53 protein-coding genes and 1 pseudogene (1 of these 54 running past the window's edge) are annotated in these 57,671 nt (G+C 58.4%); 30 read left to right on the top strand and 24 right to left on the bottom strand.

All coding sequences use genetic code 11. The features are described from left to right. Positions 1-172: 172 nt before the first annotated feature. Positions 173-895 (top strand): lysophospholipid acyltransferase family protein, encoded by a 723-nt coding sequence (locus KI231_RS09275; RefSeq protein ID WP_213028047.1) that lies wholly within the window; start codon positions 173-175, stop codon positions 893-895. 133 nt (positions 896-1,028) lie between these two features. Beyond that, positions 1,029-2,000: a magnesium and cobalt transport protein CorA gene (locus KI231_RS09270; protein WP_100848073.1), complete on the top strand. Its 972-nt coding sequence runs from the start codon at positions 1,029-1,031 to the stop codon at positions 1,998-2,000. 49 nt (positions 2,001-2,049) lie between these two features. On the opposite strand, the gene KI231_RS09265 is transcribed toward KI231_RS09270, so the two are convergent. The 3 genes from KI231_RS09265 to KI231_RS09255 all read right to left on the bottom strand — a co-directional run bounded on the left by KI231_RS09265 (position 2,050) and on the right by KI231_RS09255 (position 6,248). Continuing rightward, on the bottom strand, positions 2,050-2,778 hold the full coding sequence (locus KI231_RS09265; protein ID WP_103303816.1) for an amidotransferase: 729 nt from the start codon (positions 2,776-2,778) through the stop codon (positions 2,050-2,052). 95 nt (positions 2,779-2,873) lie between these two features. After that, positions 2,874-5,018 carry a 3-hydroxyacyl-CoA dehydrogenase NAD-binding domain-containing protein gene (locus tag KI231_RS09260; RefSeq protein ID WP_213028046.1) on the bottom strand — a complete coding sequence of 715 codons (2,145 nt, stop codon included), beginning with the start codon at positions 5,016-5,018 and terminating at the stop codon, positions 2,874-2,876. A gap of 24 nt (positions 5,019-5,042) precedes the next feature. Continuing rightward, positions 5,043-6,248 carry an acetyl-CoA C-acetyltransferase gene (locus KI231_RS09255; RefSeq protein ID WP_213028045.1) on the bottom strand — a complete coding sequence of 402 codons (1,206 nt, stop codon included), beginning with the start codon at positions 6,246-6,248 and terminating at the stop codon, positions 5,043-5,045. Between the two features lie 586 nt (positions 6,249-6,834). On the opposite strand from KI231_RS09255, the gene KI231_RS09250 reads away from it, so the two are divergent. Continuing rightward, positions 6,835-7,656, top strand: coding sequence for a c-type cytochrome (locus KI231_RS09250; RefSeq protein WP_103303930.1), 822 nt, complete (start codon positions 6,835-6,837; stop codon positions 7,654-7,656). Between the two features lie 113 nt (positions 7,657-7,769). Here KI231_RS09250 and KI231_RS09245 read toward each other — a convergent pair whose 3' ends face one another. The 10 genes from KI231_RS09245 to KI231_RS09200 all read right to left on the bottom strand — a co-directional run bounded on the left by KI231_RS09245 (position 7,770) and on the right by KI231_RS09200 (position 17,079). Beyond that, complete coding sequence (locus tag KI231_RS09245; protein ID WP_103303813.1) at positions 7,770-8,579, bottom strand: transglutaminase family protein; 810 nt, start codon at positions 8,577-8,579, stop codon at positions 7,770-7,772. Further along, on the bottom strand, positions 8,576-9,526 hold the full coding sequence (locus KI231_RS09240; protein ID WP_103303812.1) for an alpha-E domain-containing protein: 951 nt from the start codon (positions 9,524-9,526) through the stop codon (positions 8,576-8,578). Before KI231_RS09240 ends, KI231_RS09245 begins: the two co-directional genes overlap by 4 nt. Before the next feature lie 12 nt (positions 9,527-9,538). After that, the gene (locus KI231_RS09235) at positions 9,539-10,948 is read right to left on the bottom strand and encodes a circularly permuted type 2 ATP-grasp protein (protein WP_103303811.1); all 1,410 of its coding nucleotides are present in this window, start codon (positions 10,946-10,948) and stop codon (positions 9,539-9,541) included. Between the two features lie 488 nt (positions 10,949-11,436). Next, on the bottom strand, positions 11,437-11,784 hold the full coding sequence (locus tag KI231_RS09230; protein ID WP_213028044.1) for a ribonuclease E inhibitor RraB: 348 nt from the start codon (positions 11,782-11,784) through the stop codon (positions 11,437-11,439). A gap of 210 nt (positions 11,785-11,994) precedes the next feature. After that, positions 11,995-12,228, bottom strand: a complete 234-nt coding sequence (locus tag KI231_RS09225) for a hypothetical protein (RefSeq protein WP_103303809.1) — start codon at positions 12,226-12,228, stop codon at positions 11,995-11,997. A 306-nt stretch (positions 12,229-12,534) separates the two neighbouring features. After that, a complete protein-coding gene (gene speE, locus KI231_RS09220; protein ID WP_103303808.1) occupies positions 12,535-13,410 on the bottom strand; it encodes a polyamine aminopropyltransferase in 876 nt (291 codons plus the stop codon). A gap of 238 nt (positions 13,411-13,648) precedes the next feature. Next, a complete protein-coding gene (locus KI231_RS09215; protein WP_007914053.1) occupies positions 13,649-13,840 on the bottom strand; it encodes a PLDc N-terminal domain-containing protein in 192 nt (63 codons plus the stop codon). 71 nt (positions 13,841-13,911) lie between these two features. Beyond that, complete coding sequence (locus KI231_RS09210) at positions 13,912-14,442, bottom strand: hypothetical protein (RefSeq protein WP_213028043.1); 531 nt, start codon at positions 14,440-14,442, stop codon at positions 13,912-13,914. A 182-nt stretch (positions 14,443-14,624) separates the two neighbouring features. Next, entirely contained in the window at positions 14,625-15,143 is a 519-nt protein-coding gene (locus tag KI231_RS09205) for an ankyrin repeat domain-containing protein (protein ID WP_103303806.1), read from the bottom strand. Between the two features lie 97 nt (positions 15,144-15,240). After that, positions 15,241-17,079: a long-chain-acyl-CoA synthetase gene (locus tag KI231_RS09200; protein ID WP_213028042.1), complete on the bottom strand. Its 1,839-nt coding sequence runs from the start codon at positions 17,077-17,079 to the stop codon at positions 15,241-15,243. A gap of 382 nt (positions 17,080-17,461) precedes the next feature. Between KI231_RS09200 and KI231_RS09195 the strand changes: the two genes are divergently transcribed. Further along, complete coding sequence (locus KI231_RS09195) at positions 17,462-17,740, top strand: DUF3509 domain-containing protein (RefSeq protein ID WP_095191301.1); 279 nt, start codon at positions 17,462-17,464, stop codon at positions 17,738-17,740. A gap of 185 nt (positions 17,741-17,925) precedes the next feature. Here KI231_RS09195 and mtnC read toward each other — a convergent pair whose 3' ends face one another. The 5 genes from mtnC to aroC all read right to left on the bottom strand — a co-directional run bounded on the left by mtnC (position 17,926) and on the right by aroC (position 22,148). Further along, positions 17,926-18,609 carry an acireductone synthase gene (gene mtnC / locus KI231_RS09190; RefSeq protein ID WP_213028041.1) on the bottom strand — a complete coding sequence of 228 codons (684 nt, stop codon included), beginning with the start codon at positions 18,607-18,609 and terminating at the stop codon, positions 17,926-17,928. Positions 18,610-18,613: 4 nt separating this feature from the next. After that, positions 18,614-19,159 carry a 1,2-dihydroxy-3-keto-5-methylthiopentene dioxygenase gene (locus tag KI231_RS09185; RefSeq protein ID WP_007914042.1) on the bottom strand — a complete coding sequence of 182 codons (546 nt, stop codon included), beginning with the start codon at positions 19,157-19,159 and terminating at the stop codon, positions 18,614-18,616. Between the two features lie 94 nt (positions 19,160-19,253). After that, positions 19,254-19,880: a methylthioribulose 1-phosphate dehydratase gene (locus tag KI231_RS09180; protein WP_103303802.1), complete on the bottom strand. Its 627-nt coding sequence runs from the start codon at positions 19,878-19,880 to the stop codon at positions 19,254-19,256. Next, positions 19,877-21,022, bottom strand: coding sequence for an MFS transporter (locus KI231_RS09175; RefSeq protein ID WP_213028040.1), 1,146 nt, complete (start codon positions 21,020-21,022; stop codon positions 19,877-19,879). The genes KI231_RS09180 and KI231_RS09175 overlap by 4 nt, the downstream gene beginning before the upstream one ends. Before the next feature lie 34 nt (positions 21,023-21,056). After that, positions 21,057-22,148: a chorismate synthase gene (gene aroC / locus KI231_RS09170; RefSeq protein WP_213028039.1), complete on the bottom strand. Its 1,092-nt coding sequence runs from the start codon at positions 22,146-22,148 to the stop codon at positions 21,057-21,059. Between the two features lie 130 nt (positions 22,149-22,278). Between aroC and KI231_RS09165 the strand changes: the two genes are divergently transcribed. Together KI231_RS09165 and KI231_RS09160 are read left to right on the top strand one after the other, a co-directional pair. Continuing rightward, a complete protein-coding gene (locus tag KI231_RS09165) occupies positions 22,279-23,232 on the top strand; it encodes an alpha/beta hydrolase (protein ID WP_213028038.1) in 954 nt (317 codons plus the stop codon). Between the two features lie 99 nt (positions 23,233-23,331). Continuing rightward, complete coding sequence (locus tag KI231_RS09160; RefSeq protein ID WP_103303799.1) at positions 23,332-24,123, top strand: hypothetical protein; 792 nt, start codon at positions 23,332-23,334, stop codon at positions 24,121-24,123. A gap of 96 nt (positions 24,124-24,219) precedes the next feature. On the opposite strand, the gene prmB is transcribed toward KI231_RS09160, so the two are convergent. Further along, positions 24,220-25,128, bottom strand: a complete 909-nt coding sequence (prmB, locus tag KI231_RS09155) for a 50S ribosomal protein L3 N(5)-glutamine methyltransferase (protein WP_103303798.1) — start codon at positions 25,126-25,128, stop codon at positions 24,220-24,222. Between the two features lie 239 nt (positions 25,129-25,367). Between prmB and KI231_RS09150 the strand changes: the two genes are divergently transcribed. The 3 genes from KI231_RS09150 to KI231_RS09140 all read left to right on the top strand — a co-directional run bounded on the left by KI231_RS09150 (position 25,368) and on the right by KI231_RS09140 (position 27,052). Then, positions 25,368-25,958 carry a cysteine hydrolase family protein gene (locus KI231_RS09150; RefSeq protein WP_053118675.1) on the top strand — a complete coding sequence of 197 codons (591 nt, stop codon included), beginning with the start codon at positions 25,368-25,370 and terminating at the stop codon, positions 25,956-25,958. A 141-nt stretch (positions 25,959-26,099) separates the two neighbouring features. Then, positions 26,100-26,420 carry a hypothetical protein gene (locus KI231_RS09145; protein WP_096822944.1) on the top strand — a complete coding sequence of 107 codons (321 nt, stop codon included), beginning with the start codon at positions 26,100-26,102 and terminating at the stop codon, positions 26,418-26,420. Positions 26,421-26,494: 74 nt separating this feature from the next. Beyond that, positions 26,495-27,052 carry a Smr/MutS family protein gene (locus KI231_RS09140; RefSeq protein WP_213028037.1) on the top strand — a complete coding sequence of 186 codons (558 nt, stop codon included), beginning with the start codon at positions 26,495-26,497 and terminating at the stop codon, positions 27,050-27,052. A gap of 150 nt (positions 27,053-27,202) precedes the next feature. On the opposite strand, the gene KI231_RS09135 is transcribed toward KI231_RS09140, so the two are convergent. Beyond that, positions 27,203-27,910 carry a hypothetical protein gene (locus tag KI231_RS09135; RefSeq protein WP_249412108.1) on the bottom strand — a complete coding sequence of 236 codons (708 nt, stop codon included), beginning with the start codon at positions 27,908-27,910 and terminating at the stop codon, positions 27,203-27,205. Between the two features lie 305 nt (positions 27,911-28,215). Between KI231_RS09135 and KI231_RS29930 the strand changes: the two are divergent. From KI231_RS29930 to KI231_RS09125, 3 genes and pseudogenes are all read left to right on the top strand, one after another. Then, a pseudogene (locus KI231_RS29930) lies at positions 28,216-28,476 on the top strand (site-specific integrase); the annotation flags it as partial. A 22-nt stretch (positions 28,477-28,498) separates the two neighbouring features. Beyond that, complete coding sequence (folE, locus tag KI231_RS09130) at positions 28,499-29,044, top strand: GTP cyclohydrolase I FolE (RefSeq protein ID WP_213028761.1); 546 nt, start codon at positions 28,499-28,501, stop codon at positions 29,042-29,044. A 103-nt stretch (positions 29,045-29,147) separates the two neighbouring features. Further along, positions 29,148-29,519 (top strand): glutaredoxin family protein, encoded by a 372-nt coding sequence (locus tag KI231_RS09125; RefSeq protein ID WP_213028036.1) that lies wholly within the window; start codon positions 29,148-29,150, stop codon positions 29,517-29,519. Positions 29,520-29,684: 165 nt separating this feature from the next. On the opposite strand, the gene KI231_RS09120 is transcribed toward KI231_RS09125, so the two are convergent. Beyond that, positions 29,685-30,851 carry an aminotransferase-like domain-containing protein gene (locus KI231_RS09120; protein ID WP_213028035.1) on the bottom strand — a complete coding sequence of 389 codons (1,167 nt, stop codon included), beginning with the start codon at positions 30,849-30,851 and terminating at the stop codon, positions 29,685-29,687. Between the two features lie 82 nt (positions 30,852-30,933). On the opposite strand from KI231_RS09120, the gene KI231_RS09115 reads away from it, so the two are divergent. The 8 genes from KI231_RS09115 to KI231_RS09080 all read left to right on the top strand — a co-directional run bounded on the left by KI231_RS09115 (position 30,934) and on the right by KI231_RS09080 (position 44,581). Beyond that, complete coding sequence (locus KI231_RS09115; protein WP_213028034.1) at positions 30,934-31,380, top strand: MarR family winged helix-turn-helix transcriptional regulator; 447 nt, start codon at positions 30,934-30,936, stop codon at positions 31,378-31,380. A 315-nt stretch (positions 31,381-31,695) separates the two neighbouring features. Continuing rightward, a complete protein-coding gene (locus KI231_RS09110; protein ID WP_213028033.1) occupies positions 31,696-33,045 on the top strand; it encodes an NCS2 family permease in 1,350 nt (449 codons plus the stop codon). Between the two features lie 90 nt (positions 33,046-33,135). Beyond that, positions 33,136-33,765 carry a LysE family translocator gene (locus tag KI231_RS09105; protein WP_213028032.1) on the top strand — a complete coding sequence of 210 codons (630 nt, stop codon included), beginning with the start codon at positions 33,136-33,138 and terminating at the stop codon, positions 33,763-33,765. Positions 33,766-34,234: 469 nt separating this feature from the next. Further along, complete coding sequence (locus KI231_RS09100; RefSeq protein ID WP_213028031.1) at positions 34,235-37,783, top strand: calcium-binding protein; 3,549 nt, start codon at positions 34,235-34,237, stop codon at positions 37,781-37,783. 144 nt (positions 37,784-37,927) lie between these two features. Then, on the top strand, positions 37,928-39,763 hold the full coding sequence (locus KI231_RS09095) for a hypothetical protein (protein ID WP_213028030.1): 1,836 nt from the start codon (positions 37,928-37,930) through the stop codon (positions 39,761-39,763). 183 nt (positions 39,764-39,946) lie between these two features. After that, positions 39,947-41,638 (top strand): hypothetical protein, encoded by a 1,692-nt coding sequence (locus KI231_RS09090; RefSeq protein WP_213028029.1) that lies wholly within the window; start codon positions 39,947-39,949, stop codon positions 41,636-41,638. Between the two features lie 70 nt (positions 41,639-41,708). Beyond that, the gene (locus tag KI231_RS09085; protein ID WP_213028028.1) at positions 41,709-43,538 is read left to right on the top strand and encodes a hypothetical protein; all 1,830 of its coding nucleotides are present in this window, start codon (positions 41,709-41,711) and stop codon (positions 43,536-43,538) included. A gap of 86 nt (positions 43,539-43,624) precedes the next feature. Further along, positions 43,625-44,581, top strand: coding sequence for a hypothetical protein (locus KI231_RS09080; protein WP_213028027.1), 957 nt, complete (start codon positions 43,625-43,627; stop codon positions 44,579-44,581). 134 nt (positions 44,582-44,715) lie between these two features. Here KI231_RS09080 and uraH read toward each other — a convergent pair whose 3' ends face one another. Continuing rightward, positions 44,716-45,069, bottom strand: coding sequence for a hydroxyisourate hydrolase (uraH, locus tag KI231_RS09075; protein ID WP_008080901.1), 354 nt, complete (start codon positions 45,067-45,069; stop codon positions 44,716-44,718). 430 nt (positions 45,070-45,499) lie between these two features. On the opposite strand from uraH, the gene puuE reads away from it, so the two are divergent. The 8 genes from puuE (at position 45,500) to KI231_RS09035 (ending at position 53,656) form a co-directional block, all read left to right on the top strand. Further along, on the top strand, positions 45,500-46,426 hold the full coding sequence (puuE, locus tag KI231_RS09070) for an allantoinase PuuE (protein WP_102359073.1): 927 nt from the start codon (positions 45,500-45,502) through the stop codon (positions 46,424-46,426). Further along, on the top strand, positions 46,423-46,938 hold the full coding sequence (gene uraD, locus KI231_RS09065; RefSeq protein WP_103303785.1) for a 2-oxo-4-hydroxy-4-carboxy-5-ureidoimidazoline decarboxylase: 516 nt from the start codon (positions 46,423-46,425) through the stop codon (positions 46,936-46,938). Before puuE ends, uraD begins: the two co-directional genes overlap by 4 nt. Positions 46,939-47,025: 87 nt before the next feature. Continuing rightward, the gene (gene alc / locus KI231_RS09060; RefSeq protein ID WP_095191513.1) at positions 47,026-48,021 is read left to right on the top strand and encodes an allantoicase; all 996 of its coding nucleotides are present in this window, start codon (positions 47,026-47,028) and stop codon (positions 48,019-48,021) included. Between the two features lie 136 nt (positions 48,022-48,157). Beyond that, positions 48,158-48,661, top strand: a complete 504-nt coding sequence (locus KI231_RS09055) for an ureidoglycolate lyase (RefSeq protein ID WP_007960648.1) — start codon at positions 48,158-48,160, stop codon at positions 48,659-48,661. A 51-nt stretch (positions 48,662-48,712) separates the two neighbouring features. After that, positions 48,713-50,020, top strand: coding sequence for a urate hydroxylase PuuD (locus tag KI231_RS09050; protein ID WP_213028026.1), 1,308 nt, complete (start codon positions 48,713-48,715; stop codon positions 50,018-50,020). 169 nt (positions 50,021-50,189) lie between these two features. Beyond that, a complete protein-coding gene (locus KI231_RS09045; protein WP_213028025.1) occupies positions 50,190-51,548 on the top strand; it encodes a nucleobase:cation symporter-2 family protein in 1,359 nt (452 codons plus the stop codon). A gap of 163 nt (positions 51,549-51,711) precedes the next feature. Then, positions 51,712-52,497 (top strand): outer membrane protein OmpK, encoded by a 786-nt coding sequence (locus KI231_RS09040; protein WP_213028024.1) that lies wholly within the window; start codon positions 51,712-51,714, stop codon positions 52,495-52,497. Positions 52,498-52,870: 373 nt separating this feature from the next. Then, positions 52,871-53,656, top strand: a complete 786-nt coding sequence (locus KI231_RS09035; RefSeq protein ID WP_064118621.1) for an outer membrane protein OmpK — start codon at positions 52,871-52,873, stop codon at positions 53,654-53,656. Positions 53,657-53,794: 138 nt separating this feature from the next. On the opposite strand, the gene KI231_RS09030 is transcribed toward KI231_RS09035, so the two are convergent. Further along, positions 53,795-54,967 (bottom strand): patatin-like phospholipase family protein, encoded by a 1,173-nt coding sequence (locus KI231_RS09030; RefSeq protein WP_103303780.1) that lies wholly within the window; start codon positions 54,965-54,967, stop codon positions 53,795-53,797. 35 nt (positions 54,968-55,002) lie between these two features. Then, complete coding sequence (locus KI231_RS09025) at positions 55,003-55,935, bottom strand: lipid A biosynthesis lauroyl acyltransferase (protein WP_103303779.1); 933 nt, start codon at positions 55,933-55,935, stop codon at positions 55,003-55,005. Positions 55,936-56,052: 117 nt separating this feature from the next. On the opposite strand from KI231_RS09025, the gene minC reads away from it, so the two are divergent. Both minC and minD read left to right on the top strand, forming a co-directional pair. After that, a complete protein-coding gene (gene minC, locus KI231_RS09020; protein ID WP_026000431.1) occupies positions 56,053-56,790 on the top strand; it encodes a septum site-determining protein MinC in 738 nt (245 codons plus the stop codon). A 169-nt stretch (positions 56,791-56,959) separates the two neighbouring features. Continuing rightward, positions 56,960-57,671, top strand: the 5' portion of a protein-coding gene (gene minD, locus KI231_RS09015) for a septum site-determining protein MinD (RefSeq protein ID WP_007913953.1). Its footprint extends 101 nt past the window's final position; 712 of the gene's 813 nt are visible here — the first part of the coding sequence; it begins with the start codon at positions 56,960-56,962; the stop codon falls past the right edge of the window.

Genomic DNA, 57,671 nt, shown 5'->3' with positions numbered 1-57,671 from the left:
CTTTTTCTTGCATGCACGGTTTACAAAACCTCAATAGCTCTAGGACGCGTCTGACAACCCAGCCGGAAACATGCGCTTAAACATCGCCTATCTCCGGACTCTATAGCGGCAATTGCCGAAAACAGTGCACATCCGTACACTGCGCCACCTTTTGTCCCGGTGGGGCCTGAAAATGCTGTTCGTGTTTCGTATGTTATTGATGGGCCTGCACTTTATGGTGGCCGGTGTCCTTGGAGTGATTCTCGGGGTGTGCCGCCCATTCAACCCGGACAACAGCCGTCTGTGCGCGCGCCTCTACGCATTGCCGGCCATGTGCATTCTGCGTCTGCGAGTGAAGACCGATGTCAGCGGCTTGATGAACAAGCCCGACAGTTGCGTAATCATCGCCAACCATCAATCCAACTATGATCTGTTCGTGTTCGGTAACGTCGTTCCGCGCCGGACTGTCTGCATTGGCAAGAAGAGCCTGAAATGGGTGCCGCTGTTCGGGCAACTGTTCTGGCTGGCCGGAAACGTGTTGATCGACCGTGGGAATGCGCACAAAGCGCGCCAATCGATGCTCACCACGACGAATACCTTGCAGAACGAAGACACGTCGATCTGGGTATTTCCGGAAGGCACACGCAACCTCGGCGAAGAGCTGCTGCCGTTCAAGAAAGGCGCGTTCCAGATGGCGATTGCCGCCGGGGTGCCGATCGTTCCGGTGTGTGTCAGCAGTTATATCAAGCACATGCGCCTGAATCGCTGGCGCAGCGGGAAAATTCTCATACGCTCGCTGCCGGCCATTCCTACCGCCGGAATGACCATGGACGACATGCCCATGCTCATCCAGCAGTGCCGCGAACAGATGCGCGAGTGCATCGCATCGATGGATCGACAACTGCAAGCCGCGTGAAAAACAAACCCGCCCTGTGCGGGTTTTTCTTTGCCCGCTGAACTGTGCAGATTTCACTGACTCTCAAGCAGCGACACGGCTAAGCTAAAGCCTTGTATTCCCTGCCACTGCCAAGAAGAAGTGAACCACCACCATGGGTCGAGTTGTTGCCGCTGCGGTGTACAGCGCGGGTAAGAAAGTCACCAATATTTCCCTTGATGAAGGCGCCGCCTGGGCCGCAAAAACCGGTCACTTTGTGTGGATCGGTCTTGAAGAGCCGGACGCGCAAGAGCTGGCCAACCTGCAGCGACAGTTCAACCTGCACGAACTGGCCATCGAAGATGCCTTGGAGAAACACAGTCGGCCGAAGCTGGAAACCTTTGGCGACGCTTTGTTTATCGTCACCTACTCGCCCATCCGCGAACACGGGATCCTGCAGTTCATCGAAACCCACATTTTCGCGGGCAAGGGCTACATCATTACCGCGCGCAACGGCCACTCGGCGTCCTACGCCCATGTCCGTCAACGTTGTGAGGCGCGTCCGCTGTTGCTGGAGCATGGGGAAGATTTCGTACTTTATGCGCTGCTCGATTTCGTCATCGAGAACTATCAGCCTGTGGGCGAAGCGATTCATGCCGAGATTGATGAGCTTGAACGTAACGTGTTGTGCAGTGCATTGAACGAACACGACATCCAGAAGCTGCACGGCTTGCGCCGTGATGTTGTTCGCTTGCGCCGATACGCAGCGCCGATGGTGGAAATCAGCGAAGAGCTACAGAAGCTCAGCTTCCCCTTCATCGACAAGAACATGCGCCCCTACTTTCGCGATGTGCAGATCCATGTGACGCGGCAGATGGAAGACCTGACAACGCTGGCCGACATTGCCAGCCAGACCATCGAAATTGGTGTGTTGCTGGAAGCGTCACGGCAGAGCGTGGTGCAGCGCAAGTTTGCCGCGTGGGCGGCGATTCTGGCGTTTCCGACGGCGGTGGCGGGGATTTACGGGATGAACTTCCAGAACATGCCGGAGTTGAGCTGGCATTACGGATACTTCGCCGTGTTGGGCTTTATTACAGTGGGGTGTGTGAGTTTGTGGGCGAGTTTCAAGCGCTCGGGGTGGTTGTAGATCTGTGGCGAGGGAGCAAGCTCCCTCGCCACAGGGTCCGTATCCGGCTTTAAACGGCTTTAGCCTCAGGCTTGTGCGCCACAAAACGCATCATCCACTCGGCCACCGTGGTGCCATGGTGCTCCTGCTCCAGGCTGGCCACGCCTTTGCTGTAAATCTGCGAACCCAGTGCTTCCTGACGCAGGTCCAGTAGCGCACGCGAATAATCGTGAATGAATTCCGGATGCCCCTGGAAACACAGCACCTGATCGTTGATGTGATACGCCGCAAACGGGCAGAAATCACTGGAAGCAATGACCGTAGCGTTTTCCGGTAGCGCAGTGACCTGATCCTGGTGGCTGATCAGCAACGTCAGCTCTTCACGCACAGGGTTCATCCACGGCGCTTTGGCCGCGAGTTTGTAGTTGTGGGTACCGACGCCCCAACCCTGGGTTGCGCGTTCGCTCTTGCCACCGAGCAATAGCGCCAGCAGTTGATGGCCGAAACATACGCCAAGCAGTTTGTCGCCACGCTCGTAACGGTTCAGCAGGTATTCCTTGAGGGTCTGAATCCACGGATCAGTGCCAAACGAATCGGCCTTGCTGCCGGTGACCAGGTACGCATCGAAAGTCTGTTCGTCGCTCGGGTATTCGCCCTGCATCACGTTGTAGACCGTGAACTCGGCGGCAATCGGTTGCTGCGAGAACAGGCGCTGAAACATCTGCCCATAACCCTGATATTGATCGACCAGTTCCGGACGCAGGATGTCGGTTTCCAGAATGCAGATGCGTAGCGACATAAAAAATACCTGACACGTGATGGGAATAATGAACACCCCAGAGCCTGCCTTGAAACACCCTGGCAAGGCAAGCCCCGGAATGTATTCCCTATCGCCTAGAACAGCTCTCCTTTCGCCGCTTTTTCCAGCAACAGCGCCGGTGGCGCAAAACGCTCACCATATTGCTCGGCCAGATACTGCGCGCGCGCAACGAAATCCTTAACGCCGTACTGGTTGATGAACTGCAATGCCCCACCGGTCCATGCCGCAAAACCGATGCCGAAGATCGAACCGACGTTGGCGTCCGCCGTCGAGGTGAGTACGCCCTCCTCCACGCAACGCACGGTCTCGATGGCTTGCACGAACAGCAACCGGTCGCGCACGTCCTTCGGCGAGATTTGCCCGTCGGCCTTCTCAAAACGGGTCTTCAGTTCTGGCCACAAATGTTTCTGGCCACCGACCGGGTATTCGTAGAAACCGCCACCTGCGGCCTTGCCTGGACGCTTGTATTCGTTGAGCAGCAAGTCAATCACGGCGAACGCCGGGTGCTCAATCAGCGGTTTCCCTTCTGCCTGTAGGTCCTTGGCTGTTTGCTTGCGGATATGGCTCATCAGGCTGAGGGAAACTTCGTCGGAGATCGCCAGAGGCCCGACCGGCATCCCGGCCTTGCGCGCTTCGGTCTCGATCATCGGCGCGCTCACGCCTTCGCCGAGCATGGCGATGCCTTCATTGGTGAAGGTGCCGAACACCCGTGAGGTGAAGAAACCGCGACTGTCGTTGACCACGATCGGGGTTTTCTTGATTTGCAGGACGAAATCGAACCCGCGCGCCAGGGTTTCGTCGCTGGTCTGCGCGCCTTTGATGATCTCCACCAGCGGCATTTTCTCCACCGGGCTGAAGAAATGCAGGCCGATGAATTTGCTTTGATCGGGCACGGCGGTCGCCAGACCGGTGATCGGCAAGGTCGAAGTGTTAGAGGCAATGACAGCCTCAGCGCCGACGACTTTCTGCGCGGCTGCCGAGACTTTGCCTTTCAGTTCGCGATCTTCAAACACTGCCTCAATGATCAGATCACACCCGGCCAGATCGCCATCGTTTTCGCTGGTCTGGATCCGCGCCAGCACCGCTTCCCGCTGCGCAGCATCCATCTGACCGCGCGCCACTTTCTTGTCCAGCAGCGCTGCCGAATGGGCTTTGCCCTTCTCTGCTGCGGCAAGATTGACGTCCTTGAGCACCACCTCGATACCGGCCGAGGCGCTGACAAAAGCGATTCCGGCGCCCATCATCCCGGCGCCGAGCACACCGACCTTGCGCGTGACGAACGGCGTAAAACCTTGCGGACGCGAACCACCGGCATTGATCTCGTTGAGTTGAAACCAGAAGGTACCAATCAGGTTTTTCGAGATCTGCCCGGTGGCCAACTCGGTAAAGTAGCGAGTTTCGATCAGGTGCGCAGTGTCGAAACCCACCTGCGCGCCTTCGACGGCCGCGCAGAGAATTTTCTCTGGCGCAGGCAACGTGCCTTGGGTTTTCGTGCGCAGGATCGACGGTGCAATCGCGAGCATTTGCGCGACTTTCGGATTCGACGGTGTGCCGCCGGGAATCTGATAGCCTTTCACGTCCCAACGCTGCACCGCCGTCGGATTGGCAATGATCCACGCGCGCGCCTTGGCCAGTAACTCATCGCGATCCGTCGCCAGCTCGTCGATCAAACCGGCCTGCAACGCCTGTTGCGGACGGACCTTTTTGCCTTCGAGCAGATACGGCAGCGCCTTTTCGATACCGAGCATGCGCACCATACGCACTACCCCGCCGCCGCCCGGCAGCAGGCCCAGAGTGACTTCCGGCAGACCCAGTTGCACTGACGAATCGTCCAGCGCTACGCGGTGATGACACGCGAGACAGATTTCCCAGCCCCCGCCCAACGCCGCGCCGTTAATGGCCGCGACCACCGGTTTGCCGAGGGTTTCCAGAGTGCGCAATTGCCCCTTGAGGGTCAGCACCATGTCATAGAAGGCCTTGGCCTCGGGCTTGCCGACCTTGATCAATTCATTCAGGTCGCCGCCGGCAAAGAAGGTTTTCTTCGCTGAGGTAATGATGACCCCGGCGATGCTGTCTTTTTCACTGACAAGCCGGGCAACACAGGCCGCCATCGCCTCGCGGTACACGGCGTTCATGGTATTGGCGCTCTGGCCCGGCATGTCGATGGTCAGGACGACGATGGCGTCCTGGCCTTTTTCGTAACGAATGGCTTCGCTCATAACAAGGTTCCTTGAATTCGGGGCTCAGAGACGTTCGATGATGGTGGCAATGCCCATGCCGCCGCCGACGCACAGCGTCGCCAGGCCATAACGCAGGCGCCGGGTTTCCAGTTCATCGAGCAAGGTGCCGAGGATCGCGCAACCGGTAGCGCCCAGCGGGTGACCCATGGCGATCGAACCGCCGTTGACGTTGACCTTGTCCGGGTCGACCACCATGTCTTTGATGAATTTCAGCACCACTGAAGCAAACGCCTCGTTGACCTCGAACAGGTCGATGTCTTCCACCCGCAGACCGGCCTTCGCCAGCGCTTTGCGGGTAGCCGGCGCCGGACCGGTGAGCATGATCGTCGGATCGGTACTGGTGACTGCCGTGGCAACAATGCGCGCCCGCGGTTGCAGGCCCAATGCTCGCCCCTTGGTCTCGGAGCCGATCAACATCAGCGCCGCACCGTCGACGATGCCGGAACTGTTGCCCGGTGTGTGCACATGGTTGATGCGCTCGACATGGCTGTAAACCCGCAACGCCGTCGCATCGAAGCCCATCTGGCCGATCATTTCGAAGCTCGGTTTGAGCTTGCCCAGACCTTCCAGCGTCGACTCGGCACGAATGAACTCATCGTGATCGAGCAGGATGATGCCGTTCTGATCCCGTACCGGCACCAGCGACCTGTTGAACGAGCCATCGGCCCGCGCCCGCGCCGCTTTCTGCTGCGAGTGCAGCGCGTAGGCATCGACATCTTGACGGCTGAAACCTTCGATTGTGGCGATCAGGTCCGCACCGACGCCCTGCGGGGTGAAGTGGCTGTGCAGGTTGGTCTGCGGATCCAGTGCCCAGGCGCCGCCGTCGCTGCCCATCGGCACCCGCGACATCGACTCGACACCGCCGACCACTATGAGATCTTCGAAGCCTGAGCGCACTTTCATCGCGCCGAGGTTCACCGCTTCCAGACCCGAGGCGCAGAACCGATTGATTTGCACACCCGCGACGCTGACGTCCCAATCGGCGACTTGTACGGCGGTCTTGGCAATGTCCGAGCCTTGATCGCCAATCGGCGTAACACAACCGAGCACCACGTCATCGACCTGACTGGTGTCCAGCGAGGTGCGCTGCTGCAGCGCGGTCAACAGGCCGGCAACCAGATTCACCGGTTTGACGCTGTGCAATGCACCATCGGCCTTGCCTTTGCCACGGGGCGTGCGCAATGCATCGAAAATCAAAGCTTGGGTCATGACGTCCTCTAACCTGTGCGGTGAGTGATTTCTTGTGACTCCACTCTTCGCCTGAGCGGCCATGGATTCAATGACCACAGTGCTCAATGCTGTTGACGCACACGCTCAGACGGACGGTCATCCGCGGCTGGGTGAACCGGTTCAGGTCGGCGAGTTGTCTAGCAAGCGGGCGGCAAAGAAGCTGGCAATACGCCTCATGCCTTTTTTATCGCGATTGACAACGACTCCATATGAAATGGATCTAAGCCAAGCGTGACGCGGGCCCTAAGGTAGAACATGTACGTCATGGTCGTCGGGTTTTGCCGAGGCAGGCGTTCTTTAACAGGAAGTGCAGCGCTTGCCGTCATGGATATGCAGGCAAGCATCAGGAAATAACAATAAAGGCGGTCAAGCCATGTTCAAACAACCGAAAGTTCGTCAAGCAGGACTCATTCTTTTCGCCACGACGCTGTTGTTGATTTTGCCGAACCTGACCAAGGTCATCGGCTGAGTACAAGCGGCAGGTGCTGTTTATCGCCATTGAAAATGTAACTGGCCCGCTACCCGGGCCAGCATGGCTGTGCCAATCTTTGCGCACTTCCACGACATGGACGGCGATCATTTGAAAGCGCTTATTGTATTCGGGGCCTTGCTGCTGAGCATGCCCCTGTCTGCCGCGCAGCTGGATTTGCAGTTGGGCGCAAAGAGTCGCACCTGGCAGACCGAGGAGCTGCTCAAGCATCCTCAGGTGCAAACCCTCACGATCAAGAACGACGTGTCCTACAAGAAGGACATGACTTATCGCGCCGTGCCGCTGGCGGCGTTACTGGATGGAGTCAATCCCGAAGATCATCTGCAGGCCGTGGCGCTGGATGGTTTCGCCGCCGAATTGAGTGCTGCGCCGCTGCTCAACACCCAAGGCTCGCGTGCGTGGCTGGCGATTGAAGATCCGGCCAGGCCATGGCCGCCGCTGTCGGAAGGCAAACACAGCGCCGGGCCGTTTTATCTGGTGTGGACCGATCCACAGATCGGCAAGATCAGCCCGGAGCAGTGGCCGTTCGAAGTCGCCAGCATCAAGCGCATGGCACCAGTGGCCGAGCGCTTCCCTGCTCTGCTGCCCGATCCGGCGTTAAAGGCTGATGACCCGGTGAATCTGGGATTCGCGTTGTTTCAGAAAAACTGCCTGGCGTGTCATCGATTGAATGGCGCGGGAGATGCGCAATTCGGGCCGGATCTGAATATTCCGTATAACCCGACCGAGTATTTCGGCGCGGATTTCCTCAAGCGTTACATTCGTGACCCGCAGAGTTTGCGGCAGTGGCCGCAGGCGAAAATGCCGGGCTTTTCGGCGCAGGTGTTGCCGGATCGGGATCTGCAGATGTTAGTGGGTTATTTGAAACACATGGCCGGGCGCAAGGTTAAGCCCTGATCGTTATCACTGGCCTCATCGCTGGCAAGCCAGCTCCCACAGGGTAAGCGCCGACTTTGAATCAGCGGTGATCTGTGGGAGCTGGCTTGCCAGCGATTGCGGCGTCCCGAATCTTATTGCTGCTGCACGGAGATGACCGGCGCAGGTGTCGGCGAAACGAACACCTTTGCATGCATCTGCTCACACCCGCCGCCCCGGCGCATGCCGCGTACCGGGCAGGCGTCGAGATAATCCAGACCCACCGCCAGTTTCAAATGCCGTTCCGGCCGCGCCAGTTCATTGGTCACGTCGAAGCTGTACCAGGCATCATCCAGCCACGCTTCTGCCCAGGCATGGCTGGCCAGATGTTCGCAATCTTCGCTGTACAGATACCCCGACACATAACGCGATGGAATCCCCAGACTACGCGCGCAGGCCAGAAACGCGTGGGCGTGGTCCTGGCAAACACCCGAGCGTCCGGCAAAAGCCTCAGCCGCGCTGGTGTCGACTTCGGTCGAGCCCGGCGTGTAGGTCATGTGTTGATTCAAGCCGTGCATCAAATCGATCAGCGCCGTGCGGTCACGCCGTTGCTTGCAGGATTTCGCCGCAAACGCGCGCAGAGCTTCGTCTGCTTCGGTCAGCCGGGTGAAACGCAGGAACGGCAGCGCCGACTGACTCTCATGCTCGGCCTCGCGCAACTCGTCGATATCGACCTGCCCCCGGGCGCCAATGATGATCTCTTCATGCGGTTCATCCATGGTCAGCACATGCAGGATGTTGCCGAACGGATCGAGCTGCGCGCGCACCGGGCGTGGCAGGTCGAGCTGCCAGCTCAGCACGTGCTGACGCTCGCTGTCGTGAGGTGTCAGTCGCAGATACTGGATGCTCGCCCGCACCTGATCTTCATAGTGATAGGTGGTCTCGTGGCTTATGGAAAGTCTCATGCAGCCTCCAGGTATGAACTGTGAATGGCGTTGCCCAACTGGCGCACCAGCGGGATGAATTCGGTGAGCCAGGCGTGCAGGCCTTCTTCGAGAATTTCGTGAATGCCGGTGTAGCGCAGGCGTGCGTCCATTTCTGCCGCCAGTCGCTGTGCCGGCCGACCGTTGGCCCCCGGCAACTGTGCGAGGATCTGGTCGATCTCCTCGGTGCAGGCGCGCAAGGAGCGCGGCACATCGGCGCGCAACAGCAGCAGCTCCGCCACATGTCGGGCGCCGGGCGCATCGCGATAAATCTCGGTGTAGGCCTCGAATGACGACAAGGCCCGCAGCAAGGCACTCCACTGGTAATAAGCATGAGCGGTGCCGTCGCTGACCGCTTCGGCCTGATCGCCCGCCATCTCGTAACGGGCATCGAGCAACCGCAGCGTGTTGTCCGCACGTTCGATAAAGGTGCCGAGGCGAATGAAGCGAAACGCATCGTTGCGCATGATCGTGCCGTAAGAGGCACCCCGGAACAGGTGTGAGCGTTCCTTGATCCATTCACAGAAACGACTCATGCCATAGCGGCTCAGCCCCTGTTCGGCGATGCCGCGAATCTCCAGCCACGTGGCGTTGATGTTTTCCCACATATCTGCGGTGATCCGGCCACGCACCGCGTGAGCACTGGCCCGCGCCGCGCCGAGGCAACTGTAGATGCTCGCCGGATTGGCCGCATCCAGAGCGAAGAAATGCAGCAGACGTTCGGCGTGCAAATCGCCGTGGCGCTCCAGGTAATCGTCGAGGGTGCCGGTGATCAACAACGGCATGGCCAATTCGTGCAGACCATCGCCGCGACCGTCCTGCGGCATCAGCGACAGCGAATAACTGACGTCGAGCATCCGTGCGAGGTTTTCCGCCCGCTCCAGGTAACGCGACATCCAATACAGATCCGAGGCAGTTCTACTTAACATGGCAAGCTTCCTTCAATCCTCGACCACCCAGGTGTCCTTGGTTCCGCCGCCCTGAGAGGAATTCACCACCAGGGAGCCTTCGCGCAGGGCGACACGGGTCAAACCGCCGGGCACCACCCGGGTTTCGCGACCGGACAATACGAACGGGCGCAAGTCGATGTGGCGCGGCGCAATGCCGTTTTCGACAAAGGTCGGACAGGTCGACAGCGACAACGTCGGTTGCGCGATGTAAGCGTGCGGCTTGGCTTTGATCCGCTCGCGGAACGCATCGATTTCCGCCGTCGTTGCCGCCGGCCCGACAAGCATCCCGTAACCGCCGGAGCCCTGGGTTTCCTTGACCACCAGATCTGGAAGATTGGCCAGCACATGGGAAAGTTCAGACGGGTTGCGGCATTGCCAGGTCGGCACGTTCTTCAGGATCGGCTCTTCGTCGAGGTAGAAGCGAATCATGTCGGTGACAAACGGATACACCGACTTATCGTCCGCCACGCCGGTACCGATAGCGTTAGCCAACACCACATTGCCGGAGCGGTAGGACGATAGCAGCCCCGGTACGCCGAGCATCGAGTCGGGGTTGAAGGCCAGCGGATCGAGAAACGCATCGTCGAGACGGCGATAGATGACGTCCACCGCTTTCGGGCCGTCAGTGGTGCGCATGAACACTTTGTCGTCACGCACGAACAGATCGGCGCCCTCCACCAGTTCCACACCCATTTCCCGCGCCAGAAACGCGTGTTCGAAGAACGCGCTGTTGAAACGTCCCGGCGTCAGTACCACCACGCTCGGATCGTCGATAGGGCTGGAGCTTTTCAGTGTGTCGAGCAACAGGTTCGGGTAATGGTCGATGGGCGCGATGCGCTGGGCGGCAAACAGCTCAGGGAACAGGCGCATCATCATCTTGCGGTCTTCGAGCATGTAGCTGACGCCGCTAGGCGTGCGCAGATTGTCTTCGAGCACGTAGTAGGTGCCGTCGCCGTCGCGCACCAGATCAACGCCGGAAATATGCGAGTAGATATCGCGGTGCAGATCCAGGCCTTGCATCGCCAACTGGTATTGCTCGTTGGCCAGGACCTGTTCGGCGGGAATGATCCCGGCCTTGATGATGCGTTGCTCGTGATAAAGGTCGGCGAGAAACATGTTCAGCGCCTTGACCCGCTGGATGCAGCCGCGTTCGACGATCCGCCACTCGCTGGCGGGAATGCTCCGCGGAATGGTGTCGAAAGGAATCAGGCGCTCTGTGCCCTGCTCATCGCCGTAGAGCGTGAACGTGATGCCGGCGCGATGGAACAGCAAATCGGCCTCGCGCCGCCGTTGAGCCAGCAGCTCGTCAGGCGTGTCGGCCAGCCATCGGGCGAACTCCCGGTAATGCGGGCGAACCTGGCCGCCGGCATCGTACATCTCATCAAAATAGGTGCGGATCATGCCGTACTCCTTGTCACCCGGACCTACAGGCCTTCGCAAGGCCCGTGCCATCGGCATAAACGCTTTGATTTCAATCGGTTGGATATTCACGCCGCAGGCGCCGCACCATTCCTGTGCGGCAAATGCCCCAACCTGATTGCCCCCGCTTCATTGCGACGCACTGCATCGCCTATCACCAGCATAGTCAGAGTTGATTTCACTGCTCGGCGACGGCTGCGGATAATCCGCGCATTCGCCGCAAAACTTCATCGGCCACCGCGCCGGGAAGTGCCCGGCTCAACTGCTCTGGACTGCCGTCGCAGCCCGCCCCGCTGTAACCCTGACCGGTTTCCTCTCCTTATCGGTCTTCCCTTTTAGCCACCCTCTCCGGTGGCTTTTTTTTGGCCTCGGATTCTTGTTTCAGGGTTTTGCCGCAGCGGTTTTCGAACGCCGGAAACGACAACGGCCAACCCAAAGGTCAGCCGTTGCTTAATAGTTACTGCAAGAGATCAGTTCAGACGGTAGCGATTGCGCACCTCCTGCTTGACGCCCCAGCCCTCGATAATGCCACCCAGCGGTTCGACCACGGCAGAAAACCCCTGCTCGAAATCGCCGATATCGTCATATGTCGCGTACATCACTTTGCTCAACTCCAGAGACCACGCGCCGTCGTCGCGCACGCTGACCTGGGCATTGATGGATTCACCGCGAAACTTGCCTGCCGCCCTGCGCGCCCGCTCCTCGTCCGGGAAAATGGCGTAGAACTCGATGGGATGGAATCGGGAAAAATCGAAACCGCCTTCTTTCATGCGGCGCAGAACATTGCTGCTGATGTCTTCTTGATAGGCTGTGCTCATGAATCGTCCCCCTCGGATAGATGGATAGACTTTCCGTATTCCCGCCCCGGGCCTTTGGCCAAAGTACTACGGCAACGTGGTTGCGCGCGGGAAACAAGCATGTAGCTGACAAGACCAGACCTTAGCGATCCGTTCGCTGATCTCGCTTGCAGAGTAGCCCCAAGATAGAGCCGCTGCCAAGGCCTGGTGCTTCAAGTGACAGGAAGAATTTCAGATTGGAGTGATGCTGCGGATTTCGATGCTGTTCTGGGTTTTCAGGTTTTTCACGCCGGCATCGGCGGTGCGCCCTTCCAGATCGTTCAGATCCAGTTCGGCGGCCACAGGCAGGAGCCGCTCCTTGATCAGTCGCGCGGCCTCATCGTCGCTCGGGCACTCGGCTCGCTCGAAGACCTCATCGACAATTTCACCGTGATCATCCACGAAAGTGACTTTCCACTTTTGCATCGGTGCCTCCTCGATCAAACCCGCAAATGGGCTTACACCTAAATCGACTGGTACGCCGAAAGTTGGTTCAAAAGGATTACAGCGGGCAAAGATGAAAAAAACCTCATCCTGGAGATGCGCCGCGAATTTTGCACACAACCATTGTGGCGAGGGGATTTATCCCCGATGGGATGCGAAGCGTCCCCCAAAACCAGCCAACGCGGTGATCAGGCAGACCGCGCTTGCTGGATTTACGACTGCTGCGCAGCCGGTCGGGGATAAATCCCCTCACCACAGGGGATCCATACACAAATGAAAAATGGGTGATCAGTCGTTGCTTGGTTTGTTGATCGCTTGCAGCACGTACTGCGGCAACGCGAACGCACCGATATGGATTTCCGGGTTGTAGTAGCGAGTGACGATGCCGCTGCCAATGAAGCGCTGTTGCAGGACTTCACGGCTCAGTTTGCGGTAGGCCGGATTGGTCGAACCCCAGGCAAACGTCATCGAACCACCAATGTAGGTCGGTACGGCGGCCTGGTAGAAGTGCCAGTCCGGGAACAGGCTGCGCAGACGACCGGCCGTGGTTTTGACTTCGTCGATCTGCATGAACGGCGTGCCGTTCTGCGTCACGAGGATGCCGCCTTCGTTCAGGCAACGGTGGCAGGCCTGGTAGAAGTTTTCCGAGAACAGCACCTCACCCGGGCCGATCGGGTCGGTGGAGTCGGAGATGATCACGTCGAATTTTTCCGTGGTGGTGGCGACGAAACGCATGCCGTCGTCGATTACCAGGTTCAGACGCGGGTCGTCGTAGGCGCCCTTGGAGTGGTTCGGCAGGAATTCCTTGCACATGTCGACCACAGTGCCGTCAATCTCGACCATGGTGATGTGTTCGACGCCCGCGTGCTTGGTCACTTCGCGCAACATGCCGCCGTCGCCGCCACCGATGATCAGCACGCGCTTGGCGGTGCCGTGAGCGAGGATCGGTACGTGGGTGAGCATTTCGTGGTAGATGAATTCGTCGGCTTCAGTGGTCTGGATCACGCCGTCCAGCGCCATCACACGGCCCATGCGCGGGTTCTGGAAAATCACCAGGTGCTGGTGTTCGGTGCGCACTTCGTGCAGCAGTTTTTCCATGCGAAAACGCTGGCCGTAGCCTTCGTAGAGGGTTTCCAGGTACTCGCTGGTCTTGGTGACGGTCATGGTCAAGTGCTCCGATGAATGCGCGGGCGTCGATCGTGACGACGATTGCCCGGGAAAGGCGCGCATTCTACGTTGCCGAAGATGACAGGTCGAACCTCACTTCATCGGCATACCACATAACCTTGTGCGAACTGGCTTGCCAGCGATGCAGTCGCCCCGGTCTCTCAGTGACACCGCGGTGATGCTATCGCTGGCAAGCCAGCTCCCAAAGGTTTTGTGGTCAGTCTCGAAATCGCGATCAGATTCGGACGTTGCCCCGCGGTCCGGCAATCGCCCAGATGATCAGACCCAGCACTGGCAGGAGGATGATCAGCAGCACCCAGACGATTTTCATCCCGGTGGTCGCGCCGCTTTTCAGCACATTGATGATGGCCCAGATGTCGAGGGCGAGGATGATCAGGCCGATCAAACCGTTGAACGTGGAACCCATGGTGTCGCTCCAGAATAGTGGCATGCACTTTTAGGATAGACGGTCGCGCGCAGGGTTCCCTTTTATTGCGCTCAGACGTGAACGGCAATTTTCAAAGCTTCCAGCGATGGCGCAGCGGCGATGCCGACTTCGGCGCAGAGTTCCAGCACCCGGGGCACGTCGTTGCCATAGACCAGCACCACTTGCAGTTCATCGTCGAGCAACTGACTGAAGTTCATCAGCGTGTAGCCGCCGTTTTCCTTGCTCAGGCTGCTCATCTGCACTTGGATGCGGTTCAGCGCCGTCAGGGCTTCGGTCTTGGCCAGTTGCTTGGGCTTGAGGTTGAAGTCGACGGTCGGACCGAACGAGGCAACGATCTGCGCGAACAGGTCGACGTAGGTATCAGCCTGGAACAGCACGGTTTCCGGCAGGCTACCGACCACTACCCACTCGCCCAACGGGATCGGGAAGGTGTCGTCGTAGTTGATATCCGGGTTGGCTGTCAGAAAAGCGTCGGCATCGGCGTAGGCTTCTGCGGCTTCGTCGGCCACGTTCAGGATCTCGTCCTCGCCCATGCAGCCGGAGCTGATTTTGCTGATGAGTTCAACGAGTGCGGCTTTCATGAGGGCGGATCCTGTGGCGAAGGTGAATTTCGAGGGCGCGAAGGATAGCGCATTCTTCAGCACACCCGACACCTGTGGCGAGGGAGCTTGCTCCCGCTGGGGCGCGAAGCGGCCGCAAAAAAGCTTGCCAGCGCTGCGCACTGGAGCGGGCGCAAGCTCCCTCGCCACAGGGGATCACAATTTCAGGCGAGGAGTTTTTCCAGTTGCGCAGTAGTGTCGACTGCGCCCATGGTCCGTGCCGCATCCAATGCCGTCACGCCATTGGCGTCCTTGGCCTTTGGATCTGCACCTTTGCTGATCAGGTAATCAACGATTGCCACTCGGTTGAACATCGCCGCCATCATCAGCGCGGTTCGACCATCAAACGACGAACCTTCGATCTCGGCTCCCGCCTCGACCAGCGCCTTGACCACTGCCAGGTCGCCCTTGAACGCCGCACCGGCGATCGGGCTCTGGCCGTTGCCGTTGCGCATTTCCGGATCGGCCTTGTGTTTAAGCAGCACCTGGACCGCATCCACATGGCCGTAATAGCTGGCCAACATCAGCAACGTGTCGCCCTTGCTGTTCTTCAAGTTCACCGGCAAACCGGCCGTGACCAGGCGATCAAGCATCTCGGCATCACCGTCACGCGCCTTGTTGAAAACCTGCTCGGTGAATTCGGCAGCTTCTTCAGGGGTCATCTGGCGGCTTTGGTCGGACATGGGGCAACTCCACTTTCGGTCAATCGGAAAGCCGACAGTTTCCCGAGCGAAACTAAAGCTGTCACCCCCTTTTTCTCAAGAACGCCTATAGCCAGAATCAATAACGATGTTTGCCTTGATCGATTTCCGCCAATACTTCATCTGTTACACGTACGTAGGTGTGAGTGCCGGGCAGCCATGCGTAGATCGGATCATCGCCTGTCTGGCCGGGGTCGAAGCCTTCGTTTTTCAGGCGCGTTTTCTGGTATTTGAAGGTGCCGGTGGTTTCCATTTTCACCTTCACCCGCAGGAACAACGGCACGGCATACGCCGGCATGCGTTCACGAATAAACGTCAGCAACTCGGCAAAATCCAGCGTCGCGAGGGATTCCGCCGGCGTGATCGCCGCCATCCCCGCCCTACCATTGGTATTGCGAATTTCTACTCCATAGGCCACCGCCTCGGAGATGTGCGGGTGTTGCAACAAGAGATTTTCGACTTCAGTGGTCGAGACGTTTTCACCCTTCCAGCGGTAGGTGTCGCCGAGTCGATCAACAAATTGCGCGTGGCCGAAACCGATGTTGCGCAACAAGTCGCCAGTGTTGAAAAAGCGATCACCCTTGGTAAACACGTCGTGCAACACGACTTTGGCGGTTTTCTGCGGATCGGTGTAACCATCCAGTGGCGCTTTTTCATCGATTCGCGCCAGCAACAGGCCCTGCTCACCCTTGCCGACCTTGCGCATGAAACCGTCGTCGCTGCGCAGCGGCTCGCCACTGTCATGGTCGTAGGCCACCAACTCCCAGGCCATCAATGAGAAACCGATGGTGTTGTCGAAATTGAGGATGTTGGTGAAACCGATGTTGCCGTCGCTCGCCGCGTACAGCTCACAAATGTGGTCAACGGCGAAGCGCGTCTTGAACTGGGCCCAGGCACCGGGGCGCAGACCGTTGCCAATCATCTTGCGCACGTCGTGACGGCTGTCATCGGCGCTGGCGGGTTGATCGACCAGATAACGGCATAGCTCGCCGACGTAACCGATGGTGGTGGCGCGGTAGCGGCGCACGTCGTTCCAGAACTGGCTGGCGCTGAACTTACGGCGGATCGCGAAACCTGACGCGCCGTTGATCGCCGAGCCCCAGCACACGCAAAGACCGGTGGCGTGGTACAGCGGCAAAGTGCAATAGACGACGTCGTCGGGGCCCATGTTGAGCGCGATCATGCCGAAGCTGGCGGAACTGCGCATCCAGCGGCCGTGCTTGAACACGCCGGCCTTCGGCAGGCCCGTGGTGCCCGAGGTGTAAATGTAGAAACAGGGATCGTCGAAGAATACTTGCCGGCTGCTCGGCGGATTGTCGCTGGCGGCGTCGGCACTGGCACTGATCAGATTGACGTAGCCGTCGGGCGCAATGCCCGGATGGCTGTAAGTGTCCTGATCGGCCACGAACCAGGTACGTTGCGCGGCAATCGACACTTGCTCGCGCACTGCGGCAAACGCGGGCAACAATTCTTCGCCAACCACAATCGCTACCGGCGCAACCAGATTCACACTGTGGATCAGCGTGTCGCGCGTCTGCGAGGTGTTGAGCAAGGCGCTGACCGCTCCGACCTTGGCCAGCGCCAGAATCGTCACCAGCAACTCCGGGCGGTTCTCGATAAACACCGCCACCACGTCGCCCTTGCCGATGCCCTGTCCGCTCAGATAGTGGGCAATACGGTTGGCCCACTGATTGACCTGCGAATAGGTCAGCAGCACATCGCCCTGCAATAACGCCGGGCCTTGGGGATTGCGCAGGGTCGCTTGTTCGAACGTCCAGCCAAGGCCACAGCTTTGGGTCGGATCCGTGACGTTGGCCACCTTCATGCCTTTGACCACCCGCGGGATGGCTTTGGCAATCATCGGCAGTTTGCGGAGCATCATGCCCCAGGTAATCGTGTCGCTTGGCGCGTGACTCATGGAAGCTCCCCGTTCGACCTTGACGTGTGGCCGGTTTTTTTATTGTCGCGCTGAAACTACCGACGCTCGATGAGCGAGGGTCGAGTCCGAAAATACGTCAGCGCTTCTCGGGCTGTACACGCGGTTTTTGCAATGTTTTGTATCCGCAGGCTGAGCGGCGACGGCGAGGATCCTGGCTTTATCAATTGGTTCCGTTTATTCGTCGACGATCCCGCAAAATGCAGGATGCACGATGGCCATTCATGCAGATTGCACGATCTCCTGAATTCCGATGGTTTTTAAGTTGTTGATTTACAACGATTTTATTTTTTTCAAATGCTGGCACAATCGCTGCAACCTCCTCTGCATGCTTGCCATTCAAGTGCATACGGAGCTGAAAAACATGAGCCTGATCCAAGAAAAATTTACCTCCCTGTTCTCCAACTTCGACGTCACCACCGCGCCACGTCCCGATGGCGGGATTCTACTGACCCTGCGCAGCGCCGACGGCAAAGTGTTCAAACGCGCACTCACGTATCAGCAACTGCATGCCGGCGACCAACTGTCGTGGGCGATCAGCGCGATTCGTCGTGACCTGGCCGAACAGGCCAGTGAATTGCCGCAAATTGCCATGCTGCAAAGCCAGCAGCGTTTTGCCCTGCCGACGTATCACTCGCTGTAATTTTTTAACGCTTTAAACAGAACAGGCCGTGGAGCATGCGCTTCACGGCCTGTTTATATTTTGCGGTTAACAAAAAAACCTGTGGGAGCGAGCCTGCTCGCGAAGGAGGTGTGTCAGCCACTGATAAGGTTGGCTGAACGGACGCTTTCGCGAGCAGGCTCGCTCCCACATTTGATCGAGTGAAGCTAGAAGGCTTCCGGTTCGATCCCGGTGAAGCTGTCAACGGTGACATGCGCACCCAGTGCCCCGCCTTCACGGGCCAGACCGCAGGTTTGCAAGCCTGCCGATTGCGCGGCATCAAGTTCTTCGACGATGTCCGACAGGAACAGGATCTGCCCCGCTTCAACACCGATCGCCTGTTGAATATTCGTGTAGGACTGCGCCTCACGCTTGGCTCCCGACGTAGTGTCGAAGTAACCGCTGAACAAAGGCGTCAGATCACCCGCCTCGGAACAGCCAAAAATCAGCTTCTGCGCCTGGATCGAGCCGGACGAGTACACAAACAGTTGATAACCCGCCTGATGCCAGCGTTTCAGCGCTTCAACAGCATCCGGGTAAACATGCCCCTTAAGCTGCCCGGCGTGATAACCCTGCGCCCAGACCATGCCTTGCAAGGCTTTGAGCGGCGTGGCTTTGCGGTCTTCCTCAATCCAGCTCAAGAGAATTTCAACAACCCGTTCAACATCGGCCTGCGGCGCATTGCTGTCGCGGCGCACGGCTTCGAGTTGCTCGGCAACATCGGCGCGTTCGGCGTTCTGCCGTACGAAATCCGGCAGGTGTTTGGCCGCGTAGGGAAACAGCACGTCGAAGACAAAACTCACCGCGCTGGTAGTGCCTTCGATATCGGTGACGATGGCTTTGATCGACATCGTTTCAGTCCTCCAGACGCGGGAAACGACCGGCGATGTCTTCGCCGGTGAAGTTGGCAACCCAGCCTTCCGGGTTGTTGAACAGACGGATTGCGACGAAATGCGGATGCTCACCCATGTCGAACCAATGCTTGGTGCCGGCGGGTACCGAGATCAGATCGTTCTTTTCGCAGAGCACGGCGTAGACGTAGTCGTCGATGTGCAGGGTAAACAGCCCACGGCCGGCGACGAAAAAGCGTACTTCGTCTTCGCCATGCCGGTGTTCCTCAAGGAACTTGGCGCGCAATTCGGCTTTTTGCGGGTGGTCGCTGTTGAGGCTGATGACGTCGACGGTGATGTAACCGCGCTCGGTCATCAATTTGTCGATCTGCTCTTTATAGGCGCTGATCACTTCTTCCTGGGTTGCGCCGGGCTGGATTTTCGCAGCGGCTTGCCAGCGGTCGAAGCGCACGCCCTGCTCGGCCAGGGTCGAGGCGATGTCTTCGAAATGGGTCAGCACCTTGTTCGGAATGTCAGGGCTGGAAACGTGATAGACGGACAGGCTGCTCATTGGGGCAATTCCTCGGTATCGGCCTTGCCGTCCGGTTCTTGCAGACCGGTCGGGCACAGCATTTCATCAGGCAAATGGGCTACTTCTTGTGAAGTCAGCCTTGGCGGTTCATGACGCTGCGGGTTTTCAACTCGCACTCAAACAAAAATTCGAAAGCCTCGATCTGGCGCAGGGCGTCGTTCATCTGCGCGCCCCAGGTATAGAGGCCGTGGCCGCGAATCAGGTAACCGACGCAATCGGGATGGGCGTCGAGCCAAGGCTGCACCTTGGCGGCAAGGCGCGCAATGTCCTGATCGTTGTCGAAAATCGGCACGCGCACCCGCGATTCATGGGTCGAAATACCGCTGAAGGCTTTTTGCAGTTCGTAGTCTTCGAACTCGATAAAGTCTTCTGGGGTGAGGCGCGACAGCACCGTGGCATTCACCGAATGGGTGTGCAGCACCGCACCAATCTCTGGGCGCCAGCTGTACAGTTGGGTGTGCAGCAGGGTTTCGGCGGACGGTTTTTTGCCCGGCTCCAGGCTGTTACCCGACAGATCGGTAGCGAGCACATCGTCCAGACCCAACTGGCCCTTGTGCTTGCCGGACACGGTCAGCAACGCTTCGCTGGCCGACAGGCGCGTCGAGTAGTTGCTGCTGGTGGCCGGCGACCAGCCGCGACCGTAGAGAAAACGCCCGGCGTCGACGATTTGCTGGGCGAGTTGTTCACGCGTAAGGCTCATGGCCTGTCCTCTTGCATACGTGTGGCAATGATAACGGCAGCAGCGAGCGCCGCGAGACTGGCAATACTAAAGGTCAATGTCGCACCGAGGGCATTCCAGCTGTAGCCGGAATACAACGCCCCGAGCGCGCCGCCGGTGCCAGCCAAGGCTGCGTACAGCGCCTGGCCCTGACCTTGCTGGCGTGCGCCGAAACTACGTTGCACGAAGGCGATGGCAGCGGCGTGAAAACTGCCGAAGGTCGCCGCGTGCAGAACCTGCGCGAACAACAGTACCCACAGGAACTCGGCGAACGAACCTAGCAGCAACCAGCGCAGCGCCGCCAGCAGAAAACTCGCCATCAACACCCGGCGCAGGGAAAACCGCGCAAGAATCCGGCTCATCGCCATGAACATCAACACCTCGGCGACGACACCCACGGCCCAGAGCATGCCGATGGTGCCGCGCGTGTAGCCGAGTCGCTCAAGGTGCAAGGTCAGAAAGGTGTAATACGGGCCGTGGCTCATTTGCATCAACGCAACGCAGCCGTAAAACGCCAGCACGCCGGGGCTGCGCAGTTGTTTGAGGAAACCCTCGCCGCTCGGCCGATTGCCTTGCGCAGGTTGGGCGTTCGGCACCCACAGACTGCTGAGGACGATACCGGCCATGATCAGCACCAGCGCCGCCGGGTAGATATCGAGGCTGAGCCATTCGAACAGCCGGCCCAGCGCGACCACGGTGATGATGAAACCGATCGAACCCCACAGACGAATTTGACTGTAACGCGAGGTCTGCCCCTGCAAATGCGCCAGGGTAATGACTTCGAACTGTGGCAGCACTGCGTGCCAGAAGAACGCGTGCAGCGCCATGACCATGGCCAGCCAGGCGTAGGTTTTGCTGACGAAAATCAGCGAGAAGGTCAGCAACGTACACACTGCGCCGAAGCGCACGATGGCCAGGCGTTTGCCGGTGTAGTCGCCGAGCCAGCCCCAGATGTTCGGCGCCACGCAGCGCATCAACATCGGGATTGCGACCAGTTCACCAATGCGCGCGGCGCTGAATCCGAGGTGATCGAAGTACAGCGCCAGAAACGGCGCTGTCGAACCGAGCAAGGCGAAATAGAACAGATAGAAACTGGACAGTCGCCAGTAAGGAAGCGCCGCCACGCCGGTTACGCCGTGACGGCTTTGAGGCCCGCCATCAAAGCTGACCCAGCACCGGCGTGCTCACGCGCACATCGGCGTTCTGGCCACGGTGACGCAGCAGATGATCCATCAGCACGATGGCCATCATCGCTTCGGCAATCGGCGTGGCGCGGATACCGACGCATGGGTCGTGACGACCCTTGGTGATCACGTCGACCGGGTTGCCTTCAACATCAATCGAGCGGCCCGGGGTGGTGATGCTCGACGTTGGCTTCAACGCCAGATGGGCAACGATCGGCTGGCCGGACGAGATGCCACCGAGGATGCCGCCGGCGTTGTTGCTGAGGAAACCTTGCGGGGTCAGCTCATCGCGATGCTCGGTGCCGCGCTGGGCAACGCAGGCGAAACCGGCGCCGATTTCCACGCCTTTGACCGCATTGATGCTCATCAGCGCATGGGCCAGTTCGGCATCGAGACGGTCGAAAATCGGCTCGCCAAGGCCTGGCATCACGCCTTCGGCGACCACGGTGATCTTCGCTCCGACCGAGTCCTGATCACGACGCAACTGATCCATGTAGGCTTCCAGCTCCGGGACCTTGTCCGGATCAGGGCTGAAGAAAGCGTTTTCTTCGACCGAATCCCAGGTCTTGAACGGGATTTCGATCGGGCCGAGCTGGCTCATGTAGCCGCGAATGACGATGCCTTGGCTCGCCAGATATTTCTTGGCAATCGCACCGGCCGCCACACGCATCGCAGTTTCGCGCGCCGAGCTACGGCCGCCGCCACGGTAGTCACGCTCGCCATATTTGTGGTGATAGGTGTAGTCGGCGTGGGCCGGGCGGAACAGATCCTTGATTGCCGAGTAGTCCTTGGACTTCTGGTCGGTGTTGCGGATCAACAGCCCGATCGAGCAACCGGTGGTGCGCCCCTCGAACACGCCGGAGAGGATTTCGACTTCGTCGGCTTCCTGGCGCTGGGTGGTGTGGCGGCTGGTGCCCGGCTTGCGGCGATCAAGGTCGCGCTGCAGGTCTTCGAGGGAAATCTCCAGGCCCGGCGGGCAGCCGTCGACAATGGCGACCAACGCCGGACCATGGCTCTCGCCAGCGGTGGTGACAGTGAACAACTTGCCGTAGGTATTGCCGGACATGCAGGACGCTCCGTGAAATCAAACCCAAATTCGTGATGCGCGCCAGTATACGCAGGCTAACCGAGTAGTTCATCCTCGAACCTTAGTGGTGCTGGCGAGTCCAACCGGCACCTTGGCGAATGATGGCGTGATGATGCTGCGAGTTTTGATCTTGAGTCTTACCCTCTTTACTGGCTTTGCCCAGGCGACAGTCCTACAGCGTCCGGTATCTCTGGATACCGGCACGGGCGAACTTTTCGGTTCGCTGTTGCTGCCAAAATCCGACAACCCGGTGCCGGTTGTCCTGATTATTTCTGGCTCCGGTCCTACGGATCGTGACGGAAACAACCCCGACGGCGGGCGCAATGACAGCCTGAAACGGCTGGCGTGGGTGCTGGCCAAACACAACATCGCCAGCGTGCGTTACGACAAGCGCGGCGTGGCCGCCAGCCTGGCGGCGACACCGGATGAGCGCAATTTGTCGGTCGAAGCCTATGCGGCCGACGCGGTGGCCTGGGGGCAAAAGCTCAAGGCTGATCCGCGTTTCGGCAAACTGATTCTGCTTGGCCACAGTGAAGGCGCACTGATCGCCAGCCTCGCCGCGCCGAAAGTCGATGCGGCGGCAGTGATTTCCTTATCGGGCAGCGCCCGGCCGGTCGATCAGGTAATCCGCGAACAACTGGCGCGCAGCCTGCCGCCACCGTTGATGCTGCGCAGTAATGAATTGCTCGATAGCCTCAAGGCCGGCCACACCGATGACAATGTCCCGCAACCGCTGCAAGTGATTTTCCGCCCGAGCGTCCAGCCGTATCTGATTTCACTATTCCGTCAGGACCCGGCAAAGGCTTTCGCACAACTGAAGATGCCGGCGCTGATCGTTCAAGGCAGTAACGACATTCAGGTCGGCACCGAAGACGCGAGACTGCTCAAGGCTGCCAAACCGGACGCCGAACTGGTGGTGATTGAAGGCATGAACCATGTGATGCGCATCGTGCACAACGACATGAAGCGGCAATTGGCCTCCTACAAGGACCCGAATTTGCCGTTGGCTGCAGAGCTGGGTTCGAAAATCATCGAGTTTATTGACGGACTTCGCACCCGTTAAACGCTGTTTACCCTCTAGTCCTGAAAGAAGCGGCCGATAAGCCTTTGTCGCCAGCGTATCGGCTGGCGACAAGCAGGGCTTGGACAGGATCTCGCCGTTATGACTGATACCCAGACTTCACCCGACACCACCGCTGAAAAAGACGCACCGCCAGCGGTCGAGCTGCCGTGGGCGGATGTCCACGTCGAGCACCATAAAATGCTCCGCCTGGCCCCGCTGCAGACCGACCGCCACACCGGTGGACGACCGCTGCGTTTTGTCGAATTCGGTTACGCCGAGCGCCACAGCAAAGAACACAGCCTGATGCGCATGGCGATCAAATTGCCGAGCCAGCGGGTGCGCAAAGAACAGAACCATCTCGATGTGTGGGCCGATCACACCACCAAACGTGTGCATTTCGGCCCGGACAGCGGCTTGCAGATCGAACCGTTGAACCGTGGCATCGGCCGTTTCGTCGCCGCGCAAGGTATCAACTGGGCGAAGAAGCGCTGGCCGACCTATACCGTCGACGGCATGGACTTGAACAACAAGGACGCGCTGAACGAAGACACCCGTCTGCGCCGCGATCATTTTTTGCGCGTGCATGGGTTTGATGTGGTGTACGCCGATGCCCAGCATTTGAAGGGCAGCATCAAGGACGTGCAGGTCGGTGATCTGCTCGGTGACTGGAACAGCGAGAAGCTGCAGATCGTCGAGATTCTTGAAGCGGCGCAGATGCTCCAGCAGGCTGAACAGAATCTGGCTGAACAGGAAGTGAAGCTGAAGAAGCAGGATGAGAAAGTCAGCAAGTTCAAGCGTGAAGACGCTGGGCTGCGCTTTACCATTACTTGTCTGGTGGCGTTTGCGGTGTTTCAGGCTGGTTTGCTGATCTGGATTGCTACGCACCGGTAACACATTGAGACCTAGGCGTCCCCATCGCGGGCAAGCCACGCTCCCACAGGTTTTGTTGATCGTTCCCACGCTCCGCGTGGGAACGATCAGTATCGGTCAGACGCGGGAAGCGAACAGCGCCTGATGATTGCGGCACTGTTCCGCCGTCAGCATGAACACGCCATGCCCGCCACGCTCGAATTCGAGCCAAGCGAAGTCGACCTCAGGGTACAACGCGTCAACGTGCACCTGGCTGTTGCCCACCTCAACAATCAACAAACCCTTCTCGGTCAGGTGATCCGCCGCTTCAGCGAGCATCCGCCGCACCAGGTTCAGACCATCGTCTCCGCAGGCCAGACCAAGCTCCGGTTCGTGTTGATATTCGTCCGGCATGTCGGCGAAATCTTCCGCATCGACGTAGGGCGGGTTCGACACGATCAGATCGAAACGCTGACCCGGCAGACCATCAAAGCCATCGCCCTGCACGGTGTACACGCGCTCATCGACACCGTGGCGCTCGATGTTCTGATTGGCCACTTCCAGAGCTTCGAATGACAGATCGGCCAGCACCACTTCGGCGTTCTGAAACTCGTAGGCGCAGGCGATACCGATACAGCCTGAGCCGGTGCACAGATCAAGAATTCGCGCAGGCTCGTTGCCAATCCACGGCGCAAAGCGGTTTTCGATCAGCTCGCCAATCGGCGAACGCGGAATCAACACGCGCTCGTCGACGATGAACGACATGCCGCAGAACCACGCTTCGCCCAACAGGTAAGCGGTTGGAATGCGCTCTTCGATGCGGCGCTTGAGCAGGCGTTGCAGGTTGACCAGTTCGTCGTCTTCCAGCGCGCAGTCGAGATAGCTGTCGGCGATTTCCCACGGCAGGTGCAAGGCACCGAGCACCAACTGCCGGGCTTCGTCCCAGGCATTGTCGGTGCCATGGCCGAAAAACAGATCCTCCCCATGGAAGCGGCTGACGGCCCAACGGATGTGGTCGCGCAGGGTACGAAGTCGGGAAGTGATCACGGGGCAAAACTCCAGAAAAAACGACTGGCGATTCTACCAGCCAAAACGCGCCACGACGACGAAGGAAAAATACCGGCGCGACGGTAGGAGTTTTCTGTTTTATGCGACAGCTATTGAACAGAACGTGTAACTTGACAAGGCTGCAGGCCAGTAACGACGGTGCCTACGATGGTAGCGATTCACAGAAGCGCTCAGCCAGAGGACAATGTCGCAAAAGCCCCACCCCAAGGAGCCCCAGAATGTCCGTTCCAAAAACGATGTTTCAACTCAGCGGTCGCGGTTACGCAGCGGCCACGTTGAGCCATGCCACCGTGGTCATCATCGATGCCCAGAAAGAATATCTCAGCGGCCCACTGGCCCTGAGCGGTATGGACGCGGCTGTCGCGAACATCAAACAAGTGGTTGCCGCCGCCCGTGCAGCCGGTCGGCCGATCGTGCATGTGCGTCACCTCGGCACCGTCGGTGGCCTGTTCGACCCGCAGGGTGAACGCGGCGAGTTCATCCCTGGCCTCGAACCGCAGGGCGATGAAACCATCATCGGCAAATTGCTGCCGAGCGCTTTTCATGGCACCGAGCTGCTCGATCGTCTGCAGAACCTTGGCTCGCTGGACCTGATCGTCTGCGGCTTCATGAGCCACTCCAGCGTCAGCACCACCGTACGCGCAGCGAAGAACCTCGGTTTCCGTTGCACTCTGGTTGAAGACGCCTGTGCCACTCGCGACCTGCCCTTCAAGGGCCGCGTGCTCAGCGCCGAACTCGTGCAGGAAGCCGAAATGGCGATCATGGCCGACAACTTCGCCACCCTCGCACTGACTCAAGACCTGATCTGATCCGCTCACATCACGCTCTGATGAGCGGCTCACAGCGCCGCTCATCCGCAAAATCCTCTCATTTGCCGCAAATGCCATAGCCTCAGGAACAACCCGGTCAACTCCCGGTCGAAGGGCCGATACCCATTGAGGAAGGTCGGAATGAAGTTATCCGATGGATTTGACGCACGCCGCTTGCGGCCCAAAGGCCAAAGCAACTGGCGTTTTCGTTTCGGCGCGGCGATCGCGGCCATTCTGGCAACGTTCGGCGTGCTGCTGGCACTGGCCGGAGCCGCCAGCCTGCTCGGGCACCCGCCGGCACTCGGCGACTTGAATGCCACGCCAATGGGCTCGGCAATCATCCTGGCAGTCGGTTTGCTGTTTCTGTATTTCGGTGTCGCCCTGTGGCGTCGCTGCCGCCGTCGCGCACGGCAATCGCGGGAACTGAACATGTCCCCGCATCTGATGAAAAAACACGACTGAATCACTGGCCTGGCTTTTTGCCGGGCCGTTTCGTTTCGACTTGGGTAAACTGGCCGCCCTTCGCGGAGGCTGACATGCAAGACGACGATTTTTCCCTGTTCAAAAGTGCGATCCAAGGCGTCAAGCCGATCAAGCACGACCGCGCCGACACCGGCAAACCCAAGGCTGACCGCGCACAGATCGCCAAGCTGCGTCAATCCGCCACCGTGCGCACCGATTCCACTACCGTTGACGGTCTGTCCGATCAGTTCGTTATCGACGTCGGCCCGGAAGACGAGTTGATGTGGGCCCGCGACGGGGTGCAGGAAAGTCAGATGCGCAAGCTCAAGATCGGGCAGATCCCGTTCGAAGGCAGCCTCGATTTGCACGGCATGAGTGTCGAAAAGGCCCGGGAAACGCTTTGGGCTTTTCTCGCTGAAGCGACCAAGTTCGAAATTCGCTGCGTACGCGTCACCCACGGCAAGGCTGTGCGGCTGGACGGCAAGCGGCCGATGATCAAAAGCCACGTCAACACCTGGTTGCGCCAGCACGCGCAGGTACTCGGTTTCTGCTCGTGCCAAGCGAAACATGGTGGTGCGGGGGCGGTTTACGTGATGCTTAAACGCACCATGATGGAAGGTCGCGACGAATAATCGCGTTACACCGAACTTGCAGGGTCGTCGTTCCTACTACCACTGCCCAGCGGTTTGACGGCTGGGCTATGGCGATCCTGCGATCTTTTCCCTCAATTTTCGGCAGTCGGCTTTGCACCCACTGCCAGCGCTAGACGCGATAACCAGGATTCAATGAGTGACAGGCGACAGCGCATCGTTTGCTGACGATGAGGGCACATAAACTTGATTGCTCTGCTCATGTTCCTCTTGGTAAGCCTTTTCGATACGGTAGGTAAGTTCTTCTTCGAGGTTGTCATAGTCGACATTTTTGCCGTCCTCGTCGCGCAGACCACCATAGTTGAACACTACAAGGTGCTTACGAAAGCCTTTACCCTTACGCGCACTTGGCATTTTGAAAAAGATCTTCCACCGGCTGTCATTAAAGTTCGGCAGGGTGTCAGCCTTTTCGGCAATGATATGAAGTACCGTATTGAGTTGCATCTGAGCTATCCCGCTGTACGATTCGACCTCTGTGGCTTCAATCGATGTGTAGGGAACTAACCCATCAGCATTGAAAAACCAGATGCCCTTGGCCTTGAGGATCATCAAAGTTTGTGAACCAGCGTTGCGATTCAGCCACGCCATGCCCAGGTACCATAACGAACACACTAGCAGCAGCGCAGCGATTCCATTGGACTCCATACGGAACCCCTGGATGGCCATCGCCAAGAATACAACTCCACCTAGTAAAGCTCTCACAGGCACGCGGCGACGCTCTGTGAACGCCATATCATTGATTGAACTTTCCATGATTTTCCTTTGGCTAATAGGTGCGAAAATCGCATCCCGGTAATGCAAAAGGCCCTTTCGGGCCGTCATTTTAATTGAATTTTTCACCCAACTTTTCTTGCCTGCGAATGCCTAGGCTCAGCCTCGACACACAGCACCTCTGCGGGTTCTTTACAGGGTAAAGGCGAACGTGGCCTTCGTGTCAGTAGCACCTTTGCAGGTTATTAGAGGTCGTGAGAATGGCCAGTGCCGCCATAGCAAGGTTGACGTTTTTCGCGATTTTACTCGATAAAATCGCTGACGTGAGAGATCTACTCTGGCGCTCTGGATGTCGGTGAGCGTATTGGGGGCGGGTTATTTTTCTGCCATTTAAACACCTGTCGCGGGCTGAGCGCGCATTCGAACTGACCGACAAACACTTCCAGGCCGCGCTGACCGAATTGGGGATTCGCGCCCGCCGGCAATACAACTGCCGACACACTTACGCTACCATGTGCCTCATGGCGGGTATGAACCCTGCGTTTATTGCCACTCAGCTCGGTCATAGCGTTCAGATGTTGCTATCGACTTACTCCCGATGGATCAATTCCAGCACCGACTGGGGTGAACTCGGTAAGCTCGAAAACAGCTTGATTGGTACAAAATTGGTACAGACAGAAACAGTACCCCTCTGAAACCCTTATGGAATCAGCCCCTGTGACACTGGAACAGAACTACACCGCGATTCTCGGCCAACTGGGCGAGGACGCCTCCCGCGAGGGCCTGCTCGACACGCCAAAGCGTGCCGCCAAAGCCATGCAGTACCTCTGCCGCGGTTATGAACAGACGCTCGAAGAGGTCACCAACGGTGCCCTGTTCAGCTCCGACAACAGCGAAATGGTGCTGGTCAAGGACATCGAGCTGTACTCGTTGTGCGAACACCACCTGCTGCCGTTCATCGGCAAGGCCCACGTTGCGTATATCCCGAGCGGCAAAGTGCTGGGCCTGTCGAAGGTCGCGCGCATTGTCGACATGTACGCCCGTCGCCTGCAGATTCAAGAAAACCTCAGCCGCCAGATCGCCGACGCGGTTCAGCAGGTTACCGGCGCGCTGGGCGTTGCCGTAGTGATCGAGGCCAAGCACATGTGCATGATGATGCGCGGTGTCGAGAAACAGAATTCGTCGATGATCACCTCGGTGATGCTCGGTGAGTTCCGTGAAAACGCAGCGACTCGCAGCGAGTTCCTCAGCCTCATCAAGTAACTTGCTACAGAAAAAAACCGGCGTTGATCGCCGGTTTTTTTTCGTCTGCGAAAAATCGGGTAAGCTGCGCGCCTTTCTCAATGTGTACCGTGAGGCTTTCAACGTGTTCGTAAAAGCGCTTCGTGTCGGCCTTGGCCAACTGATCATTTTCGTCGACTTCATCACCCGTCCCGGTAAGAAAAACCGCCCCGCCGCTGCTCAGGCTCAAGTAGACGCTGCGGCAAAGGATCTGACCCTTTATCAGTTCCACGCCTGCCCGTTCTGCGTGAAAACCCGCCGGACCCTGCGTCGTTTGAATGTGCCAGTGGCGCTGAAGGATGCGAAGAACAATGAGCAGGATCGTCAGACGCTGCTGGAACAGGGCGGCCGGATCAAGGTGCCTTGCCTGCGCATTGAAGAGAATGGGCAGACGACCTGGATGTATGAGTCCAAGGTGATCATTGAGTATCTGGATAAGCGGTTCGCGGCGGTCTGATGTTGATGTTGTGTTGCTGATGCCCCCATCGCTGGCAAGCCAGCTCCCACTGTGATCTGTGGCGTTCACAAAACCTGTGGGAGCTGGCTTGCCAGCGATGGAGCCCGCACAGGCTCTGCAAATCCCAGACAAAAATAAACCGGCCCTTGAGCCGGTTTATTTTTCTCAGGCCGCCTCGGCCGCCTGCGCCTGGCGCACCACCGCCGCCAGTCGTTTGAGCCCCTCATCCAGTCGCGCCGGATCGATATGGCTGAAATTCAAACGCAGATGCCCGAGATTTTTATCCGGATCGGGAAAGAACGGCTCGCCCGGCATGAACGCCACATCATTGGCCAACGCTTCGTTGAGCAATGTCCGCGTATCCAGCGGCTGCTTCAACGTCAGCCAGAAAAACAGCCCACCCTGCGGCACATTCCAATCAGCCAGATCGGCAAAATGCGTTTCCAATGCCGCCTGAAACCCGTCGCGCCGCTCACGGTAGAAACCGCGCAATTGACTCAAATGCTGCTGATATTTCTCACTGCCAATCCACTGCAAGGCCTGCCACTGACCGATGCGATTGGTGTGCAGATCCGCTGATTGCTTGAGCTTTAGCAGGTGCGGAAACAGGTCAGGGCTGGCAATCAGGTAACCGACACGCAAACCGGGCAGCAAGGTTTTCGAGACCGTACCGGTGTAGATCCAGCTGGATTTTTTCAGGCGCCCGGCAATCGGTTTGGCGCTGCCGCCGTCGAAAGTCAGTTCGCGGTAGGGCTCGTCTTCGATCAGGGTCACGCCGAACTCGTCGAGCAACGCTGCAACGGCGGCGCGTTTGGCTTCGCTGTAGCGCACAGCTGACGGGTTCTGGAAGGTCGGAATCAGGTAGATGAACGCCGGGCGATGCTGCTCCAGACGACTGCGCAATTGCGCCAGGTTCGGGCCATCGGACTCTTGCGGCACGGTCAGGCAATCAGCACCGAACAGCTGGAAAATCTGCAGCGCGGCGAGATAGGTCGGCGCTTCGAGGAGGATTTCCGTGCCTTGGTCGATGTACAACTTGGCCGTCAGATCGAGGGTCTGCTGCGAACCGCTGACCACCAGCACCTGACTCGCCTGACAGTCCAGCCCAAGCGCCCTCGCCTGCGCTGCCAGCGCCTCGCGCAATGCCGGTTCGCCCTCACTCATGCCGTACTGACCGAGGGACAGCGGCATGTCGGCCCATTCGACTTTCGGCAGCATGACCTCAGCGGGCAGACCGCCAGCGAATGACATCACCTCCGGACGCTGGGCCGCGGCGAGGATTTCACGGATCAAAGAACTTTTAAGGCGCGAGACACGTTCGGAAAAAGCCATGGCGGTCACCTGTAGCGAGGCGAATGAAAAATAAGTCAAACTGATTGACTGAAATTACGACAGCTTGAGCGAGTACGTCAACATGCTTGACCTTAAAAATCCCAGTAGTCAGCAACAGGCCATGGAAGCGTTTTTCTTCGGCTACCAGGCCTTCACCGCCAAAGCTGATGAAATGCTTGAGCGCCGCGGCTTGTCACGAGTGCATCAGCGGATCGTGTTTTTCATCGCCCGTTATCCGAATTTGAGCGTCAAGGAGTTGCTGGCTTTGCTCGGGGTGAGCAAGCAAGCGCTGAACATGCCGCTGCGCCAGTTGCAGGAAATGCATCTGGTCGACAGCGTGGCATCGCAGGCTGACAAGCGTAAGCGCCTGCTGGAATTAACGGCCGAAGGAGCGAAGTTTGAACAGGCGTTGCGGCGTGAGCAGGTGAAGTTGCTGGAGCGGGTATTTGCCGAGGCTGGGGAGGCGGCGGTGAATGGCTGGCTGGCGGTCAATCTGGCGCTGGGGAACAGTCAGACGGTTCTCGACTGATTGATCTGGCCTTATCGCTGGCAAGCCAGCTCCAACAATGGTTGGCGGTGCACCCAGATGTGCAGAACGACTCAAATTTGTGGGAGCTGGCTTGCCAGCGATGAGGCCCTCGAAGGCGATATATCCCTATCGACGGACCTTTCGTAAACAAAACCAAAAACAATATTTGCTTTATTTGTACACAAAAGCATAATCCACAGCGTGCGAGTTCCTGACCGCATGGTCAACAAATTCGCGTATGCCTCAAAGGGCCGCTGCCACCCCTCATGGGTCCGGCCCTGGAAATAACAATAAAACTCTTGAGGAGTACTCGCTGTGGAAAGCCGCAAATCCGAAGCATCGACGCTGGACCTCTCGCCGCCGTTACGCAATGGCCTGCTGGAGCGCATCTTCAAACTCAGCTTGCATGGCACCACGGTGAAGACCGAGCTGATTGCCGGTCTGACAACCTTCATCACCATGGCCTACATCATCTTCGTCAACCCGAACATCATGGCCGATGCCGGGATTGACCACGGTGCGGCCTTCGTCGCCACCTGTATCGCCGCCGCGCTGGGCTGCCTGTTGATGGGCCTGTACGCCAACTGGCCGGTGGGTCTGGCACCGGGCATGGGCCTCAACGCGTTCTTTACTTACACCGTGGTCGGCACCATGGGCTATAACTGGGAAACCGCGCTCGGTGCGGTGTTCGTTTCCGGTGTGTTGTTCATGATCCTGACCTTCTCGCGGATTCGCGAATGGTTGCTCAACAGTATTCCGGTCAGTCTGCGCTTCGCGATGGGTGCCGGTGTCGGCCTGTTCCTCGGGCTGATCGGCCTGAAAACCGCCGGCATTGTCGTCGACAGCCCGGCCACGCTGATCAAACTCGGCTCTCTGCGCGAACCCGGCCCACTGCTCGCCGCGATCTGCTTCCTGATGATCGCAATCCTCAGCTACCACAAGGTGTTCGGCGCGATCCTCATCAGCATCATCACCGTGACCCTCGCCGGTTGGGGCCTGGGCATCGTGCATTACGAAGGGATCATGTCGACCCCGCCTAGTCTGGCGCCGACCTTCATGGCCATGAACGTGGCCGGTGTATTCAACGTCAGCATGATCAGCGTGGTGCTGGCCTTCCTCTTTGTGCACATGTTCGACACCGCCGGGACCCTGATGGGCGTGGCCCAGCGCGCCAATCTGGTCAACGCTGACGGCCGTATCGAAAACCTGTCCCGCGCGATGAAAGCCGACAGCGCATCCAGCGTATTCGGTGCGGTAGTGGGCGTTCCGCCAGTAACCAGCTATGTGGAAAGTGCTGCCGGCGTGGCCGCTGGTGGTCGGACTGGTCTTACCGCAGTCGCCGTAGGTGTGCTATTTATAGCGGCAATGTTTTTCGCACCGCTGGCCGGCATGATTCCGGCTTACGCCACCGCCGGTGCATTGATCTACGTTGCGATGCTGATGATGGGCGGCATGGCCCATATCGAATGGGATGAAGCCACCGACGCCATTCCGGCCATCGTCACCGCAATCATGATGCCGCTGACCTTCTCGGTCGCCGACGGCATCGCGCTGGGCTTCATTACTTACGTGGCGCTGAAAGCCGGCACCGGTAAGTACAAAGAGATTTCCGTGAGCTTGTGGGTGCTCTGCGCGATCTTCATCGCCAAGTTCATCTTCCTGTAAGCGCTACGCGGTTCCGCTTCAAATCAGCCTCACCCTCGCGGGTGGGGCTTTTGCGCACTCGTAATACCCACAAAAAGAAGGAGCAAAGTGATGAGTCTGGAAACCTGGCTGCTGTTCAGCGGCGCTGCACTGGTGGTGATCCTCATTCCGGGGCCACTGTCATTGCTGATGATCAGCAACAGTCTGAATTACGGTCTGCGTCGTTCATACCCGGCGTTTCTCGGCGGTGTCTTTGCCTCGATCTGTTTGCTCAGCGCCTCCGCGCTGGGTCTGGGCGCCCTGCTCCTCGCCTCGGAAAAACTCTTCAGCGCGCTGAAAATTGTCGGTGCACTCTATCTGTTCTACCTCGCCTGGCAGAGCTGGCAGCAATCGCGTCAGCCCTCCACAGGCGCTGAAGTGCCGCAAGCAGCGCCGGTACCGCGTTTCCGCGCGCTGTTTGGCCGTGCTTTTGTGCTTGGCGCGAGCAATCCGAAGGACATCCTGTTCTTCGCTGCATTCCTGCCGCAATTCCTCAGCGCCGAACAACCCTTCCTGCCACAACTATTGGTGATGATCGCGACCTGGACCGTGCTGGACCTGCTGTGCAAACTCGCCTACGGCCTCGGCGCCCATGGTGCAGCGCGGTATCTGCGCAGCGGTAAAGGCCAGAGCTGGTTCAATCGCATCAGTGCCGGATTGTTCGGGGGAGCGGCAGCCGCTTCTTTGATTAGCAGCCACTGACAAGTTACGGCAAACTTACTGATGATGTTGTTAAATAGCCATTCTGATTGCAAAACAATTGCAGCCAGTATGGCTATTTTTATCACTCCGTACACTTTGGCGAACAGCGGCGCTTGGCGACTATCAGGAACACTTCGAAAAACCTTATTATAAGTCACCAGCGCAGCAAAACTTTGTGCAGCGATATGTTGCCCAAGCCACGAATACAAGCAACAACATCCACTCCTCCGCTTCGCAATACGGTCTCTTACCCGATCGAGACCAGGAAACAAAGGCAAAACTCGCAGCCTGGCCTTGTCACGGCAAGAGAACCCTGAAACTTATTTCACACCTTATTGTCACTTCCACTTACCGATTGATTCTTACAAATGCAATACATCGCAACAACCCGGCGATATACACCAGTCAAAAATCAACAGTAGTATAGCCACGCCACTCAATATATATTTCGCCGAACAAGGATGTTCAAATGGCCACTCTTATACAAGAGCCTGAAATACAGCACGACTCCGTTGTCATTAACGATATTGGCCCTCAGCCTGCCAATGCGCGCACGGAGTCCACTCTCGATCTGAAAACAGCGAGAAATAACGCTACCGATACATCAAGTAAAACCTACACCAGCCAACTGAATCTCAACGACAAGCTTTTCGGGCCACTTGAAATTGGCCAGGTTTCGGTGACTCGGGTAGCTCTCGATGCGCTGGGTGCAAGAATCGACGGCCAGCCCCTGAACGGTGACAACACCTTCTTTCGAGTACCCAAGCGCTCTTTCGTCAATTCTTTGCAATTCAGTTTGACCGACATCGAAACCCATATGAAAGCGGCCAGTGGCAGAGACAGTTATCTGCTGCCAAATCTGCTGTTCGACATCGCCAGTCGGCGACCATTAACGTCTCCGCGCATGATCAGGGAGAATCTTCAAGCCACGGAAGATGCGGCCAGCCTGCGCGGCAAACTCGAGAAGCTGTTGAATGCAGCGCACAAGCTGGATTTGCGTCACGCCTCCTTGCCAAAAAACACCCCGGTCTGGGTTCAGAAGGTAAAAAGCTATTCCGCACTCGGCTCCAGTGTAGGGATTCAGAGCTTCGGGATATTCATGGGCATACGGGGCGTATACGAGGCTATCAAAGCCGATAACGTCCATGAAGCGGTTATCAATGGCACGGGGATAGTAAGCGAAGTCGGCTCCATTGCTGTTGACGTGACCGTTACGCATGAGGCCTCGCGCATGATCAAGGCCGGGCAACATGCTTTCAAGGATTTCGCCAAGACCCGATTCGCCGTCAGGCTGAGCCGCTCCGGAGGTCTGATCGGGGGAGCGCTGACGTTGCCGTTCGATATCTTCACGGCGATCAGATCCTTCACCGCAGCTGAAAACACCACTGGCAAGCAAGCCCTGGATCACTACGTCAGTGGTGCTCTGAGCATCACCAGTGCCGCCATGACCGTGATCCTTGGCGCCGCAGCAATGGCCGGTTTCTCCTCCGCTGGCCCGGTGGGCCTCATAGCGGGGGTCATGCTGGCAATCGGGTCTCAGGTGTATGGCGCGGTACGTGCGGTGGATGACATCGATGATTACATCGAACTCTCCATTGCCGAGCGTTGGGAGACCGGATTTCTCGCGTTCTGCCTGCAAGGACCAGCGACCGACGTTCAGAATCGGTTTCTGCTCGCCAAAGCCAAAATCGATCACGGCAAGCAATTGAAGGAAACGGCGAAAAAATTGCTGGAGGGGCAATTGAAGGACACCACCGAGGCCATTGTAAATGGCAGCTTCGATGTGGAACTGGAGACAACACCCATCCAGAAGCAGAATTGGTGGACCAAGGAATGGCACTGGGACAGCGTTTCTTCACCAAAGATAAAAGACGGAAACGACACCATTGACGCCCGCGAAGGCGTAACGGACAAGACCCCCGGCGCAGAAATAGGCACTGCGGGAGAAAACAAAGGTGTCGTGTGGTTCATGGGCGGCGGTGATGACGCCATACAAGGGGTAGAAAAAAAACCGAACGCTTTCTATTTCAATGCGGGGAAAAAACAACTGACCGGCGGCGAGAAGGACGACCACTTCGTATTCCAGGGTGCAGTTGTCAGCGATCCGGAAGATGAACTGGCTGATCGCTGGACATTACGTGGTGGTGCGGGCAACGATTCGCTGATCCTGGGCAAGGTTGAACAGAAAAACCGTCATTGGTACAAACCTGTGGCCCGCTACAACATTGATTTAGCCGCCGGCACGATCGAAGCAATCGTTTTGGATCGAGCCACCGGAAAAGAGTTGAAGCGTAGTGCGCACAGTACCCTCGAGAGCATCGAGAATGTCGAAACCGTCGCCGGTACATCCAGCACAGTGACCGGGACCGATGAGCGCAATGTCCTCAAGGCGCGAGGCAACGACATCATCCGGGCGGGGGCTGGCAACGATCAGATTCATTTGCTGCAAGCGGGTGCGTCAGCCTGGGGTGGAGCCGGTGTGGATGAATATTTTATTGACAAAGTACCGGGCACACTTTCTATCTTCGAAGACGGAGAAGAGGACAGTGTGATTGTGCTGAATTTCAGAATGGAGTTGATCGACCACTTTATCGTGATGGAGGACGGCTCACTGATATTGATGCTAAACGCTGACAGCCATGAGAAAACCAAGTTAGTCATTGCGAACGTCTACGAACAAAAAGACGGCGAACTTCGTATAAAAAACAAAAAAATAACTTTTTTCACCAAGGACCAATTCTACCTCGCGCCTGACTTTCCTGAGTCGGTACACAGACTTGGATATGTGACTCTGGAAGCGACTATCTTAAAGCATGGCACTCCTTTACAACCGATCTTCCTCTATTCCGGCGTTTGCAAAATCAAACACAAAAACTATGCGACTTATTACATCCCGCGCAATGAACACCCTGTTTTCTTTGATTCAATCAAACGCACAGAGGAAAGTATAAAAATCTATCTGGAATACGCCAGCAACGAAATTACCAACGTAGAGCTCGCTTGCGGAATGGGGGTCAAGACCAACTGCCTTCATGGCTTGACCAATCTGACCTATCACTTCGGCGAAAAAAAGCTGACGTTCTCTACGTTTTCGAGTTTTGACGTTGCATTGTACGGCACCGACAAGATGGAACGCTTCCTCGAAGTACTTGCCGAGGGCGTCCAGCAGAAGTACGTGCTCGTATTCAATGATGGCTTGATGACCAGTCCCCGAATCACAAAAATCATACCGCCCACTAAGGATGACTACTCTACGGACGGCTATGCGCGATGGAAAACCCTGCAACCTTTCTCGTCAAACTACCGTGCGAGCTGGCCGCCTCTCGATCTGCCCGAAAACGAGGCTTACACATTAAGTTCCCGGGGTGCCTGCATCAATTTCTCCCCCCTTTCCGAGCAAACCGCGTTGGAATGTCTGGAAGGTCAAGGCGGGACCTACATTCTTCACCTCGCTGCCAACATGAACCTCAAAATCGCGACACCAGGTGGTTTGGCCAGTGCGAGTGTCAGATTGCCGCATTCGTCCACTTGGGAACTGGATGCCACAGCGTTGGGCAATGTCGAGATCAAACTTGAAAACAACAAACTCCATATCGGCACTTGCACAATCCATCTTCCGGAATACGGCAGTGAAGACATCATCGACACCGTGCATGTCATTGTCGAAAACGGGATCATTAAAACGGTCGACCTGTCATTCGACCTGATTACCATCACAGGCGTCGACGCTCGATACTTCGTTGAACCACCAGGACCTTCCGTGGCGCTCTCGGGAGTTTATTCTCAAGTGGCGGAACTGGAACTGCCGGTGAGAAATGCCACCCTCAAAAATTACCCGACCTTTGAACTGAGCTACAGCTTTCCAAAACGTCGTTGGGCCACCAAGCCCTATATAACCAACATCATTAACAGATCACATCTCGATATTTCCGGCCGGTGTAATCATCAGCTACCCAAACCACAACTGACACCGCTTCAAGAATCAATAATCGCCTTTGATTCGGTGCCTGTCTCTTAATCCGCTCGACTTACAACTGTGTAAATCCAGCGCACTCTGACAAACCAACAGCTTTTCAATTTTCCCAGCCCCGACCCTGTCGGGGCTGCACTCAAGTGCGCGTCAAAAATGTGATGAAACGTTCATCAAATGGAGTATCCGTTCATGGCCAAATCGCCCAAAAAAATTCCGAAATCTTCCGCAGGCGACGCGTCGACGCCCACCACCCGAACTGGCGTTGATCTTCCCTCCGGTCACCGATTCCCGGATCTGCATCTGCCGGACGGTGACCCGACACCAGGCCATTCAGCGCGTCAGTCACAGATCCCGGTGGTTGAACAGCCTAACGTTATCGTGAGCAATCTGCCCGGTCACAGCATTGATACTTATGGATTCGCCCGCAGTGAAATTGCCTGGCCACAAAGTCGCTACAACGAATTGGTCGCTCTGGGAGCAGATACCGGACTGTTCAGAGGACCAGACCTGCGCACCTATGCGGAAATAGGCAACGAAGGCCGCTTTCTGGTTGAGCTCAATGAACGCGGTGTTTACCACGTGCCCCTGTCCTTTGCACCCGGAGTGCCCGGCCCGATTTTGACCAAAGTTGAAGGTCAGCCACGCTGGCGCATCGAGCGGCCGGGCTGGCAATCGTCGCCGACAGCAGCGGCTTCCATAACGCCAAAACCGCCGACCTACTTAGCCCCTCATTTGGCAGCGGCATTGACCAAGGCCGACCTGTCATCCGACGGAGTCCGCTACGACAAGCACAAGAAAACCTATGTCGACACGGCAGACGGCACGGTAATGGTGCGCAAGAACAACGATGGCGCCTACCGCGAGACGTCCGCCAGCGAACTCTCTCCTTCCGGCCCCGAACTTGAAGCCGTTGCCGGAACGAAACTCTGGCGACGCAAGGCCCTGGACACTGCCGAACCCACTCGCACCGCTGACGAACCGACGCCTGGCCCGAGCAAGCGTGCACGGCTTGACGACCCGCAAGAACCTGAGGCTCCGACAGCCGCAAACAGCGCCATCATGGCTGAGCAAACGCCTTACTTCTGGTTGCCATGGGGCCATCTGCATCAGCCCACCACTGGCGAATCCATCCAGCTCGGCTGGCTGCACTATTCAATCGTACCTGTCGGGTCCGCACCCCATCGCCTGCCCAAGGTGTACTACTTGCAGCACCCGGAATTTGCGCCCACACACTTCGCTGGCTTTGAGCGGATGCTGCAAACGGCCCCGGAACTCCAGCCGGTCGCCACTTTCCGCATCGGCACCGAGCCGGGAGAAGTTCGCCCCGGCAAGCGCCTTTTCGAGAAGCCGTTGACCCAGTCCGTCGCCGAGACCTTTATCGACTTCTCCAATTTCACGGCAAGAGCCGTCGCCCGCCGACTGTTCGAACTGTCGGATGATTCACCCACCGTCACCGGCACCGGACTGAGCAACATTCAGAATGTCTTGAGTCAATGGAACCAGAAGCCCTTCCCCACAACACCGGCGTTTGCCGACCCGCTGAACATGCTGCCGGTGGCGAACTCCATCGAGGTCTCGGGAAAAAAAGTCATTCCGTTGCACCCGCAGGTCGAAGGCGATTTGCAGCGACTGATGTTTGACCCGCAGCATTTTCCATTCGAGTGGAAGAACTACAAGAAGGAGCCGACCGATCTGAACCTCAGGCGTCTGGTCGGCGCCTTGCTGATTCGCAGCAGCTATGACGTTTTTCCCCTGACCCACGACCATCGCAAGCCGACGCTGGTCTTCAGGCGGAGCAATCATGACGAGGTGTTTTTTCTGAAACTGGGCACGGTCGAGCATATCGGTCTGTCCCATACGCCTGGCAACGAGCTGGCTGATCCGGGTTTATCTGCCCGAATCGGCAGCGAGGCCTATACCGCCCTGAGCACCGCTGCGGTAAAAGGCAAGGTTGTCTGGCTGATTGGCGGGGTGATGAAAGTCGAATCGAACCCGGAGGCGGTCTTTATCCTCAGAGAGCGCTGACAGCCACAGTTGCCCTCGCCGCTCTGTCGGCGAGGGCAGCCTCTGCCTTGACGCATAAAGGCGTTCACTTCGTAACGACTTGCATCATTTGCCGTCAGTGCAAGACATATATACCGCACGCCACCTCCCCCGATTCCCCAGCATTAGCCCTTTGAAGAACCCGTACTTCACAGGAGCATCGCAATGGCGAAATCGCCCAAGAAAATTCCGCTTTCACCTCAGCCCGATAACACTGCGAACCCCACCCGACCCGTGACCGAGCCACCGGGTGGCAGCCACGGCGATACTGGGCACTCGGTGCCGGCGCTGACCGGCACCGAGCCGACACCCGGGACCTCGACAGGAAGCGGGGCCGACGTACCCGGCCGGCACTCGAGCGTCATCATCAGCCAGATGCCTGAACCCGAACCTCACGTGCCTGCACGGCGGGCGTCTGCAGAGGACGACCCACGCCTTCCGGGCGCCAGCCAGGCGACACCTGCCATCGACTCAGCCATCGGAACGGATCTGCGTCCCGCCACGTTCATCGATCCGGCACTGGCAGCTCTGCTGACCAGTGCCGACAGCTCGGCGGAGGGGATCCGTTACGACAAGCACAAAAAAACCTATGTCGATCTGGAGCACGGCACGGTGATGGTACGCAAACACCCGGATGGCAGTTATCAGCAAACCCATCCCGGCGAATTGAGCCCGACCGGCGAACGGGTCGAACAGATTCCGGGGTCGAAACGCTGGCGCCAGGTAGCGCCGAACCGTTCGCCTGTGGACGCTGATCCGGTGCTCGTCGAGGCGAATGAACCTACGCCAGGTCCCAGCAAACGACCACGTCTGGACGAGCAAACCAGCGCGGCAGAAGAAGCCGGGATACTCGTGGAAAGTCTTCTGTCCCGGCAACCGGATGCACTGGATCTGTCGGCCGGGCAATGGCGCAACTGGGGCAAAAACACCCCTCCGGAATCGGGCGCCTCCATCGAAATAGAGGGTGCGCATTACCCAATCGTGGATCAAGGCATCCACCCCGTTACGGGCCTGGTCTATTTGCAACACCCAGGCTTTGCGCCCGGGCGCTACGACGCGTTTGAACAGATGCTTCGCCTTGAGCCCTCGCGCCAGCCGAAATGGGCGCTACACCGCGATGGCCAATGGAGGGTGCTGGAGAACCATTTCCCGTTTGAAATGCCTCTCAAGCAGTACGTCGCCAATTCGTTCAAATACCTCTCCGATCACTCGCAGAGCAACCTGGCGCGCGCCGTGTTCGACCAGAGTCACCCGTTGGGCACGGTGACCGGGCATGGCCTTTCGGTGATGACCCTGACCTTTCGCCACTGGATGGATCGCATCAACAACGAAGCGCCTATGCGCGGGCTCATGGATCCGCTGCTGATGCTACCGCCCCTGCCTGTTCAGCCCTTCACCATGGTGCCGGGAGGCGTACTTTCGTTGCCCGCGCCCTCCCCGCGTTTTTTGCAGCGAATCGACTTTGACCCGCAACAGTTCCCTCTCGAATGGGGCACCTACGCAGCGGCCCCGACGGGTGCCAGCCTGCGCACGTTATTCAGCACAGTCCTGCGGCAGAACGGTTACGTCATCAATACGACCCCGCGGGCGATGAGCGAAGGCGCCTTGCTGTTTCACCGCGAAGGCGTCGCCGCGATATTCGTCCTGAAACTGCCACGCGTCACTGGCAGCACGATTGCCCGTTACAGCGTGCCCGGCGCGGAAATGTCCAGCCCGGCCTTCCTGGCAAAACTCAGCCACGTGTCCCGACAGACATTGACCACCCATCTGGCGCAGAACCAGATCGTATACCTGGTGGGCGGCACGCAAGAGATCGCCCCGGGCAAACCGACGCTGTTCATGGTGAGAGAGGGATGACCGTAGACCGAGCGTCCACTGCCTCACTCGCCCACTGCGCCGCAGCAGTCCAATTGAAGAGAAAACCTGTATGGCCAAACCACCGAAAAAAATCCCTATCACCTCTGCACCCGACACGTCTGTGGAGGTTACCCGAATCGTTACTCATGAGCCTGCCGGGCATCTTCCGCATACCGGCGGTTCCGACCCGATAGGTTCGATCATTCGCGCCCCTCACTCTGACGCCGGGAATCCTTCGCCAAACGCAAACCAGCAGCCGCCAGGGGTTACCATCAGCAATCTGCCGGAGACTGTCGCCGCGTTGCTGGAAGCCAATATGCGCGCAATCACCTGGCCGGCCAAAAACGCTCACTTGTTGCGCGCAATCAGCAATCCCCGCGGGTTGTACGAAAGCCCGGACGGCGATACCTATGCCCACATCGCCGACGAAGGCTACTTTCGCGTCGACCGTCAAGCCGATGGCCGCTACCGCATGCACTGGCCAGAGGGCCTCGGCGAAGCGGGTCCGCTGCTCACGCAAGTCGAGGGCCAAGCCTACTGGCGCCCCGCGCCATCCGCTCGGCCCGTGCCCGCGGCGGCGAGTGTCGAGACAGCGGCAAATCCTTCGCCGCCACGCCCTTTGCCCGCCGATCAGGCGGCCTGGCTGACCAACGCGCAAACCACCTGGGACGGCATGCGCTATGACAAACGCAAAGCCACCTATGTCGACATGGAAGACGGCACAACCTTTATGGTTCGCAAACATCCGGAGGGCGGCTATCAGCAAGCCTCCGCCCATGAGCGCAACTCGCTCGGCGCGCGGGTCGAGCAGATTCCAGGAAGCAAACGCTGGCGAACCCGACAGGACGACGAGCAGTTGCCGGGGTCCAGCAAACGTGCGCGCCTGTCCGCCCCTCAACAACCCACGCTGGCACGTCCGTCGTCCGGCCTTACACCTGATGCACAGCCCTCGACCGGAGCCTGGAGAAGCTGGGGCAAAACCAGCAAACCGGAGTGGAATGACTCTATCGAAATAGACGGTCTGCACTATGTGATCGTGCCGCAGCGGATGCAGGCCGATACGCTGCTCGTCTATCTGGAAAACCCGCTCTTCACCCCTGGCCGATACGACGCCTTCGAGCAAATGTTGCAGACCGACCTGTCTCTGCAACCAAAGTGGGCGGTTAAGACCAATGATGCCTGGGCAATCGTGGAGCAACGCCCGTTTGAGGGATCGCTGACCGGGTATGTCGGTAAAACCTTTCTGGATTTGTCGCAGCAGTCGTCGAATGCTATCGCCAGAACCGTGTTCAATCAGGCGAATCAATCCGAAGTCATCAACGGTGATGGCCTGCGCATTCTCTTCGACACGCTGTATCACTGGGAGAACAGAACCACCTCGACCGCACCTAGGCCTGAACTGGCCGACCCATTGTTGCTGCTGCCCATCCTGCCGGCACAGCCCAGCGTCGATCTGCTGGGGCACAACCTTGTGCTCCCGCTGCCGTCCGGCGAAGCCTTCCAGCGACTCGATTTCGATACCAGCCGGTTTCACCAGCAATGGCGCGACGCGCTGGACACGCCGGGCGCCAGTTTGCGCGCGATGTTCAGCGACCTCCTCGAACACAGCGGGTATACGGTCGATCGCACCAGCCGCATGTTCAGCGATGACGCGTTGCTCTTCAAACGGGAAAACCTCGACAGCGTATTCGTCCTCAGATTTCGCCCCAGCGCTGCCGACGGCACGCTGTATCGAGCCATGGACCCGGCTTCTGAACTGACCGGCGAAGGCTTCAGGAGCAGGGTCGAGAAATCGAAATGGAGCCAGATGCTCGAGCCCGGCAAGGTCGTCTATCTGGTCGGCGGTACGCAGCCAGTCTCTGCGCAACAGACGTTGCTCTTCATTGTGAGAGAGGGCTGACGTTCAGCGGCAGGCACACCTGTTTCAGGCGCACTGCGACGTGCAGTGCGTAACCCGGACCCATCACGAATATCGAGCGAAAAAGAATGGCCAAAACACCGAAAAAACTCCCTGGCACCGTTTCACCTGACTCGTCCACGCCCCCTGCGCGGCCTGTGACTGAGACGCTTGACGGCACTCACAGAATTGCCGGCAGCACTGACTCCGTCTTTCCCGCAGCAGATCAGCCCTTTGCACGCGTTCGCGAAAGTACAGACGAAAACAACCCGGTCTCGGCGGTTTCCGTCAGCAATAGGCCCGCAACGTCGTGGCCAACGCCGGATAACGCTCGGCGATCGATTACCTGGCCGGCGGATCAAGTGCATCTGTTGCGGGCACTGACGACCGATAGCGATCTGTTCATCAGTCCGGATGGCAAGACGTATGCCTATATCGAAAACGAGGGCCATTTTCTGGTTGAACGCCAACAGGATGGCCGCTATCAAGTGCCTTTCGACTTCACACCGGACTTGCCCGGACCTTTTTTGCATAAGATCAGCGGTCAGTCATCGTGGCGCTTTGAACTGCCGGCCTGGCTTTCGGCGGACTCGCCAGCAAGCCTTTCTCCTGCGGCCATCACCGCGCGCGCATCCGCGAAAACACCCAGCGCTCTCGCGCCTCATCTCGCTGCGCGGCTATCAGACCCGGCGGCGTCAGCGCAGGGTATCCGCTATGACAAGCACCGCAAAACCTATGTCGATACGGCTGAAGGCACCGTCATGGTCGGCAAAAACGCCGAGGGTGAGTATCAGCAGACTTTTGCCAGCGAACTGAAACCTTCCGGCGAACGGGTTGAACAGATTCCCGGAACAAATCGCTGGCGCCGCAAAGTAGCGGACGCCACAAGCGCCGCCGAGCATACGCCGACGAATAATCGACGACTGGCCGAGGAATCGCAGGCAGACGAGTCAGGCCCAGGCAAGCGCCCGCGTCTCGCCGGCGAAAGCGAGACCTTATCGGATCATCATCCGGATACGTTCAGCGGTGATCGCCCAGCCACATAAATCTCACGAAAATCCAATAGAGAGTCACCCCGCCCCCCGTTCAACAGGCGAAAAAAAGCCCGCAGTGTGAGCGGGCGAAAGACCAAAGAAGCTATATGCGCAGTCGCTTCCCGGTGGGGGCAGCTGCTTGGGGGTCAGCTGCCCCGATACGTGGAATAGCTGTAAGGCGAGATCAGCAATGGCACGTGGTAGTGATCCTGTTCGGCAGAGATGCCGAAACGCAGCACCACCACGTCCAGAAACGCCGGTTCCGGCAGTTGCACGCCACGGGCGCGGTAGTAATCGCCCGCATGGAACTGAACCTGATAAACGCCGGTACGATAGTCATCACCTTGCAGCAGCGGTGCATCGACCCGGCCATCGCTGTTGGTCACGGCACTGGCGACCAATTCCAGTTGCGAACCTTCAACGCGGTACAGCTCGACCTTGATCGAACTGCCCGGGCAACCGTGTGCAGCGTCCAAAACGTGTGTAGTCAAACGTCCCATTGATTCTGCGCGCCTGGCCGCAAAGAGCAGTCAGACCTCGCGCCTCCCGAAGTCAGATAAAAAGGAGACCGCACCGTTTCGAAGCACGAAAAGTTGCGGCGAGCGACTGATTAAGACACTTTTCAAAAAAATTGTACACAATAAAAACGACATTTTTCACATCACCCCCGCCATCCGGGACTTTCCCCGCGTTCTGCCAGCGAAGCGCTTGATCATTGAACCTCCTATCCATTAGCTGACTGGTCAGGCAGGTTTCTTGCAGGCTCACGCCACTAACAGCAAAAGATGACAGTCGGTGAAATTTGCGAAAATTCAGGCTTACAAATTGAGAATAAAGTTGTATACAATCAGCCCATCGCTGTGACGCCAGCCTGCACACTCACCGCCGGGCCGTTACACAACCTGTCAACGAATAAGAAGGAAGACTGCAGTGAGCGCTGACTACCCACGCGACCTGATCGGTTACGGCAGTAACCCTCCTCACCCACACTGGCCGGGCAATGCCCGCATCGCCCTGTCCTTCGTACTCAATTACGAAGAAGGCGGCGAGCGCAACATTTTGCACGGCGACAAAGAATCCGAAGCTTTTCTGTCCGAGATGGTTGCTGCTCAGCCGCTGCAAGGCGCGCGCAACATGAGCATGGAATCGCTTTACGAGTATGGCAGCCGCGCCGGCGTCTGGCGGATCCTGAAACTGTTCAAGGAATTCGACATTCCGCTGACCATCTTCGCCGTGGCCATGGCCGCTCAGCGCCACCCGGATGTGATCCGCGCGATGGTCGAAGCCGGCCACGAGATCTGCAGCCACGGCTATCGCTGGATCGACTACCAGTACATGGACGAGGCGCAGGAGCGCGAGCACATGCTCGAAGCGATCCGCATCCTCACCGAACTGACCGGCGAGCGCCCACTGGGCTGGTACACCGGCCGCACCGGTCCGAACACCCGTCGTCTGGTGATGGAAGAAGGTGGTTTCCTCTATGACTGCGACACCTACGACGACGACCTGCCCTACTGGGAACCGAACAACCCGACCGGCAAGCCGCATCTGGTGATCCCGTACACCCTCGACACCAACGACATGCGCTTCACGCAGGTACAGGGTTTCAACAAGGGTGACGACTTCTTCGAATACCTCAAAGACGCGTTCGACGTGCTCTATGCCGAAGGTGCCGAAGCGCCGAAGATGCTCTCGATCGGTCTGCACTGCCGCCTGATCGGCCGTCCGGGTCGCCTCGCTTCGCTCAAACGCTTTATCGAATACGCCAAAAGTCATGAACAGGTGTGGTTCAGCCGTCGCGTCGACATCGCGCGCCACTGGCACGAAACCCAGCCGTACCAAGGGGCCGCCAAATGAGCCGCTTTCAAACCCTGCAACCGTCGACCCTGAGCCGCGACGCCTTCGTCAAAGCCTTTGCCGACATCTACGAACATTCGCCATGGGTGGCCGAGAAGGCCTACGACCTGGGCGCAGACGCATCGATCGACGAGATCGAAACCCTGCACCAGCGCATGAGCGACATCCTGTTGAGCGCCGATCACGCCAGTCAACTCGCGTTGATCAACGCTCACCCGGACCTGGCCGGCAAAGCCGCCGTCCAGGGCCAACTGACCGAAGCCAGCACCAATGAACAGGCTGGCGCCGGTATTCACCAATGCACGGCCGAAGAGTTTTCTCGCTTCACCGAGCTGAACGACGCCTACAAAGCCAAGTTCAAGTTTCCCTTCATCATGGCGGTAAAAGGCAGCAACCGGCATCAGATCCTCGCGGCGTTCGAAACGCGCATTCACAATTCGGTCGACACCGAGTTCAAATGCGCGCTGGCGGAGATCAACAAGATCGCCCTGTTCCGTTTACTGACTCTTTAGCAAGCCTGACCCGAGTACATCAAACGCGGAGAGTACCCAGGGTCTTGCAAGCATCCCCAGCCAACTTATTAAAGGCAGACAAGAAGAATGAAAGCTTACGCCGTACCTTTCGAGAAGTTCGTCAACCTGGCCGATGCCCGTCTGGGCACCAAAATCATCTCGGTCACCGATGACTGGTTCGCAGACGCCAATCGTCTGTTTCAGCCAACCCCGGCCGTGTGGAAGGAGGGTGTGTTCGATGACAACGGCAAGTGGATGGACGGCTGGGAATCGCGCCGCAAGCGCTTCGAAGGCTTCGACAGCGCCGTAATCCGCCTGGGCGTTCCGGGCTCGATCAAAGGCGTGGACATCGACACTTCATTCTTCACCGGCAACTTCCCGCCATCGGCGTCTCTGGAAGCGTGCTTCCTGGCCTCGGGCGAGCCTGACGAAAACACCCAGTGGACTGAAGTGCTGTCGGCCGTCGAGCTGCAGGGCAACAGCCACCACTACCACGAAATCAGCAACGACAAGGCCTTCAGCCACCTGCGCTTCAACATCTACCCGGATGGCGGTGTCGCCCGTCTGCGCGTGTACGGCATTCCGTTCCGCGACTGGTCCGCTGTTGGCGACAACGAACAGGTCGATCTGGCAGCAGCCCTCAACGGTGGCCGCGCCCTCGCCTGCTCCGACGAACACTTCGGTCGCATGAGCAACATCCTCAACCCGGGCCGTGGCATCAACATGGGCGACGGCTGGGAAACAGCACGTCGTCGCACGCCAGGCAATGACTGGGTGATCGTCGCGCTGGGCCACCCGGGCGAGATCGAGAAGATCGTCGTCGACACCCTGCACTTCAAGGGCAACTATCCGGACACTTGCTCGATCCAGGGCGCTTTCGTCAAGGGCGGCACTGACAGCCAGATCGAAACCCAGTCGCTGTTCTGGCGCGAACTGCTGCCAAGCCAGAAGCTGGAAATGCACGCCGAACACACCTTCGTCGAGCAGATCAAGGCACTGGGGCCGATCACCCACATCCGTTTGAATGTATTCCCGGATGGTGGTGTGAGCCGCCTGCGCGTTCTCGGCAAGGTCGCTAAGTAAGGCAATGATCGTTCCCACGCTCTGCGTGGGAATGCATACCGTGACGCTCCGCGTCACAGCGGACGCGGAGCGTCCATGGCGGCGTTACCACGCAGAGCGTGGGAACGATCAACAGAATTCGGATAAGAAGAACAGCATGCGCACACTACAGATTGAACCGCTGACCAAAGAAGCCTTCGCCCCTTTCGGTGACGTGATCGAAACCGACGGCAGCGATCACTTCATGATCAACAACGGTTCGACCATGCGCTTCCACAAACTGGCGACGGTCGAAACCGCGACGCCTGAGGACAACGCGATCATCAGCATCTTCCGCGCCGACGCGCAGGACATGCCGCTGACCGTGAGCATGCTGGAACGCCATCCGCTGGGCAGCCAGGCTTTCATTCCGCTGCTCGGCAACCCCTTTCTGATCGTGGTCGCGCCACTTGGCGATGAACCTGTATCAGGCTTGGTCCGCGCCTTCGTCACCAACGGCAGGCAGGGCATCAATTACCATCGCGGCGTCTGGCACCACCCGGTGCTGACGATCGAAAAGCGGGATGACTTCCTGGTGGTTGATCGCAGTGGCACAGGCAATAACTGCGATGAGCATTTTTTCAAAGAGGATGAGCGTTTGATCCTCGCCCCCCACCAATAAGAGAAGGTCTGATCACTCGACAACAAGAGTGACAGGCGAGAGGTAAAGACTGTGGAAGCACATCTGTTGGAATGGCTGAACCTGAGCGTGCGCTGGGTTCACATGATCACTGGCGTGGCCTGGATCGGCGCGTCGTTCTACTTCGTCTGGCTGGAGAACAACCTCAACCGCGTCAACCCGAAAACCGGTCTGGCCGGTGATCTGTGGGCGATCCACGGGGGCGGTATCTATCACCTGGAAAAATACAAACTGGCCCCACCGTCGATGCCGGAGAACCTGCACTGGTTCAAATGGGAAGCCTACTTCACCTGGATGTCGGGGATCGCGCTGCTGTGCGTGGTGTTCTACTCCAATCCAACGCTCTACCTGCTGGCTCCGGGCAGCACACTGAGCGGCCCTGAAGGCGTGGCCATCGGTATCGGCTCGCTGTTCCTCGGCTGGTTCATCTACTCCTTCCTCTGCGACTCCGCTCTGGGCAAACGCCCTGCCCTGCTCGGCTTCATCCTGTTCGTGCTGATCATCGGCGCGGCGTATGGCTTCAGCAAGGTGTTCAGCGGTCGTGGTGCGTACCTGCACGTCGGCGCGATCATCGGCACCATCATGGTCGGTAACGTGTTCCGCATCATCATGCCGGCGCAACGCGCACTGGTCGCGGCGATTGCTGAGAACCGTACGCCGGACCCGGCGCTGCCGGCCAAAGGCTTGCTGCATTCGCGTCACAACAACTACTTCACCTTGCCGGTGCTGTTCATCATGATCAGCAACCACTTCCCGAGCACTTATGGCAGCCAGTACAACTGGTTGATCCTGGCCGGGATCGCAGTGTTGGCGGTGTTGGTGCGTCACTACTTCAACACCCGTCACGACAGCCACAAGTTTGCCTGGACTCTGCCGGTTGCGGCGGTGGGCATGATCACTCTGGCGTACGTCACCGGTCCTGTACCGATGTCGACCACTCCGGAAGTGGCCAAGGCTCCGGCAAAAATCGAGTACCAGCCGCTGCCGGAAACGGCACTGGGCGGTGGCGCGAAACCGGCTGAAGCGCCAGCACCCGCAGCAGCGCCTGCAGCAGCACCGGCGCAAGCCTCCAATGCAGGTCCGGCCTTCGACAAAGTGCACAACGTGATTCAAGAACGTTGCGCGGTTTGCCACTCGGCCAAACCGACCAGCCCGTTGTTCAGTGCGGCCCCTGCCGGTGTGATGTTCGACACCCCCGAGCAGATCCGCCAGAACGCGGCGCGCATCCAGGCGCAAGCCATCACCACGCAGATCATGCCACTGGGCAACATCACCCAGATGACCCAGCAGGAACGTGACCTGATCGGTGCATGGATCGCGCAGGGAGCGCAGACCAACTAAGCCACAAAAGCATCGCTGGCAAGCCAGCTCCCACAGGGTTTTGCACTGCCTGTGTGGGAGCTGGCTTGCCAGCGATTGGCCGCAACGCGGTTTACCTGATGCAAAGAAACAGCTGCGAGCAACCCGGCAGCTGTTCAATCACAAGAATAAAAAAGATCCGAGGTGTTGCATGTCCGAGCTGTCCAAAGCGCGCATCCCCGACGCACCCGCCATTCAGCGATTGCCCCTTTTGCAACTGATCCTGGTCGGTTTGCAACATGTTCTGCTGATGTACGGTGGTGCCATCGCGGTGCCGCTGATCATTGGACAGGCCGCTGGCCTGAGTCGTGAAGAAATCGCCTTCTTGATCAACGCCGACCTGCTGGTCGCCGGTATCGCCACCATCGTGCAGTCCTTGGGCATCGGCCCGATGGGCATTCGCATGCCGGTGATGATGGGCGCCAGTTTTGCCGCCGTCGGCAGCATGGTCGCCATGGCCGGCATGCCCGGTATCGGCCTGCAAGGCATCTTCGGCGCCACCATTGCTGCCGGTTTCTTCGGCATGATCATCGCGCCGTTCATGTCCAAGGTCGTACGTTTCTTCCCGCCGCTGGTGACCGGCACAGTCATCACCTCGATCGGCTTGTCGCTATTCCCCGTAGCCGTGAATTGGGCTGGTGGCGGTGCCGCCGCTGCGCAATTCGGCTCACCGATTTATCTGGCCATCGCCGCTCTGGTGTTGGGCACCATTCTGTTGATCCACCGCTTCATGCGCGGTTTCTGGGTAAACATTTCCGTCCTGATCGGCATGTGCTTTGGCTACCTGCTGTGCGGCGCGATCGGCATGGTCGACCTGAGCGGCATGGCCAACGCGCCATGGGTGCAATTCGTCACCCCACTGCATTTCGGCATGCCGAAATTCGAACTCGCGCCGATCCTGTCGATGTGCCTGGTGGTGGTGATCATCTTCGTCGAGTCCACCGGGATGTTTCTCGCGCTGGGCAAGATCACCGGCCAGGAAGTCTGCCCACGCATGCTGCGTCGCGGCTTGTTGTGCGATGCCGGCGCTTCATTCGTGGCCGGTTTCTTCAATACATTCACCCACTCCTCTTTCGCGCAGAACATCGGCCTGGTGCAGATGACCGGCGTGCGTTGCCGTTCGGTGACCATCGTCGCCGGTGGCTTGCTGATCGTCCTCAGCCTGCTGCCGAAAGCGGCCTTCCTGGTGGCGTCGATTCCACCGGCGGTATTGGGCGGTGCGGCGATTGCGATGTTCGGCATGGTTGCCGCGACCGGCATCAAGATTCTGCAAGAAGCCGACATCGGTGACCGTCGCAACCAGTTGCTGGTGGCGGTGAGCATCGGCATGGGCCTGATCCCTGTGGTGCGTCCGGAGTTCTTCGCCCACCTGCCGTTGTGGATGAGCCCGATCACCCACAGCGGCATCGCCATGGCCACGCTGAGTGCGCTGACGCTGAACCTGCTGTTCAACATTCTCGGCGGCGCCGAGCGCGCGGCGATCAACGACTGCCACGCGCATCAGCATTAACAGCAACACCGATTTAACCCTGTAGGAGTGAGCCTGCTCGCGATTGCGTCATCAACACCGACATCAATGTTGACTGATTCACCGCTATCGCGAGCAGGCTCACTCCTACAAAGGCACGCAACAGCTCTGCGCCTCAAACAATAAAAACAAGAGGGAGCAACAGATGATTCGCACGCAAACCAACCTGCTGTTGAGCGGTGGCCTGCTGGCCGCATCCCAAGCCATGGCCGGCGATTTATTGCTGTGGCAGACCAACAGCCTGAGCTATCTGTACGGCAAGAATTTCGCGATCAATCCGTCGATCCAGCAGACGGTGACGTTCGAGCACGCCGACAAATGGAAGTACGGCGACAACTTCCTGTTCGTCGACAAGATCTTCTACAACGGCCAGGAAGACCGCAACAAGGGCCCGCACACCTTCTACGGCGAATTCACCCCGCGTTTCTCGTTCGGCAAGATCTTCGACCAGAAGCTCGAATTCGGCCCGATCAAGGACGTGCTGCTGGCGATGACCTACGAGTACGGCGAAGGTGAGAGCGAGGCCTATCTGATCGGCCCCGGGTTCGACCTCAAGGTGCCGGGCTTCAACTACGTCACCCTGAACATCTTCCGCCGCCAGACCGAAGGCCCGCGCCCCGGCGACGGTGTCTGGCAGATCACCCCGGGCTGGTCCTACAGCATCCCCGTCGGCAATTCCGACCTGCTGATCGATGGTTATCTGGACTGGGTGGTCGACAACGACGAGAACTCGCGCGGCACCTACCACGCCAACCTGCACATCAATCCGCAGATCAAATACGACCTGGGCAAAGCGCTGGGCTGGAGTCAGAAGCAGCTGTATGTCGGCACCGAATACAGTTATTGGAAAAATAAATACGGGGTCGAAAGCAGCCACAACCTCGACACCAATCAGAACACCGCCAGCCTGCTGGTGAAGGTGCACTTTTAAGATGACCCGCAACCGTGCCCCATACCTGTCGTCGGTGCTCTGTTGCGGGGCACTTGAGAGCTGGCCAAGGAGTCAGTATTCTCCGCGGCCTCATGAATTCGGTCTAAAAAAAAGCCCGGATTTAATTCCTGACCGACGGGCCAACTTATCCCGGCCCCGGTCAGTACCGAGGCATCCCGAAAACACGCTCTGTCGACTGTTTTTCAGCAGCCGACCGGGCGTTTTTTTGCTTTTCGAAAGCCTTGGCCCAGCTCTTGCTAACAGCATGAAAGCTGACCAATCGGATGACTTTTGCAGCAACGAAAAAAGGCGCCACACCAGAGCGCCGATCTTAAAAAAATAAACGTGGAACACCTACTTTGGGAGCAACCGAATGAAACGTATGTGCACCAGCCTGATGCTCGCGGGATCGATGCTGGCCGGCGGCCAGGCCATGGCCGATGGCCTGCTGCAATGGCAGAACAACAGCCTGACCTACCTCTACGGCAAAGACTTCAAGGTCAACCCTGCGATTCAGCAGACCGTCACCTTCGAGCACGCCGACGCCTGGAAGTATGGGGACAACTTCCTGTTCGTCGACAAGATCTTCTACAACGGTGACAAGGACTTCAACAACGGCCCGAACACCTACTACGGCGAGTTCAGCCCGCGCATCTCGCTGGGCAAGGTGCTCGACCAGAAGATCGAATTCGGCCCGATCAAAGACGTCCTGCTGGCGATGACATACGAGTTCGGCGAGGGTGACACCGAGTCCTACCTGATCGGTCCTGGCTTCGACCTGGCCATCCCGGGCTTCGACTACTTCCAGCTGAACTTCTACCAGCGCCACACCGAAGGCTCGCGTCCGGGTGACAACGTCTGGCAGATCACTCCAGTGTGGTCCTACACCATTCCGGTCGGCGACTCGAACGTGCTGATCGACGGCTACATGGACTGGGTCGTCGACAACGACGTCAACAACCGTGGCGAATACCACGCTAACCTGCACTTCAACCCACAGGTCAAATACGACTTGGGCAAGGCGCTGAATTTCGGCGAGAAGCAGCTGTACGTCGGTGTTGAGTACGACTACTGGAAAGACAAGTACGGGATCGACGACACCCGTGCCTTCACCACCAATCAGAACGTGACCAGCTTCCTGGTGAAGTTCCACTTCTGATGCGGGTGTAAGTGGCGTCTGCGAGGACGCCATCGCTGGCAAGCCAGCTCCCACAAGTTCTTTGGTGTAGACAAAATCTGTTTACGACGCAAAGCCCTGTGGGAGCTGGCTTGCCAGCGATTTGCCGCACCACAAATCTCAGGCGGGAGCCACCGCCTCGGATATCCCCAAAAACCGGCAAAGCTCCTCACGCTTGGCCAACGCATCCCGTCGCCCCAGATCGATCAACTCGCTGCAATACCCCGCCTCGAACAGCAGATAACTCAACACCCCCGCCCCGCTCGTCTTGGTCGCTCCCGGCCCGCGCAAGAACAAGCGCAACGCCGCCGGCAATTCCTGACGATGCCGTGCCGCGATTTCATCAATCGGCTGACTCGGTGAAATCACCAGCACCTCCACCGGCGCCACACCCAATTCGCGAGTCGGCGTGCCGGCGGGCATCAGGTGGCTGAACTGGTTGAGCCGCTGCAGCAACTCGATGTCGCTTTCCAGGCTATCGATGAACGTGCTGTTGAGCATGTGTCCGCCAATCTGCGCCAGCGTCGGCTGTTGCCCGGTGTAGGTGCGCTCCAGCGGCTGCTGCGGATCAAACCCGCGCGGGTTGCCGCTGACACCGACCACCAGCACGCGACTGGCGCCCAGATGCAGGGCTGGACTGATCGGCGCCGATTGCCGCACTGCGCCGTCGCCAAAATATTCCTCGCCGATTTTCACCGGAGCGAACAACAACGGAATCGCCGAACTGGCCAGCAGATGCTCCACCGACAATTGCGTCGGCACGCCGATGCGCCGATGCCGCAGCCAGGAATCAATCTTGCCGCCGCCCTGATAGAACGTCACCGCCTGCCCCGACTCATAGCCGAACGCAGTCACCGCCACCGCGTGCAATTGCTTGCGTGCGATGGATTCGGCGATGCCGGGCATGTGCAGTTTTTCATTGAGCAGATCGCGCAGCGGCGAACTGTTGAGCAGCGCCACCGGCAGATGTCGGCCCATGCCGAGCAAACTGTGGCTGACAAAACGACTGGCTTGGCGGATCACTCCCGGCCAGTCACTGCGCAATACGCGATGGCTGCGAAAGCCCTGCCAGAACAGCGTGAGGCGTTCGATGGCGGCGCGAAAATCCGTGGCGCCGCTGGCCAGGCTCACGGCGTTGATCGCCCCGGCCGAGGTGCCGACGATCACCGGAAACGGATTGTCGGCGCCCAATGGCAACAACTCGGCAATCGCCGCCAACACCCCCACCTGATACGCCGCCCGAGCCCCGCCGCCGGAAAGAATCAAACCTGTAACCGGTTCAGCTGGGCTCATCGCAACACTCCATGGTGCTTAAAGGGATGGGTGAATCAACCGCGTTTGGCGTACAGCTTCGGCTCGCCCGGTGGACGGCTCTTGAAGCGGCGATGCGCCCACAGGTATTGCTCGGGGCAGGCTCGCAAAGCGCTTTCGACCCACTGATTGATGCGGATGCAATCGGCCTCTTCGGTCTCGCCGGGGAAGTCCTCCAGCGGCGCATGAATCGTCAGGCGATAACCGCTGCCGTCCGCCAGACGCTCCTGAGTGAATGGCACCACCAGCGCTTTGCCCAACCGGGCGAATTTGGTGGTCGCGGTCACGGTCGCTGCCTGAATGCCGAACAGCGGCACGAAAATGCTTTGCTTGGCGCCGTAGTCCTGATCCGGCGCATACCAGATCGCCCGACCGGAGCGCAGCAATTTGAGCATGCCACGCACATCGTCGCGCTCCACCGCCAGCGAATCGAGGTTGTGCCGCTCGCGGCCCTGACGCTGGATGAAATCGAACAGTGGGTTCTTGTGTTCGCGGTACATGCCATCGATGGTGTGCTGCTGACCGAGCAATGCCGCGCCGATTTCCAGCGTGGTGAAATGCGCCGCCATGAGGATCACGCCTTTGCCTTCGCGCCGGGCTTTTTGCAAATGCTCCAGACCTTCGACGTGGGCCAGTTTGGCCAGGCGCTCGCGGGACCACCACCAGCTCATCGCCATCTCGAAAAACGCGATGCCGGTGGAGGCAAAATTTTCCTTGAGCAGGCGTTTGCGCTCGGCGGCGGATTTTTCCGGGAAGCACAGTTCAAGGTTGCGCTTGGCGATGCGCCGCCGGTCGCCGGCCACGCGATACATCAGCGCGCCCAAAACTCGACCGATGGTCAGCAATGCCGGATACGGCAACTGCACGATCAGCCATAAAAGCCCCAGACCGCACCAGAGCGGCCAGAAGCGTGGAGCAAGAAATGCTCTTCGAAAACGCGGGCGATCCATTAAAGCTTCCGTAAATACAGTGGCCGCGCATTCTACATCGTTCGACCCGGCTTGCGGCTCGCGGGCGTTCTCGTTATAAGTCTCGGCACTTTTAGTGACAAGCCGTTGTATGCCGACATGAGCCAAACCGAACCGTTAGACCAAGATCCCGTATTCCAGCTCAAGGGCAGCATGCTGGCCATTACTGTGCTGGAACTGGCCCGTAACGACCTCGAAAGCCTCGATCGGCAATTGGCCGCCAAAGTCGCCCAGGCGCCGAACTTCTTCAGCAACGCGCCGCTGGTTCTGGCGCTGGACAAACTGCCGCCGAGCGAAGGCGCGGTCGATCTGCCGGGCCTGATGCGCGTGTGCCGCCAACATGGCCTGCGCACCCTGGCGATTCGCGCCAGCCGCATCGAAGACATCGCCGCCGCCATCGCCATCGACATTCCGGTGTTGCCGCCGTCCGGCGCCCGTGAACGGCCGCTGGAAACCCCGGAAGCCGAAGTCAAAAAGAAACCGGAAAAACCGCCGGAGCCGACCGTAAAACCGACCCGCGTCATCACCACGCCAGTACGTGGTGGCCAACAGATATATGCCCAGGGTGGCGATCTGGTCGTGGTTTCCTCGGTCAGTCCGGGGGCGGAACTTCTTGCCGATGGCAACATCCATGTATACGGCCCGATGCGCGGTCGTGCGCTGGCCGGGGTCAAGGGTGACACCAAGGCGCGGATTTTCTGTCAGCAATTGAGCGCTGAACTGATCTCTATCGCAGGCCACTACAAGGTTTCCGAAGACTTGCGTCGCGATCCGATGTGGGGCTCGGGCGTACAGGTCAGCCTGTCGGGCGACGTGTTGAACATCATTCGGCTTTAACGGATACTGCCGCATTTTCCAAGCATCTCTAAAACGTAGCGAAAACGGCTCAAACGAAGTAGGAAAAAGGCCTAAAGCCAAATTCCAGCCAAGGCTGTCCGACTGCAGTAGTTTTCAAGAGATGTTTTTCAGGGGCTGAACAGTCCTTCTTCCTTAGGGGTGAAACACCTTGGCCAAGATTCTCGTGGTTACATCCGGCAAGGGTGGTGTGGGTAAGACCACCACCAGCGCCGCTATCGGTACCGGCCTCGCTCTGCGCGGCCACAAAACAGTGATCGTCGACTTCGACGTGGGCTTGCGTAACCTTGACCTGATCATGGGTTGCGAGCGCCGCGTGGTGTATGACTTCGTCAACGTGGTCAACGGCGAAGCCAACCTGCAACAGGCGCTGATCAAAGACAAGCGTCTGGAAAACCTCTACGTACTGGCCGCCAGTCAGACCCGCGACAAAGACGCGCTGACTGTCGAAGGCGTGGAAAAGGTTCTGATGGAGCTCAAGGAACAATTCGAGTTCGTGGTCTGCGACTCCCCGGCCGGCATCGAAAAAGGTGCGCACCTGGCCATGTACTTCGCTGACGAAGCGATCGTCGTGACCAACCCGGAAGTGTCCTCGGTACGCGACTCGGACCGCATGCTCGGCCTGCTGGCCAGCAAGTCGCGTCGCGCCGAACGTGGCGAAGACCCGATCAAGGAACACCTGCTGATCACCCGCTACCACCCGGAGCGTGTTGAAAAGGGCGAGATGCTTGGCGTTGAAGACGTCAAGGAAATCCTCTCGGTAACCCTGCTCGGCGTGATCCCGGAATCCCAGGCGGTGCTCAAGGCATCCAACCAGGGCGTACCGGTGATTCTCGACGACCAGAGCGATGCCGGTCAGGCTT

This window comes from Pseudomonas sp. Seg1 (assembly GCF_018326005.1).
In the GTDB taxonomy this organism is placed as follows: Bacteria; Pseudomonadota; Gammaproteobacteria; order Pseudomonadales; family Pseudomonadaceae; genus Aquipseudomonas.
This window is presented reverse-complemented; position numbering and strand designations above follow the sequence as displayed.

Coding starts and splice junctions, on each gene's coding strand:
- KI231_RS09235 (WP_103303811.1), bottom strand. CDS start 10,948: ATGATCCGCACCTATTTTGATGAGATGTACGATGCCGGCGGCCAGGTT.
- KI231_RS09115 (WP_213028034.1), top strand. CDS start 30,934: ATGCTTGACCTTAAAAATCCCAGTAGTCAGCAACAGGCCATGGAAGCG.
- KI231_RS09180 (WP_103303802.1), bottom strand. CDS start 19,880: ATGAGCCTTACGCGTGAACAACTCGCCCAGCAAATCGTCGACGCCGGG.
- KI231_RS09270 (WP_100848073.1), top strand. CDS start 1,029: ATGGGTCGAGTTGTTGCCGCTGCGGTGTACAGCGCGGGTAAGAAAGTC.
- mtnC (WP_213028041.1), bottom strand. CDS start 18,609: ATGTCGATCAAAGCCATCGTCACCGATATCGAAGGCACTACCAGCGCG.
- KI231_RS09185 (WP_007914042.1), bottom strand. CDS start 19,159: ATGAGCAGCCTGTCCGTCTATCACGTTTCCAGCCCTGACATTCCGAAC.
- KI231_RS09160 (WP_103303799.1), top strand. CDS start 23,332: ATGACTGATACCCAGACTTCACCCGACACCACCGCTGAAAAAGACGCA.
- minC (WP_026000431.1), top strand. CDS start 56,053: ATGAGCCAAACCGAACCGTTAGACCAAGATCCCGTATTCCAGCTCAAG.
- KI231_RS09085 (WP_213028028.1), top strand. CDS start 41,709: ATGGCCAAACCACCGAAAAAAATCCCTATCACCTCTGCACCCGACACG.
- KI231_RS09100 (WP_213028031.1), top strand. CDS start 34,235: ATGGCCACTCTTATACAAGAGCCTGAAATACAGCACGACTCCGTTGTC.
- KI231_RS09215 (WP_007914053.1), bottom strand. CDS start 13,840: ATGGGTTCCACGTTCAACGGTTTGATCGGCCTGATCATCCTCGCCCTC.
- KI231_RS09255 (WP_213028045.1), bottom strand. CDS start 6,248: ATGACCCAAGCTTTGATTTTCGATGCATTGCGCACGCCCCGTGGCAAA.
- uraH (WP_008080901.1), bottom strand. CDS start 45,069: ATGGGACGTTTGACTACACACGTTTTGGACGCTGCACACGGTTGCCCG.
- KI231_RS09245 (WP_103303813.1), bottom strand. CDS start 8,579: ATGAGACTTTCCATAAGCCACGAGACCACCTATCACTATGAAGATCAG.
- KI231_RS09150 (WP_053118675.1), top strand. CDS start 25,368: ATGTCCGTTCCAAAAACGATGTTTCAACTCAGCGGTCGCGGTTACGCA.
- KI231_RS09090 (WP_213028029.1), top strand. CDS start 39,947: ATGGCGAAATCGCCCAAGAAAATTCCGCTTTCACCTCAGCCCGATAAC.
- KI231_RS09040 (WP_213028024.1), top strand. CDS start 51,712: ATGATTCGCACGCAAACCAACCTGCTGTTGAGCGGTGGCCTGCTGGCC.
- KI231_RS09230 (WP_213028044.1), bottom strand. CDS start 11,784: ATGAGCACAGCCTATCAAGAAGACATCAGCAGCAATGTTCTGCGCCGC.
- KI231_RS09250 (WP_103303930.1), top strand. CDS start 6,835: ATGGACGGCGATCATTTGAAAGCGCTTATTGTATTCGGGGCCTTGCTG.
- KI231_RS09080 (WP_213028027.1), top strand. CDS start 43,625: ATGGCCAAAACACCGAAAAAACTCCCTGGCACCGTTTCACCTGACTCG.
- alc (WP_095191513.1), top strand. CDS start 47,026: ATGAAAGCTTACGCCGTACCTTTCGAGAAGTTCGTCAACCTGGCCGAT.
- KI231_RS09045 (WP_213028025.1), top strand. CDS start 50,190: ATGTCCGAGCTGTCCAAAGCGCGCATCCCCGACGCACCCGCCATTCAG.
- KI231_RS09025 (WP_103303779.1), bottom strand. CDS start 55,935: ATGGATCGCCCGCGTTTTCGAAGAGCATTTCTTGCTCCACGCTTCTGG.
- KI231_RS09240 (WP_103303812.1), bottom strand. CDS start 9,526: ATGTTAAGTAGAACTGCCTCGGATCTGTATTGGATGTCGCGTTACCTG.
- KI231_RS09095 (WP_213028030.1), top strand. CDS start 37,928: ATGGCCAAATCGCCCAAAAAAATTCCGAAATCTTCCGCAGGCGACGCG.
- KI231_RS09210 (WP_213028043.1), bottom strand. CDS start 14,442: ATGAAAGCCGCACTCGTTGAACTCATCAGCAAAATCAGCTCCGGCTGC.
- KI231_RS09035 (WP_064118621.1), top strand. CDS start 52,871: ATGAAACGTATGTGCACCAGCCTGATGCTCGCGGGATCGATGCTGGCC.
- KI231_RS09120 (WP_213028035.1), bottom strand. CDS start 30,851: ATGGCTTTTTCCGAACGTGTCTCGCGCCTTAAAAGTTCTTTGATCCGT.
- KI231_RS09105 (WP_213028032.1), top strand. CDS start 33,136: ATGAGTCTGGAAACCTGGCTGCTGTTCAGCGGCGCTGCACTGGTGGTG.
- KI231_RS09275 (WP_213028047.1), top strand. CDS start 173: ATGCTGTTCGTGTTTCGTATGTTATTGATGGGCCTGCACTTTATGGTG.
- KI231_RS09140 (WP_213028037.1), top strand. CDS start 26,495: ATGCAAGACGACGATTTTTCCCTGTTCAAAAGTGCGATCCAAGGCGTC.
- KI231_RS09265 (WP_103303816.1), bottom strand. CDS start 2,778: ATGTCGCTACGCATCTGCATTCTGGAAACCGACATCCTGCGTCCGGAA.
- KI231_RS09165 (WP_213028038.1), top strand. CDS start 22,279: ATGATGCTGCGAGTTTTGATCTTGAGTCTTACCCTCTTTACTGGCTTT.
- KI231_RS09030 (WP_103303780.1), bottom strand. CDS start 54,967: ATGAGCCCAGCTGAACCGGTTACAGGTTTGATTCTTTCCGGCGGCGGG.
- KI231_RS09260 (WP_213028046.1), bottom strand. CDS start 5,018: ATGAGCGAAGCCATTCGTTACGAAAAAGGCCAGGACGCCATCGTCGTC.
- KI231_RS09225 (WP_103303809.1), bottom strand. CDS start 12,228: ATGCAAAAGTGGAAAGTCACTTTCGTGGATGATCACGGTGAAATTGTC.
- uraD (WP_103303785.1), top strand. CDS start 46,423: ATGAGCCGCTTTCAAACCCTGCAACCGTCGACCCTGAGCCGCGACGCC.
- aroC (WP_213028039.1), bottom strand. CDS start 22,148: ATGTCCGGCAATACCTACGGCAAGTTGTTCACTGTCACCACCGCTGGC.
- KI231_RS09195 (WP_095191301.1), top strand. CDS start 17,462: ATGAGCCTGATCCAAGAAAAATTTACCTCCCTGTTCTCCAACTTCGAC.
- KI231_RS09055 (WP_007960648.1), top strand. CDS start 48,158: ATGCGCACACTACAGATTGAACCGCTGACCAAAGAAGCCTTCGCCCCT.
- speE (WP_103303808.1), bottom strand. CDS start 13,410: ATGACCGTCACCAAGACCAGCGAGTACCTGGAAACCCTCTACGAAGGC.
- KI231_RS09200 (WP_213028042.1), bottom strand. CDS start 17,079: ATGAGTCACGCGCCAAGCGACACGATTACCTGGGGCATGATGCTCCGC.
- KI231_RS09205 (WP_103303806.1), bottom strand. CDS start 15,143: ATGTCCGACCAAAGCCGCCAGATGACCCCTGAAGAAGCTGCCGAATTC.
- KI231_RS09145 (WP_096822944.1), top strand. CDS start 26,100: ATGAAGTTATCCGATGGATTTGACGCACGCCGCTTGCGGCCCAAAGGC.